The 46,084-nt window shown below is 37.6% G+C and carries 42 protein-coding genes and 1 pseudogene; 12 read left to right on the forward strand and 31 right to left on the reverse strand.

From position 1 onward, the window contains the following. Positions 1-99: 99 nt before the first annotated feature. The 5 genes from GQ598_RS05760 to ilvI all read right to left on the reverse strand — a co-directional run bounded on the left by GQ598_RS05760 (position 100) and on the right by ilvI (position 9,508). A complete protein-coding gene (locus GQ598_RS05760; RefSeq protein ID WP_160402823.1) occupies positions 100-1,857 on the reverse strand; it encodes a hypothetical protein in 1,758 nt (585 codons plus the stop codon). A 472-nt stretch (positions 1,858-2,329) separates the two neighbouring features. Next, positions 2,330-4,888 (reverse strand): IgaA/UmoB family intracellular growth attenuator, encoded by a 2,559-nt coding sequence (locus tag GQ598_RS05765; RefSeq protein WP_160402825.1) that lies wholly within the window; start codon positions 4,886-4,888, stop codon positions 2,330-2,332. Positions 4,889-5,002: 114 nt separating this feature from the next. Continuing rightward, the gene (locus GQ598_RS05770; protein ID WP_160402827.1) at positions 5,003-7,198 is read right to left on the reverse strand and encodes an IgaA/UmoB family intracellular growth attenuator; all 2,196 of its coding nucleotides are present in this window, start codon (positions 7,196-7,198) and stop codon (positions 5,003-5,005) included. Between the two features lie 97 nt (positions 7,199-7,295). Continuing rightward, positions 7,296-7,790 carry an acetolactate synthase small subunit gene (gene ilvN, locus GQ598_RS05775; protein ID WP_065586122.1) on the reverse strand — a complete coding sequence of 165 codons (495 nt, stop codon included), beginning with the start codon at positions 7,788-7,790 and terminating at the stop codon, positions 7,296-7,298. Then, positions 7,790-9,508 carry an acetolactate synthase 3 large subunit gene (ilvI, locus tag GQ598_RS05780; protein WP_160402829.1) on the reverse strand — a complete coding sequence of 573 codons (1,719 nt, stop codon included), beginning with the start codon at positions 9,506-9,508 and terminating at the stop codon, positions 7,790-7,792. Before ilvI ends, ilvN begins: the two co-directional genes overlap by 1 nt. A gap of 283 nt (positions 9,509-9,791) precedes the next feature. Between ilvI and ygfZ the strand changes: the two genes are divergently transcribed. After that, positions 9,792-10,667 carry a tRNA-modifying protein YgfZ gene (gene ygfZ, locus GQ598_RS05785; protein WP_160402831.1) on the forward strand — a complete coding sequence of 292 codons (876 nt, stop codon included), beginning with the start codon at positions 9,792-9,794 and terminating at the stop codon, positions 10,665-10,667. A 69-nt stretch (positions 10,668-10,736) separates the two neighbouring features. On the opposite strand, the gene GQ598_RS05790 is transcribed toward ygfZ, so the two are convergent. From GQ598_RS05790 to ppdD, 5 genes are all read right to left on the reverse strand, one after another. Then, positions 10,737-11,894, reverse strand: a complete 1,158-nt coding sequence (locus tag GQ598_RS05790; RefSeq protein ID WP_160402833.1) for a M20 aminoacylase family protein — start codon at positions 11,892-11,894, stop codon at positions 10,737-10,739. A 202-nt stretch (positions 11,895-12,096) separates the two neighbouring features. Next, positions 12,097-12,840, reverse strand: a complete 744-nt coding sequence (locus tag GQ598_RS05795; protein WP_160402835.1) for an A24 family peptidase — start codon at positions 12,838-12,840, stop codon at positions 12,097-12,099. Then, a complete protein-coding gene (hofC, locus tag GQ598_RS05800) occupies positions 12,840-14,015 on the reverse strand; it encodes a protein transport protein HofC (RefSeq protein WP_160402837.1) in 1,176 nt (391 codons plus the stop codon). The genes GQ598_RS05795 and hofC overlap by 1 nt, the downstream gene beginning before the upstream one ends. Continuing rightward, positions 14,012-15,121: an ATPase, T2SS/T4P/T4SS family gene (locus GQ598_RS05805; RefSeq protein ID WP_160402839.1), complete on the reverse strand. Its 1,110-nt coding sequence runs from the start codon at positions 15,119-15,121 to the stop codon at positions 14,012-14,014. The genes hofC and GQ598_RS05805 overlap by 4 nt, the downstream gene beginning before the upstream one ends. Positions 15,122-15,160: 39 nt before the next feature. Next, positions 15,161-15,592, reverse strand: a complete 432-nt coding sequence (ppdD, locus tag GQ598_RS05810) for a prepilin peptidase-dependent pilin (protein ID WP_160402841.1) — start codon at positions 15,590-15,592, stop codon at positions 15,161-15,163. 201 nt (positions 15,593-15,793) lie between these two features. Between ppdD and ampD the strand changes: the two are divergent. Further along, positions 15,794-16,339 (forward strand): annotated as a pseudogene (gene ampD, locus GQ598_RS11345) (1,6-anhydro-N-acetylmuramyl-L-alanine amidase AmpD); the annotation flags it as partial. Further along, positions 16,322-16,645: a YqcC family protein gene (locus tag GQ598_RS11350; RefSeq protein WP_370516529.1), complete on the forward strand. Its 324-nt coding sequence runs from the start codon at positions 16,322-16,324 to the stop codon at positions 16,643-16,645. The pseudogene ampD and the gene GQ598_RS11350, both read left to right, overlap by 18 nt. 123 nt (positions 16,646-16,768) lie before the next feature. Here GQ598_RS11350 and mltG read toward each other — a convergent pair whose 3' ends face one another. Then, the gene (mltG, locus tag GQ598_RS05820; RefSeq protein WP_160402845.1) at positions 16,769-17,791 is read right to left on the reverse strand and encodes an endolytic transglycosylase MltG; all 1,023 of its coding nucleotides are present in this window, start codon (positions 17,789-17,791) and stop codon (positions 16,769-16,771) included. 7 nt (positions 17,792-17,798) lie between these two features. After that, a complete protein-coding gene (alr, locus tag GQ598_RS05825; RefSeq protein ID WP_160402846.1) occupies positions 17,799-18,884 on the reverse strand; it encodes an alanine racemase in 1,086 nt (361 codons plus the stop codon). Between the two features lie 203 nt (positions 18,885-19,087). Here alr and GQ598_RS05830 point away from each other — a divergent pair, with 203 nt between their 5' ends. Then, positions 19,088-21,232: a TonB-dependent receptor gene (locus GQ598_RS05830; protein WP_160402848.1), complete on the forward strand. Its 2,145-nt coding sequence runs from the start codon at positions 19,088-19,090 to the stop codon at positions 21,230-21,232. A 102-nt stretch (positions 21,233-21,334) separates the two neighbouring features. On the opposite strand, the gene GQ598_RS05835 is transcribed toward GQ598_RS05830, so the two are convergent. Continuing rightward, positions 21,335-21,664: a nitrous oxide-stimulated promoter family protein gene (locus GQ598_RS05835; RefSeq protein WP_160402850.1), complete on the reverse strand. Its 330-nt coding sequence runs from the start codon at positions 21,662-21,664 to the stop codon at positions 21,335-21,337. A 71-nt stretch (positions 21,665-21,735) separates the two neighbouring features. On the opposite strand from GQ598_RS05835, the gene GQ598_RS05840 reads away from it, so the two are divergent. Then, positions 21,736-22,566: a shikimate 5-dehydrogenase gene (locus GQ598_RS05840; protein ID WP_160402852.1), complete on the forward strand. Its 831-nt coding sequence runs from the start codon at positions 21,736-21,738 to the stop codon at positions 22,564-22,566. A 54-nt stretch (positions 22,567-22,620) separates the two neighbouring features. On the opposite strand, the gene ycaO is transcribed toward GQ598_RS05840, so the two are convergent. Then, a complete protein-coding gene (ycaO, locus tag GQ598_RS05845) occupies positions 22,621-24,384 on the reverse strand; it encodes a 30S ribosomal protein S12 methylthiotransferase accessory factor YcaO (protein ID WP_160402854.1) in 1,764 nt (587 codons plus the stop codon). A gap of 126 nt (positions 24,385-24,510) precedes the next feature. Between ycaO and GQ598_RS05850 the strand changes: the two genes are divergently transcribed. Then, positions 24,511-24,867 (forward strand): DUF4282 domain-containing protein, encoded by a 357-nt coding sequence (locus tag GQ598_RS05850; protein WP_202112693.1) that lies wholly within the window; start codon positions 24,511-24,513, stop codon positions 24,865-24,867. A gap of 96 nt (positions 24,868-24,963) precedes the next feature. Here GQ598_RS05850 and tsaD read toward each other — a convergent pair whose 3' ends face one another. The 4 genes from tsaD to coaE are packed head-to-tail and all read right to left on the reverse strand — an operon-like array spanning position 24,964 to position 27,592. Continuing rightward, positions 24,964-25,989 carry a tRNA (adenosine(37)-N6)-threonylcarbamoyltransferase complex transferase subunit TsaD gene (gene tsaD, locus GQ598_RS05855; RefSeq protein ID WP_160402856.1) on the reverse strand — a complete coding sequence of 342 codons (1,026 nt, stop codon included), beginning with the start codon at positions 25,987-25,989 and terminating at the stop codon, positions 24,964-24,966. Beyond that, positions 25,989-26,207: a DNA gyrase inhibitor YacG gene (gene yacG, locus GQ598_RS05860; protein ID WP_160402858.1), complete on the reverse strand. Its 219-nt coding sequence runs from the start codon at positions 26,205-26,207 to the stop codon at positions 25,989-25,991. The genes tsaD and yacG overlap by 1 nt, the downstream gene beginning before the upstream one ends. A 37-nt stretch (positions 26,208-26,244) precedes the next feature. Then, positions 26,245-26,982: a cell division protein ZapD gene (gene zapD / locus GQ598_RS05865; protein WP_202112694.1), complete on the reverse strand. Its 738-nt coding sequence runs from the start codon at positions 26,980-26,982 to the stop codon at positions 26,245-26,247. 4 nt (positions 26,983-26,986) lie between these two features. Further along, positions 26,987-27,592 (reverse strand): dephospho-CoA kinase, encoded by a 606-nt coding sequence (coaE, locus tag GQ598_RS05870; RefSeq protein WP_160402863.1) that lies wholly within the window; start codon positions 27,590-27,592, stop codon positions 26,987-26,989. A gap of 245 nt (positions 27,593-27,837) precedes the next feature. Here coaE and lexA point away from each other — a divergent pair, with 245 nt between their 5' ends. Both lexA and GQ598_RS05880 read left to right on the forward strand, forming a co-directional pair. After that, complete coding sequence (gene lexA, locus GQ598_RS05875) at positions 27,838-28,464, forward strand: transcriptional repressor LexA (RefSeq protein ID WP_160402865.1); 627 nt, start codon at positions 27,838-27,840, stop codon at positions 28,462-28,464. Positions 28,465-28,526: 62 nt separating this feature from the next. After that, positions 28,527-28,916, forward strand: a complete 390-nt coding sequence (locus tag GQ598_RS05880; RefSeq protein WP_160402867.1) for a hypothetical protein — start codon at positions 28,527-28,529, stop codon at positions 28,914-28,916. Between the two features lie 143 nt (positions 28,917-29,059). On the opposite strand, the gene GQ598_RS05885 is transcribed toward GQ598_RS05880, so the two are convergent. From GQ598_RS05885 to GQ598_RS05895, 3 genes are read right to left on the reverse strand one after another with little or no spacing between them, the layout of a single operon-like run. Beyond that, on the reverse strand, positions 29,060-29,770 hold the full coding sequence (locus tag GQ598_RS05885; protein WP_160402869.1) for an ABC transporter permease: 711 nt from the start codon (positions 29,768-29,770) through the stop codon (positions 29,060-29,062). 6 nt (positions 29,771-29,776) lie between these two features. After that, complete coding sequence (locus tag GQ598_RS05890; RefSeq protein ID WP_091350203.1) at positions 29,777-30,460, reverse strand: ABC transporter permease; 684 nt, start codon at positions 30,458-30,460, stop codon at positions 29,777-29,779. 3 nt (positions 30,461-30,463) lie between these two features. Then, entirely contained in the window at positions 30,464-31,252 is a 789-nt protein-coding gene (locus GQ598_RS05895) for a lysine/arginine/ornithine ABC transporter substrate-binding protein (RefSeq protein ID WP_160402871.1), read from the reverse strand. A 388-nt stretch (positions 31,253-31,640) separates the two neighbouring features. On the opposite strand from GQ598_RS05895, the gene GQ598_RS05900 reads away from it, so the two are divergent. From GQ598_RS05900 to GQ598_RS05910, 3 genes are all read left to right on the forward strand, one after another. Next, a complete protein-coding gene (locus tag GQ598_RS05900) occupies positions 31,641-31,997 on the forward strand; it encodes an ArsC family reductase (RefSeq protein WP_160402873.1) in 357 nt (118 codons plus the stop codon). Between the two features lie 13 nt (positions 31,998-32,010). Then, entirely contained in the window at positions 32,011-33,150 is a 1,140-nt protein-coding gene (gene dapE, locus GQ598_RS05905; protein ID WP_160402875.1) for a succinyl-diaminopimelate desuccinylase, read from the forward strand. Between the two features lie 77 nt (positions 33,151-33,227). Further along, positions 33,228-33,419: a YpfN family protein gene (locus GQ598_RS05910; protein ID WP_091350188.1), complete on the forward strand. Its 192-nt coding sequence runs from the start codon at positions 33,228-33,230 to the stop codon at positions 33,417-33,419. Between the two features lie 8 nt (positions 33,420-33,427). On the opposite strand, the gene cysZ is transcribed toward GQ598_RS05910, so the two are convergent. The 7 genes from cysZ to GQ598_RS05945 all read right to left on the reverse strand — a co-directional run bounded on the left by cysZ (position 33,428) and on the right by GQ598_RS05945 (position 40,150). After that, positions 33,428-34,273, reverse strand: a complete 846-nt coding sequence (gene cysZ, locus GQ598_RS05915) for a sulfate transporter CysZ (RefSeq protein WP_237410320.1) — start codon at positions 34,271-34,273, stop codon at positions 33,428-33,430. Positions 34,274-34,360: 87 nt separating this feature from the next. Further along, the gene (locus GQ598_RS05920; RefSeq protein WP_160402877.1) at positions 34,361-36,388 is read right to left on the reverse strand and encodes a tRNA(Met) cytidine acetyltransferase TmcA; all 2,028 of its coding nucleotides are present in this window, start codon (positions 36,386-36,388) and stop codon (positions 34,361-34,363) included. 3 nt (positions 36,389-36,391) lie between these two features. Further along, positions 36,392-36,847 (reverse strand): DUF441 domain-containing protein, encoded by a 456-nt coding sequence (locus tag GQ598_RS05925; RefSeq protein ID WP_160402879.1) that lies wholly within the window; start codon positions 36,845-36,847, stop codon positions 36,392-36,394. After that, the gene (purC, locus tag GQ598_RS05930; protein ID WP_160402881.1) at positions 36,847-37,557 is read right to left on the reverse strand and encodes a phosphoribosylaminoimidazolesuccinocarboxamide synthase; all 711 of its coding nucleotides are present in this window, start codon (positions 37,555-37,557) and stop codon (positions 36,847-36,849) included. Before purC ends, GQ598_RS05925 begins: the two co-directional genes overlap by 1 nt. A gap of 72 nt (positions 37,558-37,629) precedes the next feature. Continuing rightward, entirely contained in the window at positions 37,630-38,379 is a 750-nt protein-coding gene (gene bamC / locus GQ598_RS05935; protein WP_160402883.1) for an outer membrane protein assembly factor BamC, read from the reverse strand. Positions 38,380-38,416: 37 nt separating this feature from the next. Further along, a complete protein-coding gene (gene dapA / locus GQ598_RS05940; protein WP_160402885.1) occupies positions 38,417-39,295 on the reverse strand; it encodes a 4-hydroxy-tetrahydrodipicolinate synthase in 879 nt (292 codons plus the stop codon). A gap of 96 nt (positions 39,296-39,391) precedes the next feature. Beyond that, positions 39,392-40,150, reverse strand: coding sequence for a Nif3-like dinuclear metal center hexameric protein (locus GQ598_RS05945; protein ID WP_160402887.1), 759 nt, complete (start codon positions 40,148-40,150; stop codon positions 39,392-39,394). 202 nt (positions 40,151-40,352) lie between these two features. On the opposite strand from GQ598_RS05945, the gene rnt reads away from it, so the two are divergent. Next, positions 40,353-41,027, forward strand: coding sequence for a ribonuclease T (rnt, locus tag GQ598_RS05950; protein ID WP_370516528.1), 675 nt, complete (start codon positions 40,353-40,355; stop codon positions 41,025-41,027). Positions 41,028-41,132: 105 nt separating this feature from the next. Here the strand turns inward: rnt and GQ598_RS05955 are convergent, their stop codons facing one another. From GQ598_RS05955 to GQ598_RS05965, 3 genes are all read right to left on the reverse strand, one after another. Continuing rightward, positions 41,133-41,459 (reverse strand): Grx4 family monothiol glutaredoxin, encoded by a 327-nt coding sequence (locus GQ598_RS05955; protein ID WP_091350279.1) that lies wholly within the window; start codon positions 41,457-41,459, stop codon positions 41,133-41,135. A 485-nt stretch (positions 41,460-41,944) separates the two neighbouring features. Beyond that, positions 41,945-43,567: a hypothetical protein gene (locus GQ598_RS05960; RefSeq protein WP_160402888.1), complete on the reverse strand. Its 1,623-nt coding sequence runs from the start codon at positions 43,565-43,567 to the stop codon at positions 41,945-41,947. Positions 43,568-44,391: 824 nt separating this feature from the next. After that, positions 44,392-45,765 carry a hypothetical protein gene (locus tag GQ598_RS05965; protein WP_160402890.1) on the reverse strand — a complete coding sequence of 458 codons (1,374 nt, stop codon included), beginning with the start codon at positions 45,763-45,765 and terminating at the stop codon, positions 44,392-44,394. Between the last annotated feature and the right edge of the window lie 319 nt (positions 45,766-46,084).

Genomic DNA, 46,084 nt, shown 5'->3' on the forward strand with positions numbered 1-46,084 from the left:
TGCCCCAACTTACGCGGGGGCGTTATTCTTTGTTAGATTGTCCTCTCAGGCTCCATAACCGCCCCCGCGGCCCAAGGATTAAGGACTAAACGCTAAAAACTAAGGTGCGGTGCAAACAGCATAGTCGCTACTGTAAATGTCGAGGCGGTAAACGTTGCCGTTGAACGAGACGACATAGAAGCCATCGCTACCTGAAGCGTCGCTCGCCCAGTAGTGGCTGTTGACGAAGCCCGCATCAGCGTAGTAGAACATGTAGCCCCACTCCGTGAAAAAACCTGCACCTATGTGACGCTGATACCAATTGCCTGATGAACTAGGTACTGCGCCAGAAATAGGATAATTACCAGTTCTGACTGCATTGGTTAAATCCCTTACCCTAACAAGACGATAACCCAAACCACTACACCAAGATATTTGATTAGACTGGGTAACTTCTTTACCACCCCGATGGACGAACCACTGCCTCAACACAAATCCATAACGAACCTCATTACCACCTCTATCCCTACCGACCAACTCAAATGTCTGTGGCAAAGATAGCGACGGAGTAAGCCGACTAGGACGACTTGAATTTATCTGAGAACTACTTGCCCTAGGACCCCTTAATGTTACCCGTGTTACATAACTGGATTTATCTCTAATCCAGACATCGGCTTGGACAGTACGTCCATCTGGGGCTGTGAATGTACCAGAACGCGGCCTTGTCCAACTCACCGTTGCCCTTAAACGACCACTTGTATTAACTGTCCAACTCAACTGACTTGCATCGATTCCACCAACATCCAAATCAAAATACAATCCATCAGCACCTGTAGTTGGAAAGTTTAACTCGTAAGACGATGGACTTGCTGACTGAACCAAAAAGCCCTTAGTAGGAGACCATATGTTAGATGGGCCTGCGTACTTGGAATCGTCAAGTTCACTACCCCAAAGGGAAGAAACATTATCACCAGTACCACCGAAGTACAAATTCGGCCTGACCGAACAAATAACCGGCTGTGACGACAAAGTGATATAATACTCCGCCGTCCCCCCGTAAAATCGACTACCTCTTGGCACACCATAACGAGTCTCTAAAGTCCCCCCTGTACTACTTAAAGTTACCTTATAAGGCGCTTTACATAGACTTAATGTATCATTACGACTAACGGTAGTGCCATTTTTATCCCTTATTGTTAAATCTATACGCCCTGATGCTGTAACACCATTAGCACCCTGTCCATCTCCATCATCATCTCCCCACTTCCCTTGGCTAACCAAATTATTTATATCTATTGCATACTCACCATTTACTAATGGGACCGATGCGGGAACCACCGTGTGTATATCATTAAATGTATAATTACCACTAGGTAACCTTATCGGATTTGTTGCACTTGATGTGTTAGCTGACTGAGTAATACGTCTTCCATCTGGCAACTCGATTGCCAAAAAAGTATCCGTATTAGTTGCCTTTGTCTGTCCCCCATCAAATGTTAAATATGGTGCACTACCCTCTATTACCCTTGATGTCTGGGCCGTTAATGCCACAGAACCCTGTGTATATGACAATAACAACAATGCCACGAAGAACAATGCCGATTTAGATAACAATGAAGGTTTAAACCATAATGGAGGTTTGGATAGCAATGGCGGCCCTAATAACCACTTGGATATCGATGATAATTTTGCCGAAGAGGTTGTCGAAGTACCCGCCGAAAACATCGCCTGAAAAGACCGCGATGACGGCGTCCATTTCGCTACGCGAAATGACCTCGCTGATGAAAATAAGAACTGTGTCTGTTTTAGACTACGGTGAAATTGAAAAAGATTTTGAGCATAGGTTTGGCAGGCCAGATGCCAGATGCCAGATGCCATAAATGGTAGCGCATTTCGATCATCCTGTCAAGTAATTTTTTGTTTTATTTGAATTTTTTATAATTGACTGCTCAACTAATGAGCACTCCCTTGCTTTGTAAGCGATTAAATTATAACCGCTTGAGCAATAATGCGCTACCTTTTTTGTTAAAAATTTGTAAAGTTTTGTTAAACACCAAGTCAACCTACGTAGGTGTACTACTGGGAACTGGTTTTGGGTGGTGGTTTTTGGTTAAAAACTGCCAAATAAAAACTTCAATAAAATCAATACCTTTTCTGACCGTTTTTTAAATGTAAATTTGTTCCTATAATCCAATTAGTTATGCGCTAAAAACAATAAATAAAATATAAAAACCAAAATTGTTACGGCTTTATCAAATAACATTGCCTAAATCATTCCTATACAAATAGTTTAGTTATCGTTCTTCGATAAAGCCTTCGTTTTTTGCTGTAAATCAGTTATAAATAGTCATTATGTTATTTTATTTTCATATGATTTAATTATTTTATTTTTTCGCTGCCGATTCGCAATTAATTTATAGCAAATGGTTATGCCATGAAGCAACGCTATTAAAGCAGTGATAATAAAAATAGAGATGCCGATAAATATAGGCGAGTTAAATGACAATAACTGTTCTTGATGGAATCTATATAAAAAATCATCATTAATAGTTAGATCTAAAATTGTGTTATCACTTTGATAATTAACCCCCGTCACTAGTCCTGAAACCTTTACTTTTCCGCCCTTTCCTAGTAACGCATTATAGTATGTTTCTGTCAGACTTATATCTTCGTCATCGGGATAGCTGATCTTTATCTCTTGTGTATTTGCTAATGCTAAGCCGACACTTTGTGCTGAGTGTTGATAATCAGTTAGAGCTGTGTTTGCTTTTTCTAGGTAGTAAGATAACACACTTCTTTTTAAGTTATTGATTTGTGGTTCTAGGTGTTCAAGCATGCCGGCAACGATAATCTTTTCGTAGTTTGGGTGCTGTTTGCTATATTCAACAAGTTGAGGCCATTGATCGAGTGTGCTGGCGGTTGGTTTAATGGTTTGGAGTAAAATCTGCTTGGCTCGTCTACATTTGTCCTCATCTAACAATTGGCAGCTTTCGTCAACGGTTAGAATTATGCGATCAATATGTAATAGTTTGGTTAATATTACGCCAAATTGGTAATCCTCGTTGTAGTCTGTGTTTTTTCTGTTGTTTAGCTGTTTTTCAAGCTCTGTTACGTCATTATCTCGTGCTGTTTCAATTAATTTATCGCCAAAAAACGCGTATAACAAATCGTTCTCAAATGAGGCATCTTCGGCATTGTTTGCGGTTTGCTCGTTAATAAACACTTTATCGCAATGTTCTAAATACATGTTGCTTTGCGCATTACATGATGCGCCATTGAGTTTTATATTAACCAAGTCGCCCTTTTTGATTGGGCTGTTTTTTAAAGATTCGGCATCTTTAATGTTCCAAATACTGACATGGTCATTAAAAGGATAACTAGCCAGTGTCAAATTATCGGTGATATTAACTAATTTAAAGATGCTAATAGATAAAATAAGCGCTGTAACAAATAGTATTAGATTGCGCATTATAAATTTTGGCGGTCCAAATTCTTCTATTTCACGACTGATGGATAATGAATTGCCATAACGAAGCAGTTTTTTGCTATTTGCAACGATATCCATGTCGATATTTTCATTCGTTTTATCAGGCAGAAATGGAGCCCAATAAGCGGGGTATTTTAAAGTTAGATCATCACCAACGATCATTTGGTTTTTTATGTCGTTTTTGTGTCGAATTTTCGTTTTTATGTGGTTAACATCTAATGTGTAAGATTCAGCTTTACGAAAGTAAAAGAAAGCAGTAGCAGATAAACTAAGCGCGATAAATACAGGTAAAAAACTATCAAAAGAGTACCAGTACTTAGCAAATAACATCGCTGCTACCACTAAAAAAACGGCGGCAAATATACCATTGTTTTTTTTACTTCGATTCGCCGATTCTAGAGGTGTTTCTTCACGTTGTTCGACTATTTCACAAGTAAACTTGCTTTTTAATTCAGTATCTTTATCAATTTTAATTATGCTGTCATTTGCATCAGTTAGGTTTTGTTCAAATTCGACTTCTGCTTTTTGACTTTCCCAAGGCTTCGCAAAATGTGGTTTTAGGTTTGGTTGCTTTTGATTTTGTTGTGCTGTTTTTAGGTCATATTGATTGAGTTTGACCACTATTGCATAGTGTTCGGTAAATACGACTTGTACGATGTTGATGTCTTCAACGTATTGTTCCATGTCATAAGGAAAAAAGACAACGGTATCACCAATTCGATAAGTATAGATAGGATCATTACGCTTATTAGACTGGTTAATAGCAATACATGAGCCAACGATAACTGAAACAGTTGGACTAACTAATGAAGGCCCATGTTCATAAGGCCCTACCATAGAAGGGTCGTTAAGATAAGGTTCAAGTAGTTGGTATTCTTCTTCTTTTATTGTTCGACTTAAGTTAGAGAAAAATGATAAACCATATTTGTTATTTTCATCATTGGAATTATCACTAAAATCAGCTAACGTGTCTAAACCATAGCCGTTAAAACTAACGGCAATCGCATAGCGTGATGTGAAAACGACTTCCACAACATTATAATCTAAAGCAAATAGTTGTAAATGATAAGGGAATAGGACTTCGATACCATCGATTTTGTAATAAAATTCAGTTTCTTTTGAATCGGTATAAAGACTATGGCGAACGCAGTCTCCCTCAATAATAGATACTTCAGAATTCACTAATGAAGATTGCAATTTATAAGGCTTAACCAATTTTTTATTGGTGAGATAAGGGGTTATCAGCTCAAGTTCTTCTGATGTTAATCTTCTTGTTGTTTGGAGATTATTTATACGCTCTTCTAGGTTTCTTCTGTTTTGTCGACGTTCATATTTAAAATCACTCCACTTCGCAAATCCGATTAAGGCACTAAATAACATGATTAGGAGTAAAATGATTTTTAAAGTAAAAATAGTATCCATTGTTTGGCGTTTTCCTTTTTATTTCAGTGTATTTCTATTTTCTTTATGTTTAACAATGTAGAAAACCAATGCGATTACATTTAATTTTCTATATAACAATATGTTATATAATAATTATATTATTCGATTTTTATATATAGCTAAAATTTTATTCTTACGTCGATGATTAGCCAACAATTTGTAACAAATTACAACGCTATTTAAAATCGAGACTAAAGCCGTAATCATAAAAACAGCAAGACTAACAAAAATTGGGGATACGAATGAAAATAGTTCATCTAAATTCGTACTGTAATGAGAGTTTGCCTTAATCTTCAAACCCGATATTGAATTATCATCTCGATAATAAATATCGCTAACTCGTCCAACAATGTCAATGTTCCCCGCTTTTGCAAATAGCACATCATAATAGTGCTCTACTGTTAATAATGAAACAGGTCCTGATTTGTCATTATTTATATGTTCTAGTTTGCCCATTTCTAAGTAACTATTTTCGGATAAATCAACCCTAAAACTTGATTTATCATGCTGATAATCTGAAACAGTGCTCTTTAATCTTGCGATTACATCTGCCTTCAATCTTGAGATTGAATTATCAAGCTTAGAAACATTTCTGACGGAAACAATCTCATCATGATTTGGATTAATTTCAGATTCATTAACAAATTTTTCCCAATCAGATAAATCATCTGAAAACTGTATATCAAACAAGGCAGTCAACTCTTTCTTGACGCTTAGACAATCGATTTCAGAAACTTTGCATACTTTATCCACAGTAATTACGATTTTTCCAATATCTATTAGTTTTGTAAATGATTCTTTGATATATCGTTGATATTGAGATGTTATCCTATCAAAGGATTTATACAATTCAATCAATCGGTCTTGATATTGCTGCGCTGCAATAACATCTTGATCAACACGAGTATTTATAAAATTATCTTTAAATAAATTTTTTATTGGTTCAGCTATTGATACTATGTAATTAGTTTCGATATCAATAGGTTGATTATTGATGAATAATGTATGACACCTATTTTCATTTTTCTTTTCATTTACATCGCATGATGCACCACTTATTTTTATATTGACTAAATCACCTTTTTGAATTGGACTATTTTTTAAGGTTGATTCATCCTGTAAATTTCTAGCGGTTATATTGTCGTTGAAAAATTGATAAGCTAACATTGCATTATCAACTAAACTTGTTTGAAAATAGACAACAGCAGATAAAATAGTTCCAGTAATTAAGAGTATTAAATTATGCTTAGCAAATTTTGGTGCTCCAAATTGTTCGATCTCTTGGTTAATGGAAAGTGTATTTTCATAACGAATTAGCTTTCTATCACTCACTGATATGTCCATGTTTGCAGGCAAAGACGACTTGTCAGGAAGAAAAGGCAGCCAATGGTGGGGAATGTTTAAAATATAATCTTCACCAATGATAACTTCTTTTTTAGAAACGTTTTTATTTTTAATTAAGCCCTTAATGCAAATTACGTTGTTTAAATCGTATTTAGATCTAGGCTGATACCAATAAAAAATAACGGAAAGTATCGTACTAAAAATAACTAAAATAAGGATGGTAGAATTATTGGAATACCAATAGATAAGGAAAAACACAGTCATCAAAGTTAAAAAAATAGCTGATAATAGACCGTTACCTTTTTTATTTCTATTTCTTAATTCTAATGGAGTTTCTTCACGTTCCAACAATTTTACAAAATCTATTTTTTTGTCAGGGTTCGGTTTTACGCTCACTACAGTATCATTACTTGTTTGTTCATCTTCTGGCATTTTAGAATCAAAAGATTGCTCATACATCCAAGGTTCATCTAATTCTGAGCATATGATTCCGCCTTGAGATTCTGCGGCAGTTTTTAGATCATAATCATTGATTTTAACTACAAATGCATATTTTTCGGTAAAAACGACTTCTGCAACGTTAAAATCTGAAATATGGAGGTACATGTTATAAGGGAAAAAGAGTTCAATCCCATCAATCTCATAATAAAAAGATGTTTCTTCAGTATTCGTATATAAACTATAACGGACACAATTTCCTTCTATCTTTGATACTTCTAAATCAATTAATGATGATTGATATTTATACGGAAACACTAGCCATTTATTATTCAGATAAGGTTCTAAAAGTTCAAATTCGTTTTCTGTTAATTTTCTTATTGATATGCGATCTTTAATGACATCCTTTAAATTTCGATTATTTGTATGTCTTTTTGAGCTATAGTTAATCCAAGAAAATATAGCAAGACCTATTAAAAAAATCTTAATTAACCAATAAAACTCCATTTCACTATTTTCCTTATATTATTTTTTTATTCTAATATTTTTAATAACATTAAGGCGCACAATGCGCCTTAACTAAAGATGCTAACAATGAATATCACTATTTAACTGTTTTTTCACTACGTGATAAACCAATAATCCCAGAGCGTACAGTTTCGACAATATTACAAGTTTCGCGAATTGAAGCTAAGAATGAGTCTAGCTTTTCACTTGTGCCCGATAATTGTACGATGTAATGAGTTGCAGTCACATCGACAATCGATCCTCTAAAAATATCGGCACAACGTTTTACTTCGTCACGCGCATCAGAACCTTTTGCGGCAACTTTGACTAGCATGATCTCACGCTCTACATGTGGTCCTTCGGTTAAATCATGCACGCGATAAACATTAACTAATTTATGCAACTGTTTTTGGATCTGTTCAAGAACATGCTCATCACCCGTTGTTTGAATCGTCATACGATGCATAGTTGGGTCTTCAGTTTGCGCGGTAGTAATTGTTTCAATGTTAAAACCACGTTGTGAAAATAAGCCAATTATTCTTGATAATGCGCCTGGTTCGTTTTCGGTTAAAATTGATAAGATATAACGCATTAGGTTCTCTCCGTTTTACTAAGCCACATTTCGTTCATTGCCCCACCTCGCACTTGCATTGGATACACATGTTCAGTGGCATCGGTCATGACATCAACAAAAACCAACCGGTTTTTAATTGCTAACGCTTGTTTCAGTTTAGGTTCAAGCTCTTCACGTTTGGTTATAACCATTCCAACATGGCCATAGGCTTCTGCAATTTTGGCAAAATCAGGTAAAGATTCCATATAAGAACTGGAATGTCGGCCTGCATAAATCATATCTTGCCACTGCTTAACCATGCCTAAAAAACGGTTATTTAAATTTAAAACCAGCACGGGTAGGCCATACTGTAATGCGGTTGATAGTTCTTGAATATTCATTTGAATACTGCCATCACCAGTTACGCAAACAACGGTTTTTTTAGGGAATGCCAATTTAACCCCTAAAGCTGCTGGCAAGCCAAATCCCATGGTGCCAAGTCCACCCGATGTAATAAAGTGACGCGGTTTGTCAAATGGGTAATAAAGTGCCGCAAACATTTGATGCTGCCCAACATCGGTTGCCACAAAGGCATCACCTTTGGTCAATTTGTATAATACTTCAATGGCTTCCTGCGGTTTGATGCTTTCACCGTCATGACGATAAGCCAAACAGTGACGAGCTCGCCAATGTTCGATTTGCTTCCACCAATCGACTAATGCATCCAAATCACGATCTACATTTACCTCATCGATTTGAGATAACATGGTTTCAACCACCATTTTGGCATCGCCCACAACCGGTATACTTGCCATAATGGTTTTTGATATTGAGGTTGGGTCAATATCAACATGAATAATTTTGGCTTTTGGACAATATTTTTCAACATTATTTGTTGTTCTGTCATCAAACCGTGCACCTATAGCCAAAATGACATCGGCATTATGCATAGCCATATTGGCTTCATAAACACCGTGCATACCAATCATGCCAAGGTTATGTTTGTCAGTACCAGGAAAGGCGCTAATACCCATTAATGTTGAAGCAACCGGTAAATTTAGTTTTTTAGCAAACGTTTTGATCGCATCACTCGCATTGGCGGCAATCACACCACCACCAATAAATAAAACGGGTTTTTTAGCTGCAAGCAAAGTCGTTAACGCTTTTTTAATTTGCCCTTTGTGACCTTGTATCGTTGGGTTGTAAGAGCGCATGGTGACAGATTTTGGATAATGATAGTTATACTTATTGGCAGGATTAACCATATCTTTTGGCAAATCAATCACTACTGGCCCCGGCCTACCTGTCGAGGCAATATAAAATGCTTTTTTGATCGTTTCGGGGATGTCTTTACTATCTTTAATTAAAAAACTGTGTTTCACAATGGGGCGTGAAATTCCAACCATGTCACACTCTTGGAATGCATCGTTACCAATTAAATTACTCGCAACCTGCCCGGATAATATTACTAGTGGTACAGAGTCCATGTATGCCGTTGCAATGCCAGTAATGGTATTTGTAGCTCCAGGACCCGATGTAACTAAGACGACACCAACATCACCCGTTGCTCTAGCATAACCATCAGCCATATGTACCGCAGCTTGTTCATGACGAACTAAAATATGTTCAATGCCACCTAATGTGTGAATGGCATCATATATATCAAGAACACTACCACCGGGATAACCAAATATCTGTTTTACTCCTTGGTCAATCAAAGATTGAATAACCATCTCTGCGCCTGACAGTTTTGCCATGGTTGTTGCCTCCAATGTAACTGATTTATCATTTTTAGAATCATTTTGCATCAACTTGTAAGTAAAATCAATAAAGTCAATTAGCTAAGTTTATTACAAATAAAATTGAGCACTCACAATATTAATTTTTAAAATATTGTGAATAATATCCATAATCTATCAATTTTATTTAAATATTGCTGATTGATTTTATTGTTATTTTATTGTTTTTTATATACACTCAGAATCTAAGTATTTCTAGTCATAGCAGTACTAGAATTCTTCATTACTCAAAGGTATAAATATGAGCAATATTTCATCTAAACCAACCTCACTTGCTGACTGGCAATTGGTTAAAGTTACTGGCGACGATAGCCGTGTTTTTCTGCAAGGACAAATAACCAACGACATTAACCGACTTTCGGAACAATCAACGCTCTATGCCGCTCATTGCGACAATAAAGGCAGAATGTGGAGTACGTTATTGTTATTTCAACGCGGTAACGATATTTACTATATTGAGCGTAAAAGCGTTGTTAAAAAGCAAATTGCTGAACTGGCAAAATACGCTGTTTTTTCTAAAGTGACTATTGAACCAGTCCAAGATTTAAATATGATCGGTTTGGTCGGTGATGCGATTCCCACAGCAGTCGCTACAAAATTAAGTGATATAAGCTGTTTAACCGAAAATAATATCACCTATATCAAAGTACCTTTACCGGAAATGCGCGTTATTATGGTCACGCCAGAACCAATTCCGGATGATTTAAATCCATGCAGTGACTGGTTAAAACTTGATTTGCAAGCGGGTTATCCTATTATTGATGATAGTAATATGGCAATTTTATTACCGCAAGCCTGTAACTTACAATCTTATGATGCTATTAGCTTTGAAAAAGGCTGCTACTGTGGTCAAGAAATGGTCGCTAGAGCGCAGTTTCGTGGTGCTAACACTCGTGGAATGTATGTAATAAAAGGCACCAGTGATGTTCTTCCTAAAATTGGAAATACGCTCGAATATAAACTTGCTGGTGGTTGGCGAGAAGGTGGACTGGTATTAGCCGTAGCCAAACTTGATGACAAAGACGGCATTTGTGTCCAAGTCGTACTGAATAATGGTATTGATTTAAATACACCATTTAGAGTTTTTGGAAACGATAACAGTCGAATGACGTTTTAATTGTTTTTGATCAACAAGCTGGAATAACAACACGTTTATTCCAGCTGTCGTTGTGCCTATCGTTTTAACTTAGTTCGCAAGTTCTTGGTTAACAATCTCAATAAAATAGCTTACGCCAGTTGTTAACACTTCATCATTGAAGTTAAAAGCTGGATTATGTAAGTTAGCACCTTTACCTGCACCTAACCAAACGTATGCACCCGGTATTTTTTGCAGCATAAACGCAAAATCTTCTGATCCCATTGAAGGAAGAGGATCAATAATTACGTTATCTTTCCCAACGATTTTTTTAGCCGCAGTGATAGCAATATCGGCTTGTTTGGCGTAATTAATCGTCGCTGGGTAACGACGTTGATAATCTACTTCAGCCTTAGCTTCAAATGTTGTGGCAATACCTGTTGCTATTTGCTTAATTCGACTTTCAGCCATATCCTGCACTTGGGCACTAAATGTCCTAACCGTGCCTCGAATCACCGCTTCTTGCGGTAACACGTTCCAAGTATCACCGCTATGGATTTGCGTCACACTCACTACCAACGAACTTAAAGGATCAGCATTACGACTCACAATACTTTGTAAACCATTGACGATTTGTGTAGCCGTTACGATGGTATCTTTACCAAGATGAGGAGCAGCAGCATGCGCACCCACACCTGTTATTTTGATTTCAAATACATCATACGATGCCATCATTGGACCATGATTAATATAGAAGTGATTTAACTCCATATTAGGTTGATTGTGAATGCCATACACCGCTTCAATCGGGAATTGTTCAAATAAACCGTTTTCAACCATAACCCGTGCTCCGCCTTCATTTTCTTCGGCGGGTTGAAAAATAACTACAACGGTACCAGCAAAATCACGGTGTTCGCTAAGATATTTGGCGGTGCCTAGCAACATAGCTGTGTGCCCATCATGTCCACATGCATGCATTTTGCCATGCTTGGTTGAGCAATAATCGATATTATTTTCTTCAACAATATCTAATGCATCAATATCAGCCCGAAGCGCAATCCACCGTCCTTCTTGATTACCTTTAATAATACCAACAACCCCCGTTGGGGCAAAATCAGTATATAGCTCGGTAATGCCAAATGATTGCAGTTTTTCGATGATAAATTTGGTGGTGTTGACTTCTTCGAAAGCAGTTTCAGGATGAGCATGAATATGATGGCGCCATGCGATCATTTCGCTTTTTAGTTCATTTATACTATTTGATATCATGAATGATTCCTTAATTAGTGACTAACTTACAGCATAACACGTCGATTTAGCTAGCACTATAACGCGATTTTCACTTTTATAAAAATAACTATTTTTACTATGGATAGCAATTTTGGTTATATATTGTATATATTGAACAAGACGATTGATTTATACACTTTTAACACATTATTGATTAAAATTTAAGGTGTCCTGAAAGTTTTTAATAATAGAGTACATAATCAGAAATTAATAAAAAAGGACCGAATGCAATACCTTTTAAGGTATGTTTATTAAGGATATAGCGCAAAAAAAGATAATACACTATCCCCAGTAATGAAGAAAAAAACAATAACATTGGCAGCCTAGTATAAGGTATCCAACAGCCTAATGCCGCCAGTAATTTAATGTCTCCCCCACCTAAGCCCTGTTTTTTAGACATTAAATAAAAGAAAGTAGCTGGCACCTTTAATAATAGATAGCCAAAAAAAATACCTAATAACGCATCGGCTAAGGTGATGTTAGCCATGTTAAAATAAGCAAGTATTAAACCAAACCACATCAACGGTTGCGTAAACAGATCAGGTAATAAATAGTATTTAAAATCAATGAACGCCAACAGCAAAAAATAGCAACCAAGAAGCATTAAAATACAACTTTGAAAATTAATACCTTTATCAAAATAGATAATCGCAAATAATGCTGCGACAAATAATTCAACAATAAGATAACGACATGAAATCTTGGCTTTGCAATAATGACAGCGCCCTTTTAGTATTAGCCAAGCAACAACTGGCACCAATTGCCAAGCATTGAGTCGATGATGACAATGTGGGCAAGCAGATCGGTACACACTAATGTGGTATAAATATTGGCAAGGCGTCAGTGTTGGCAAATAGCGACAATAGGCGACATGCACAAAGCTACCCATGCAAAGCCCCAAACAGATGATAATAAACATTAGCATTAGTGAATCACCTCGCCCATTTGAAAAATAGGTAAATACATCGCCACAATTAAACTACCAATAATCAAGGCTAATACAAGCATTAATAATGGCTCAAACGCTTGTGATAGATTATCAGTTAAAGTCTGATTTTGTTCTTGATAATAGAACGCTAGCTTATCAAGCATTAAATCTAACGTACCTGACTCTTCTCCCACAAAAATGAGTTGAGCGCATAAGTGGGGGAAGTGTATTTGCCGATGCAATACATGGCTAAATGAATACCCTTGTTCAATGCCTGTAATGATTTGAGAAAGACTATCACGATAAAGACCATAATAACTGGTATTAGCCGCTGCAGCTAAACCGGCTAATAATGGTATGCCTGCTTTTTGGGTGATAGCAATGGTTTGAAAAATTTGGGCTAAGCAACTGGTTTTAATCACCTGACCGATAAAGGGAAATTTAATTACCATCGTCTCTATTTTATGGCGATAACGCACTTTTAAATAGCGTTGATAACATAAATAACTGATGAAAAAGACTACGCACCAAATTAACCAACTTTGTTGTAAATAGTTGGAAAAATCGATAATCGCTTGTGTAAAAGCTGGCAACTCGGCATCGAAATCTTGATAAATATCCGAAAATTTTGGTAAAACAAATAACAACATCACTAAACTTACAATTACCGCAACTAATAATAAAAATAGTGGATAACGCATTGCCTTTTTTAGTTTTTTTTGCAATTTTATTGATTTTTCAAGTAATAATGCTAACTGCTCAAAGCTTTCGTCAAGCTGCCCTGTGAGCTCACCGGTTGCAATAATTTCGCAATACAGTGCAGAAAACACCGCGTGATGTTGCTGTAATACTTGCGATAAAAATTCGCCTTTGGCTACTTGTTGCTGAATATCAAGGAGCAGATATTGCCAGTGTGGCTTGGTTTGTTCTTGGGCGAGCAACTGTAATGTATCAATGATGGATAATCCCGCCTTTAACATGGTCGCTAATTGTTTAGTAATGATCAGCAGGTCAGCACGATTAAAACTACGTGCGGTAATAATATTACCTGCTTTGATCTTAATGGCGATTTTACCTTGTAACAATAACTGACGTTTAACGGCTTCTTGTGATTTAGCGATGATTTTGTGTTGATTAAAATCTATATCATACCAATAATAGAGCCGTTTCATACCATATCACCCAATACGCGATTTAATTCAGCTAGTGTTGTAATGCCCTGTTTAACTAATGTTTGCCCAGCCATTTTTAGCGAAGTCATATTTGAAGGAAAAATAGTTTGATTCGCTAATATTTGCTGTTGAATATTGGGGGTGATGACTAAAAATTCGTATAGTCCAATTCGTCCTTTATAACCACCAATACAATTAGGACAACCTGTGGCCAAATAATGTGGCTCGAGTTCATTTCCCAACCTAACCAAATCACTTGCCACCACTTTGCAATGTGGACACAGTTTCCTTACTAGCCGTTGGGCAACAACTAATTGTAGACTTGATGCCAGCAAATAATTTTCAATGCCCATCTGTTTTAAGCGGGTTATTGCCTCGACACTTGAATTAGTATGCAAGGTTGAGAGAACTAAATGCCCTGTTTGCGCAGCTTGAATAGCAATTTCGGCAGTTTCACGATCGCGAATTTCACCAATCATCATTACATCAGGATCTTGCCGTAGTAAGGCACGTAAGACCATAGCAAAGGTTAACCCAGCTTTAAGATTAATAGCAGTTTGGTTAATGCCCTCAAGAGGAATTTCAATAGGGTCTTCAACACTGCAAATATTACGTTCGGTTTTATTTAACCATTTTAATCCACTATATAATGTGACTGTTTTACCACTACCAGTTGGTCCAGTAACTAAAATCAATCCTTGGGGATAATCTAGAATTTGTTTGAACGTTAATAGATCAGTATCAGTTAACCCCAAGTCATTGATTGTTAATTCAGATTCATGATTATCCATTACTCTTAAGACAATCTTTTCACCATGCATAACCGGTAAAGAGGCTATACGCATTGTGTAACGGTCAATCACAAGTTGACCATCTTGGGGCAATCGATGCTCAGCGATATTTAACTTAGACATGATTTTTAGCCTTGCCGTTATCTGTTTAGCCAACGCAAGCTGTGGTGATAACATATCATGTAAAACCCCATCAATGCGCATGCGAATACGATAGCTATGTTGGTAAGGTTCAAAATGAATATCCGAAGCGCGCTTTTCTAATGCTTCAAGCAACAATTTGTCGATACTTTCAATTAGCTGTTCTTCTTGCATAAAGGCACTTCCTTATTTATTAATCGTCAAATACGAACATTAAAATTTAAAGATATCTTCACAAGCGCTGGTTAAACTTGCATCGACTGGCGATGTGGTGCAAACGCGATTCCAATCTAAATTACCGTGAGTGGCATTGATTGTTGGTGTCAGTGTGGTAGTTAACCCCGCTAAGGCACTAGTTCCAACCAAGGTAATAACGCCATTATTGACCGTGATTGAAGTTACATAGTTAGACGTTCGGCTTGCTGGTACGCCATTATTACCATTACTACAATTGGTTAAACTGCCTTGCTCTACAGCACAAATTTCGACAGCCGTTTTATAAGATGTCATGGTTTGCAGCATATCAGTCAACGCCGCTTTTTTTACATATCCTTGATATGCAGGCACACCAATAGCCGTTAAGATGGCAATGACAATAATGGCTATCATAAGTTCAAACAACGTAAATCCCGATTGATTAGACATAAATACCTCGATTTTTCAGTCAATGATTTAATAGAAGAGCCTTTATAGCAAAACAAAAAAATGGAATAATAGCGAAGTAGTAAGTTTGGAAAGAAAAGTCCATTACGCAATTCTTTATTACGTTGTATGCTCAATTTTCGCGAAGCAGATCGCAAAACAAACAAATCCATACATCGGTTTATTAGATAAGTTGGAGTCAATATGTCCCTAAAAATTGTTAACGGTTGGTTACAAGGTATAAAACACGTCGTTTCACCTTTTTATAATGAACGACCAGCCAATAAACCGATATCATTACTTGTTATCCATAATATCAGCCTACCGCCCAATCAATATGGGGGGCCTTATGTTGAACAATTATTTACAAGTCAGCTCGATCCTAACAAGCATCCCTACTTTGCATCAATTTATCAACTTGAAGTCTCAAGCCATCTATTTATTAGGCGAGATGGCGAAATCATTCAATTTGTGCCATTTGATAAACGCGCTTGGCATGCAGGGAAATCCGTATTTGCAGGACAAGAGAATTGTAACGATTTTTCAATTGGTATTGAAATGGAAGGATGCGATAACGACAGTTTTACCGAACAACAATATCAACAATTGGCGAACGTGACGCTATTATTACAACAAACTTATGGGATCGAAAACATAGCTGGCCACAGCGATATAGCCCCAGATCGTAAAACAGATCCTGGCCCCTGTTTTGATTGGCACTACTATCGAAGTTTGTTAGCGCAAAAATCACAAGAACAAAAGCTACTCAATCAAATCGAGCAAATTATTGCAGAGTTACAAAAAATCGATTTATGGCAAATCACACCACCAAAACCTGATGCATTTTTAAGCCAAGAGCCCTTTGCGCTTGACACCATGCAAGCACACGAATGGTTACAATGGATTTTTATTCCACGAATACAAGCCATGATTGACTCTAAAGTAAACTTGCCAAAATTCGCTTTGCACCCATATTTTGAAGAAGCGTTAAAAGAGCAAGAACAAGATGTTAATCGCCTGCTCAATCTTATAAAACAGCTTGATGAATTATCATAAATTAACAAGATAAAATGTACCGCATTAATATACGGTACATTAGTGTGTAATAATGGTTAAAATCCAAAAAATCGAATAAAAATCGGTCAGAAAAGATATTGATTTTATTTAAGTTTTTTAAATCTAATTTCCACTATTCGATAACTGTCGATATACATTCACCGCTTGCTGATGGTTGCTATAAGTGGTTGAAAAGGTATGCCCACCTGTTCCATTCGCAACAAAAAACAGATAATTGGTTTTAGCTGGGTGCGCGGCTGCTTCTAATGAAGCAAGGCTTGGCATTGCAATGGGTGTTGGCGGTAGCCCCTCAATGACATAGGTATTATAAGGATTTTGGGTATCGGTTAAATCAACCCGCCTAATGGTACCTCTATAGTTATCACCTAAGCCATAAATAATGGTTGGGTCAGTTTGTAACTTCATTTTACTTTTTAGGCGATTAACAAATACCGAAGCCACATTTGCCCGTTCAGAACTGATACCGGTTTCTTTTTCAATGATCGATGCAATAATAAGTAGCTCATAAGGCGATTGGTAAGGAAGATTGCTATCGCGGTTATCCCAGATTTTTTGCAAGTTACTTTTCATGGTCATATGCGCACGTTTTAAGATATTAATATCTAAAGTGTCTGCAGTATAAAGGTAAGTGTCCGGTGATAACCAGCCTTCAATCGATCCTTCAATGCCTAATAATTTAGCAATTTCGTCCTCTGTTTTGCCAGCTAAGGTTTGTTGAATATACGGGGTAGTCTGAATAACATTTAACCAATCTTTAGCGCGTTTACCTTCCACAAATTGGATCGAAAAATTGCTCTCTTTGCCTGATACCAACAATTGCAAAAATTCTTCAACTGTCATATGTGGATGCAATTGATAAGTTCCAGCTTTAATGGAGCTTAACGATGGGTTTAGTTTGCACAGGTAAGGTAACAAATATGCGCTTTCGAGTAATTTGCTTTCTTTAACTTGCTCAACTAACTGATGCATAGATGTGCCTTTTTTCAAAACAAACATTTGATTTTCGGCAGTGACTTGCATTTGCTTTGTAGAAAACTGCTGTAAAAAATAATAACCAATGCTAATTGAACCACCCACAATTAAGATCAGGGTGAATAGAGTGTATAAAAATATCTTTTTAATCATAATTTATTTATCTAATATAATGAATTTTTGCGCGTGAAGTTAAGCGCGTTATTAATTCGTAAGCACTAATACCAGTGTGCTTAGCGATTTCTTCAACGGGGAGATCTGGTCCCCAAAATATGACTTCATCACCGGGTTTTTCAAGGCTATCGATGCCCAAATCAACCACAATCATATCCATTGAAACTCGACCAACGATGGGCACTTTACGACCATTAATCAAAACAGGGGTATTTTGTGGAATACTACGTGGGTAGCCATCACCATAGCCCATCGCAACTACGCCGAGTTGAGTATCTTGTTCACAACACCAAGTCTGACCATAGCCAACCGATTCGCCTTGTTTGTGCTTTCGTACTGCGATTAATTCTGATTTAAATGTCATAGCCGGTTTTAAATCGGCAATTGGTGCATCAAAAGGCGAAACACCATACAAAGCAATGCCTGGACGCACCACATCACGCTGAGCCACTGGCCAAGCCAAAGTGCCACCCGATGCAGCAATTGAACATTTACCTATTAGTGATTTATCGTCAATTGAAGCAATAAACTGATCAAAGCATTCAATTTGCTTTAATGTTTGCTTTGAAGTGAGATCGTCAGCCGAACTAAAATGACTCATAATATTAATCGGTTTACAAACGACAGAACAGTTAGCTAAACGATAAAACTCTTCTTTAGCTTCATCAAGACAAAAACCTAACCTATGCATACCAGTATCGATTTTAAACCATGTAATAATTTGCTTTTCAAGCGGTGATGATTGCAACACATCGATTTGCCATTTGCTATGAATAGCTGGTTGAACATTAAAATTAATCAAATCCCACATATCATCATGCGGAAAGAATCCTTCCAAAGCCACAATAGGCGTATTAATACCTGTGTTTCGCAATTGTATTGCCTCGGCAAGCCGCGAAACGCCAAAATAATCTACCTTATCGGCTAATAGCTGCGCAATTTCCTCAATACCATGGGAATAAGCATTAGCTTTAATAACCGCAACTAGCTGACTATTGGGCGCTGTTTTTTTTAGATATTCAACATTATGAATAACGGATTGACGACTGACTTCAATAACGGCGATAGACATCTTATTACCTAGATTTTGATTAAGTGATTATTTTAAATTTTGTTTCTAATAATAACAAATTTTTATTTTTATATATATCTATTAGTGACTTAACATGATTTGCAAATGGGGTAGCTTTTTATTTACATTGTTAATGATAATGATTATCATTTGCATTATAACTAAAAATATCAAATTTTTACTGATATAGGAAATGATAAACAATGAAATTAAACATAATCAAGCTTTATAAACCGATATCATATATTGCAATGTTAACCCTTTGTTTTAGTACTGATACTTTTGCCGAAGAAAACCGAACAACTTCTCATGACACCATTATCGTGACAGCTGATCGTAATGAAAAAAGCATATGGGACAGCGCAGTATCGGTTAACGCGATTAATCGTGATGATATTGAAAAGCAAAGTGGTGATTCTGTTGCCGAGGCATTACGCGATATCCCCGGCGTTGAAATTACCGACAATTCGCTAGCGGGTCGTAAGCAAATTATGATTCGTGGCGAAGCACCATCGCGCATTTTAATGTTAATTGATGGGCAAGAGGTGACCTATCACCGCTCAGGACATGGTTCTGGAGCAGGTGTATTAATTGATATGGAATCAGTTGAGCGGATAGAAGTCATTAAAGGTCCTCATTCTGTCCTTTATGGTTCACAAGCCATCGGTGGTGTGGTTAATTTTATTACCCGAAAAGGTAGCAAAAACGGAGCCCTCCTTAATGGCGATGTTAAAGTTGTTTATAACCAATCAACTAATGGCTTTACCGAAATGGGCACGGTTAACGGCACAATGGATCAGATTTTTGATTATCGAATCAGTGGCACTCATGCCCAAAATAACGATCGTAAAGCTTATCAAGGCAAACTTCACAATACTGATTTTGGTAACGATAGTTTAAGTTCATGGTTTGGAATTAATTTAGATAATCATAAATTTGGACTTGCACTTGATCGTTATAGACTTGATACTAAAACTTATTTTGATAAGGATAATAACGCTCCTTCAATTAAAGAATTTTGGGTCAAATTACCCAAATTGCAACGTGAAAAAATTGGTCTATTTTATGACTATAATATTGATAGTAATATCCTTAAAAAGCTACATTATGATGCCTATGCACAAAAAATGAATCGTGAATTTAGAAATCATGTTGTTGTGTCACCAAGACCTATGATCAAGGTTAACACCAATACAGCCACAAACGATGAACAAAAAACTTATGGCATGACATTTCAATCCGATTTTATACCACATAAAAACATGCAACTAATTACCGGAGCACAATATCAACAAGATAATGTTGATCAAAATTCACATAACTCGTTGGTATCCAAAATGCCATCACCAAGAGCAAGCTATACTCAGCATAAATATTTAGCTAATAAATGGCAACAAACTAGTATTTCTTTATTTGGACAGAATGATTGGGCAATAACTGATGATATATCTTGGAACATAGGCGCTCGTCAATATTGGGTCGAATCAAAACTCAAAGATGGATCAACGTCCCTAAATAAAATACCAGTTATAGGTCGCCCATCTGTAACTTATACTATTGATGGAAAAAAGAAAGATCGCGATAACAATTTTGTTGTGTCGTCTGGATTAACCTATTCTGGCATTGAAAATACACAATTAAGAGCCTCGTTTGCACAGGGCTATGTTTACCCAACACTTTCACATCTTTATGCAGTTACCTCGGCATCAACCCAAACACTTTATGGTAATTCAAATTTAAAACCTGAAAAATCAAACAACTATGAAATAGGCTTGCGCTACAATAACAATACTTGGTTAGTTGATAGCGCCATTTATTATTCTGCCGCTAAAAATTATATTACTGAAATGAGTTGTAATGGTTCGGCTATTTGTGATGGTGCATCAGGGGCTAATTTTAATTATTATAATAATGCCAACAAAGCCAACACTCATGGCTTAGAATTTAGCATAGAATATCTTGATTTAGCTTTTATCCCTTATGTTAAAGGCAATTATTTGCGACGTCAGATAAAAACTGAACGGTACACCACTTATGATTCTGGCAATCCGCGTTTTATGGGGAATGCAGGTATCAAACATACAGCTTATTTAGATTGGTTTGATATTGATTCTGATCTATTTATGCGATTTTCAACAAAAGCAACTCGCCGCAGTGATTCATCGGTTTACCATTATAGTGGTTGGTCAACCCTAAATTTATCAACCACCACTTCATTTGGCGCCAATCGCCAATACCGAATTGGTTTAGATATAAATAATATATTAAATAAAAACTATACAACCGCTTACGAAACCATACCTGCAGCAAAATTCCATGCACTACTTAGCGCAAGTATGAAATTTTAACACCTCAAAGATATAATTTAAGATAACAATTAAATCTATATCATCAATTACCCGTTACTTTTTTGTAGTTAACGGGTAGTATCGCCGAAAATCAGTAGCTTACTATTTACTCAACAAATTTTTATATAGATGCCTAAAAGCCATTACTGGGTGATAGATGATCATCCTTGGACCGGCATAGCGCATAACTTGTTTTATTTTTTGTTTATAATCCTTACGATAACAATGTTTTGGACAACGCTCACACGTTGTTTTGGCTTCACCAAAACGACACATTGTTAAACGTTGCATAGCATATTGCAATAGATCATTGCATTCATTACATAACTGGTGGCGTGAGGTGTGATGATTTTGGTTGCAGTATAAATAGATCATTGCACTCACTGTTGCTTTTTCTTGCTGTATTTTAGGACCAGTATTGTTTGCAACCATAATCACATACAAGTTAATAAAGAAAGTGGTAAAATAAAATATATTCTACTATACCACAAGGATTTGTTGTTATGACAAGAATTATCAATAAAGACACGACTGTTTGCATGTCCCTTTCAGCCAGACCAAGCAATTTCGGTACTCGCTTTCATAATTATTTGTATGAAAAACTCGATCTTAATTACTTATATAAAGCCTTTACCACCAATAATCTAAAAGATGCAATTTATGGCATTAAAGCCTTAACAATTCGAGGTTGCGCCATTTCAATGCCTTATAAAGAAGCTTGCATAGAATTTATTGATGAATTAGATGACTCGGTAAAATCTATTCAATCGGTCAATACGATTGTTAACACAAATCATCATTTAAAAGCTTATAACACCGATTATATTGCAGTTGCCAAGCTCATTACCGAAAATAAAATCGATAATACTACACCATTTGTGTTAAAAGGCAGCGGCGGTATGGCTAATGCGGTGATTGGTGCTTTTTATGATGCAGGATTTAAAAATGGCATTATTGCAGCGCGTAACCAAGCAAAAGGCGAAGCGTTAGCCAAACGCTACGGCTATAAATGGGTCAAAAATGAACAAGACATATTGCCAAAACAAGCCAAACTGATTATTAATGTGACCCCAATTGGTATGCTTGGAGGTGTTGAATCTGAAGAGCTCGCATTCCCCTCTGTCATGATAGAAAATGCCGATATTGTGTTTGATGTGGTTGCATTACCCATTGAAACACCGATGATAAAATATGCCCAAAAGCTAAACAAAACCATTATTTCAGGTGCCGATGTCGCGGTGATTCAAGCTCTTGAACAATTTGTGTTATATACGGGCGTAACACCCAGCGAAGAGTTGGTGAAACAAGCAGGTGAGTTTGCAAGGCAAGGCTAAATAGTGTTATTCATTCCACCAAGTATATCGGTGGAATGAATAACAAATAGGTTATCACATCACCTGATGTAATTTGTTATATACAGCTAATAATTTTTGATGCATAGCAAATTGCGCTAAATTATCATTATTCGCTTTATCGGCTGTAGTAGGATCAGCCAAGCCAAAAAATGTTTTTTCGCCATTAGCGTATTGCCACATATCGTCAACACAAGCTTTGCCATACATTTTATTAAATGCAGTTTGATAGTTGTTAAACTGTTTTTTGTCACGTTGCAAAATAAAGTTAACCAGCGTTTGCAAGCAACGATAAGCATGATTGCGCTCTGGAGTAAATATAGACTCATTCATTTCAACTGTCCAATCAATCCATTGTTGTGCTTGCACTAGGTCTTTACCTGCCAATGCCAACATTGCTTTTAACTCACCAACGCGCAGTGTAAACCAAGCATTATCGTTACCGCTTGCAATGCCAAGTAGTTCGCGAACACGTGCATAATCATCAAGACCTTCGTCATCAAGCTGTTCAATAATGGCTAGGTACTGTTTGGCAGTGCGTTTTTGATAAGGTAACGATAAAATAAGCTCACGCAGACCAATTGCCATATTGCTATTAGCAATTAAAAGATCTTCAGGGGGATAGATTTCCGACATACCAACGGCTAAAATTCGACAAGCATAAACGCCAAGATGCTCATAGTCCATAATTAACACTTCGGTGTTATGACGGGTAAAAATAGCCATTAAATTAGCAAATTCTTGCTCGGTCGTGCCTGAAAAGTCCCAATCGACAAATTCATAATCAGCTTGCTCATTGAATAGATCCCATGAAATCAAACCGCTTGAATCAATAAAATGCGTTTCTAAATTGCTAAGATCAGCAATATCATCATTATCAAAACTTGGTGGTGAAAATACATCAAGATCTTTTAAACTACGCCCTTGTAATAGTTCAGTCACAGTGCGTTCAAGTGCAACGCCAAAATTTGGATGTGCACCAAACGATGCATAACATGTTCCATTTTGCGGATTAAATAACACCACACAAATAACCGGAAACTCACCGCCTAATGAAGCATCAAAACAATAAAGTGGAAATCCCTCGCTTTCAAGCGCCTCAATGGCAGCTAAAACAGCGGGATAGCGATTAATAACTTCGGTTGGAATAATCGGTAAGCTAATGGCCTCGGCAATAATTTTGTTTTTCGTATAACGTTCAAAAATTTCCGATAACCCTTGCACTCGCGCTTCATTACGAGTATTTCCTGCTGACATACCATTAGATGCATATAAATTAGCAATTAAATTAACGGGCACATAGACCGTTTGCTTATCAGACTGCTGCTCAAATGGTAATGCGCAAATACCTCGCTCGCCATTACTTGATTGTAAATCAATTAAATCAGTTGCACTTAACTCATGATCGGGATCATAAAATTTAAGTAGTTTTTGAGATAATAACCCTTTAGGGAGGGAATTATCTTCAGGAATAGAGAACCATTTTTCGGTCGGATAATGCACAAAATCAGCATTTGCAGCTTTTTTGCCTAAATAAAAATCGGAAAAAAAGTAATTGGTTGATAATCGTTCAAAATACTCTCCTAATGCTGATGCCAACGCCGCTTTTTTGCTTGCACCTTTACCATTAGCAAAACACAGTGGGCACTTTGTATTTTGAATATGCACTGACCACACATTAGGTACAGGGTTAAGCCAAGAAGCCTCTTTTACTTCTAAATCATATTTTGTTAATTGTTGCTGAAAATAGTTAATGGAATCTTCAAGGGCAGCATCTTTGCCTGGAATATAAGTTTTCATAGTTAATCTCAAAATAATTTTATGTTATAATTTTCAATTCTTATCGCTTTTAAGAATTTATCACTTTATACGCAAATATAAAAAAATAGAAGTAATAAAATTAACCTACCTAAATAAGGAAATAAAATGAACAAAAAATTTGATTTTAAAGATCTTACCATTAAAGATTTTTTCTTCTTTAATAAAATGTTAACACCTTCATTTATTACTATCGTATATTGGATCACATTAGTTCTTATTGGCTTTAGTGCATTGACTATGATACTAGGTAGTTTTGCTTTATTTGCTTATAGTTTTACTGCAGGTTTATTTACCTTTTTTAGTGGTATTATTACCTTTGTTGTAGGATTTGTTTCAACTCGTATTGGTTTTGAATTGATTTGTGTGCTATTTAATATTAATCACAATATTCAAAAATTAGCTAACGAAAAAACAGATTCAGAAAAAACGGAAGAATTGTCTAACACCGATACTATTAATTAATAGTATTGATTCAACTATATAGTCAAAAAAGCGGGAACTAATTCCCGCATTTTTTTGCTTTTGTTGTAATCTATATTTTTAAATCAAAATAATCGGTTAACTAGCATTAAGCTCGCTAAGAGGCCATCTTGGTCTAACATTGATTGCTAAATCTGAATACTGCCTTGCTTGTAAATGAATCATCCCCGCGTAAGCAATCATGGCACCATTATCGGTACAAAATTCGAGTCGTGGATAATAAACCTGTCCTTTACGTTGATGCATCAACTCAGTTAACCTATTACGCAGTGTTTGATTAGCGCTTACTCCGCCGGCTATCACTAAATTTTTAAATCCAGTTTGATCAAGTGCTCGCCGCGATTTAATTACTAATGTATCAACCAAGGCATCTTCAAAGGCTCTAGCAATATCAGCTTTAGTTTGCGCATCAATAATATGATTATCACTATGTTGATGAATGATATTGGCAGCGGCTGTTTTAAGACCTGAAAAACTAAAATCCAGCCCAGGACGATCGGTCATCGGTCGAGGAAAATGGAATCGAGCTCCATTGCCCTGCTCAGCTAATTTGGACAATTTTGCCCCGCCGGGATAATCTAAACCAAGTAATTTAGCAGTTTTGTCAAAAGCTTCACCTGCTGCATCATCGATGGATTCGCCAATAAGTTCATATTGACCAATACCTGTTACGCTAATAAGCTGTGTATGTCCCCCCGAAACTAATAATGCAACAAAAGGAAATTCAGGTGGATTAGATTCTAACATTGGCGCCAATAAGTGCCCTTCCATATGATGCACGGCAATAGCAGGTACATTCCACGCATAAGCCAGCGAACGACCAATTGATGCTCCAACCATCAAAGCACCAATTAAGCCTGGACCTGCAGTATAAGCCACACCATCAATATCTGCTGGCACCACATTTGCTTCTTTTAATGCTGCTTGAATTAAGGGTACGGTTTTACGAATATGATCGCGCGATGCTAATTCAGGCACCACACCACCATAATCAGCATGCAATTTAATTTGCGAATAAAGTTGATTGGCAAGCAAACCATTGGCATCATCATAAATAGCAATACCTGTTTCGTCGCACGAAGTTTCAATACCTAAAATCTTCATTAATGTTTACCTGCAAAATCGGTCAGATCTTCTTCGCTCCAAAGATCTTGTTCGGTGATGTCTTTATCGGGAATGCGATGTTCCTCAGTTGCCCAATCACCTAAATCGATAAGCTGGCAACGCTTGCTACAAAATGGACGGTACGGGCTATCTTTACTCCATACAACTTGTTTTTGGCAAGTTGGGCAATTGACATATGTAGTGTTATCTTTATTCATTGTGACTCTTTTTTTAAATAATTAGTATTTAACAGTACTAACAACAAGCTAATTCAAATTCAATACTATCGCTATTCACGTTATCACAAGTATCAAGCGGTAAAAACCGAATGCTATAGCGAGACATATGACCAGACACTTGAGGATAGACATTTTTATCTAACGAAACCCGAATACGAATTAAATTAACATCACCATTGGTTTCTTGAAAAAAATTATTAGAACAAATAAATGGCTTAAATTCACCCATTTGTCTAATTAACTGCATATAGCATGTTAGAGATTTATCTAGAATTGACAAGTGTTGTAACCAATTTTCAACTTGAATATTACGCCTTTCTTGTGGAATTTTCAGCCATAAATGGAACGAAGGCAAATCAAAACTACAACAGCCTCCAGGGATCGTTAAACGTTGGCGAATCGCAGTAATAAAACGGTCGTCTTTTAATGGTTGCCCCAGGCGGGTTATCAGATTAAATTGAGCTAAAAAACAATCAAATTGGTGGATCAAGTCGTTAAGTAAATCATAGTCAACACCATCAAAAGTTAGCCACAAGATTAACTTTTGTTTTTGTGATTCAAGTTCTTTAATCAAATCACCTTTTACATCGTTACGTTCAATAATTTCTAATAACTCAGACAGCGCGTGAAAAAAAATCAACGCATTATTTTGATCAAACTGGCAATGCCTATTTAGTTGATTTAACAAAAATTCAACACGAAGCCAAGTACGCATTTTTTCATTTAATGGATGTTCAAAAATAATGTTATTCATCAATCTAAATCTTACAATTAAAGTTATCTAAATATTGTTGATGCAATAAATTAACTTGTGCAGTTAGCCTAGCTAAATTATCATCATTTACAATAATATCATCAGCATAAGATAAGCGCTTTTTTAAAGACACTTGCGACAATATCATCTTTTTTGCTAATGACTCACTAATATTATCTCTTTTTACTAATCGCGCCAATTGTAACGACTCCGGAACATCTATGATTAGCACACGATCAGCCAGCGTATGCAAATTGTTTTCAATCAATAACGGCACAACCCAAATTACATAGATTGTATTTTGCATAGCAATTTGTTTTTGAGTTTCTTGTTGAATAATAGGATGCAACAAATGATTAAGCCAAAGTCGTTCGTGGTCATTATTAAATATAATTTCACGTAGCTGGCTGCGATCAAGTTCGCCATTAGCAAGCAAAATTTCTTGGCTAAAGTGCTTAACTATTTGGTTAAACGCATCACTACCGACTTGCACAACTTGCCTTGCAATAATGTCTGCATCAATAATAGGTACGCCCAATTTGGCAAACAAATTGGCGATAGTACTTTTACCACTGGCAATACCGCCACTTAGTGCAACAACATAAGGCATAAGGCAAATTCCAATTCAACAAAAACAGGGCATTATTATAACATATAAGTAGGTTGATCATATAACGCAAAATACAGCCAAAAACTTAATAATTAATGGGATATTTATCGATAGTAAATTCGCAAACTTATTCACGTCAACGGAAAATTTATCGCCTACTGTCAAATAAATAGAATAAAACAGTTGTTTTATATCATTAGCTGTATATAATCACATGTATATGTATATAAAAACAGGACAACGTAATGAAACCGTTAACAGAACGTCAACAGCAGATTTATGACTTAATTAAAGACAATATACAAACCACTGGCATGCCACCGACACGAGCTGAAATTGCCCAAAAGTTAGGATTTCGATCTGCCAATGCGGCTGAAGAGCACCTTAAAGCGCTTGCCAAAAAAGGCGCGATCGAAATGATCGCCGGCTCATCTCGCGGGATTCGTCTTTTACTTGAAAGCCAAGCGGAGCAAAATGAACTTGAAGGTTTACCACTAATTGGACAAGTAGCTGCTGGATCGCCAATCTTAGCGCAAGAACACATCGAAAGTCATTACCAAGTTGATCCGTCACTATTCAAACCCCATGCTGATTTTTTACTAAGAGTACATGGTATGTCAATGAAAGACATCGGTATCTTAGACGGCGATCTATTAGCCGTACATAAAACTCAAGATGTTAAAAATGGTCAAGTTGTTGTTGCCCGTATTGACGACGAAGTTACCGTTAAACGTTTATCGCGCAAAGGCAAATATATTCATCTACTTGCAGAAAACAGCGAGTTTTCTCCCATTGAAGTCGACTTAGAACAACAAAACTTTGCTATTGAAGGGCTTGCTGTTGGCATTATTCGTAATGGCTCTTGGATGTAATAATGTAGATGTATAAACAAAGATGGTATAGAATAGTAAACAATAAAAAGTAGGAGATTACTATGTGGCTATTTTGGTTATACGAAGGTTTAGCATTTGTTGCAATCATATTGCTTATTTTTGGATATTGCCGTTTTAGAGGAGTTGGTTTTTGGTCCCTCATTTGGAAATATTTAAAATGGTTCTCTTTAGCTGTACTTATTGTTTGGTTAGCCATCGCAATTCTTTGTCGAGTTGACTTATATAACGCTGCTCACTGCTATTTTAGAGGCGAAAGCATGCATGCAAACACCAAATATTCTATCTTTTTAGGTGAGTGCCAAGTTGAAACGCCTAGTGGCAGTTATGTTCCTATTGAACGAGCTAGAGCATTACCGGGTTCAAGTAACCATGATCACGATGATGGTAACAGCGACTCCGGCTCTACAAGTGAATTCTATCCTGTAAATTAAAATACTGAAAATAAATAAAACAACCAAAATCCGGCAAATGTTATTACAATTGTCGGATTTTTGTTTAAGTGATAAATTAAAATCTAAATGATGAATTGAGAGTGGATAAACCAGCACATAACCCAATAAACTTATTCATTACTTTACTCATTAACTTTCTGAAAAGCCAAGCAACGTTGTTCTAACTTTTTAAAACCAAAAATTAACGTAAAGCTAACACAAAGATAAATCACCGCCGCAATACCAAAGGCATGAAAAGGTTGATAGGTTTCGGCATAAATATCACGTGCAATTTTCATTACATCTGGCACTGTGACTGTAAAGGCAAGCGCTGTTGAATGCAGCATAAAAATCACCTCGTTACTATAAGCTGGCAAGGTAATACGAAACGCTCTTGGCAAGATAATATAACGGTATAACTGAAAACGGCTAAACCCAAGTGCAGTTGCAGCTTGCATTTCGCCATTAGGTACATTGCGCATGGCACCAGCAAAAACTTCAGTGGTGTAAGCGCAGGTATTTAAAGTAAAGGCTAACACAGTGCAATTTAAACCACTTTGAAAAAAGTCACTCAGCCAAGCATGATTTTTAACCACACTCAATGTATAAATACCAGTATAAATAATCAGCAACTGTACATATAAAGGTGTGCCACGAAAAATATAAGTAAACAGCCAAATGGGTAATTTAATCAGCTTCTTTTGCGAATTTCTCCCTACTGCTAACCCTAGCGACAAAATACCACCTATTAAAACAGATAAAATCAAAATCCAAAGCGTCATCGCCAGACCAGTGATGTTATAACCATCGGTCCATAATAGTGCTTGCCAATATTGTTGAATAATTTCTAGCATGAGTTTTTATAACTTAGTTTTGATTGTGCCAATGGAATAACGCCGTTCCAGCCACCATAACACAATATTCGATATTGACGTAAAAAACAGATAAAATGCCCCTGCGATTAAGGCAAACAATAAAGGTTGGTACAAAGCTTCGCCTGCATTTTTCGTGGCTTTAACTAAATCCGATAACCCCAGTAACGACACCAATGCCGTGGCCTTTAACACCACTAACCAATTATTTGCAATGCCCGGCAAGGCAAACCGCATCATTAAAGGAAACATCACATAACGAAACACTTGGACTTTACTAAGCCCAAGTGCCGTTGCCGCCGCTAACGTATTTTTAGATACAGCAAGATAAGCCCCTCGAAAGGTCTCGGTAAAATAGGCACCGTAAATAAAACCTAATGTAAAAATACCCGCCATTAACGGATTCACTTCAATAAAAGAGGCATTAAAATAATCGGTAATATTATTAACCAAAAACTGCAAACCAAAAAATATTAGCATCATTAGCACTAAATCAGGTACGCCTCGAATTAACGACGTATAAGCCTGACAAAGCACATTACACACTTTAGAATCGGCCAACTTGCCCAGTGCACAAACAATGCCAAGTAGCATAGCTAACAGTAGCGATGCTAGTGCTAAAATAATGGTTAGCCATGCCCCTTGGCAAATTAACGAAATATAACCTTGCATGGTTTATTTTTTATTACCATACACATTAAAATCGAAGTACTTATTATTGATTTTTTGGTAAGTTCCATCAGCTAGAATCGCTTTTAACGCTTGATTAAAGGCTTCGCGTAATTCATTATCATTTTTACGAAAGCCAAGCCCCACCCCCACATCAAAATAGTTAACATCTTTCAATTCATCGCCAGCAAAAACAAAACCTTTACCTTGTGGCTGTTTTAAAAAGGCATAACTACCAGTAACTTCGTCTTGCAATGCCGCATCTAAACGACCTGCCACTAAATCCGAAAACACTTGCAACTGATTTTGGTAAGGGACAATCACCACGCCATGAGGACGCCACATCTCGTTGGCAAAATGTTCTTGTGAGGTACCTTGCTCAACCCCAACGCGCTTACCTTTTAACGATTCAGCATTAGGCATTAAATTAGTACCTTCTTTAACAATCAAACGCGAGTAAGTCATAAAAATTTCGTCAGAAAATGCAATCTGCTTTTTACGCTTTTCGGTCATCATCAGCGAAGAGGAAATCATATCAATCTTTCTTGATAATAACGAAGGGATCAATGCATCAAAGTCGGTCGATTGGAAAGTGCATTTAATATTAGCCTTTTCACATAAAGCTTTAGTAATTTCAATGTTAAATCCTGTAATATTACCGTTAGCATCAATAAAATCAAAAGGCGCATAAGATGTATCAGACCCAACTTTAATCGATTCAGGCAACGTGGCATAACTTGTTATAGGTAAGCTTAAGCACCCTAAAATGGCTAATACTTTTAATAAATTCTTCATAATTTATCTCCCTTCGTTTTTAGCTAAAGGTATAATATAGCGCGTTATGCTGTATTTTTATAATAAAAAAAAGTTATTATTGTTGTCTGAAAAATTAAAATTACTTAACTGTAAGCACAAAAATAAAATTTCATTTGTAAATTAAAATGCCACTTTTTAACCTAAAAAAACATCAATAAAATCAATACCTTTTCTGACCGATTTTTGTGCTATTTCTATCCTTGTAAAACATAGCTGAAAACGTTATCAATGCGGTCATTTTTGCGACTTTGCATATCCTCAATAATTCAACCACATAAAAAATCTAAATTAAAACACGCCTTTCGATTTGCTGCCCCCAGCTTATAGCTGTTATAATTTTCTCATCTTTCAAATTAGGATCACCTTTATGTACACCATTTATGGCATTAAAAACTGCAATACAATGAAAAAGGCCTTTACTTGGCTTGATGAGCATCACATCAATTATCAATTTCATAATTATAAAACTGATGGGCTGTCAGAAGAACTTTTAGATAGTTTTTTGCAATTGGTAGACTGGCAAAGTTTACTTAATACTCGCGGTACAACTTGGCGCAAGCTAGATGAGTCTGTCCGTGCACAAATAGATAACGAACAAGCCGCTAAAAAGATCATGCTAGCCAACCCATCGATTTTAAAACGTCCCTTACTGATTGATGAAAAGCGAGCTTTATTAGGATTTTCAGATCAACATTATTCACAATTTACATCGCAATCTAAATAAAATCGAGACCATTATGACTGAACCCGTTATTGCACTCACTAAAGCACTCATTGCTGAAAAATCAATAAGCCCTGACGACAAAAACTGCCAAAAACTCATTATTGAACGATTAAAACCACTCGGTTTTATTATTGAAGAAGTCAATATTGGACAAACCAAAAACTTATGGGCCTATCATGGCGATGCTACTGACAAAACGTTGATGTTTGCTGGCCACACTGATGTCGTGCCAGCTGGTGATGAAAGTAAATGGCTCTATCCGCCATTTTCACCAACGATTGATGAAAATGGTGTACTTTATGGTCGTGGTGCATCGGATATGAAAAGTGGCGTTGCTGCCATGGTTTGTGCAGCAGAAGATTTTGTTAAACAATATCCTAATCACACTGGGCGCATCGCCTTTTTAATCACTTCAGACGAAGAAGCTGATGCAAGTGATGGTACAGTTAAAGTGGTCGATCTACTGATGAAACGCCAAGAACGCATTGATTATTGTATTGTCGGCGAACCGTCGAGCGATACAGTGCTAGGTGATCAGATCAAAAATGGCCGCCGCGGTTCACTGACAGCCAATTTAATTGTGCATGGTATTCAAGGTCATGTGGCTTACCCTCATCTTGCTGATAACCCTGTGCATCGTTTTGCTCCTGCACTAAATGAACTGGTTAATACTGTTTGGGATGAAGGCAATCAATACTTTCCACAAACGACAATGCAAATAGCCAATATTAATGGTGGCACAGGAGCTGAAAACGTCGTGCCGGGTGAGCTTCGTGTACAATTTAATTTCCGTTATAGTAGCGAATTAACCGACGCAGACATTAAAACACGCGTTGAACAGATTTTACAAAAACATAATGTAAACTACACCTTAACTTGGCGGTTATCAGGCCACCCATTTTTAACACCACAAGGTGATTTAACCAACGCGGCTGCTAGTGCTATTAAGGAATTCACCAACATTGATACCACACTATCCACCAGTGGCGGAACATCTGACGGACGCTTTATTGCCAAAATGGGATGCCAAGTAATTGAGCTTGGGGTACTTAACAAAACCATTCATAAAGTGAACGAAAATGCCAATTGCCAAGATATTATTACCTTAACCGCAATTTATCGCCGCATTTTAGAAAAATTGCTGTTAGTATAGTATTGCTAGCATCGTGTTATTGGCATGTATGATTGCTATAGTTGGATGATTTCGATTTTAACTTAAAGGAGAACACGATGGAGTGGCTCAAAGATTATTGGTGGATAATTGTCGTTATTTTAATTGGGATTTTTATTAATACCATTAAAGCACTAAACCGATTGAGTTATAAAGCGTATCTTGAAAAAAAGAAAGGGATAAAACCTATCCCTTATCAAGATGACGACGATGATGATTGGCCGTCAACAAATTCAACGAAAAAAAAATAATACTCCGCTTAACGAAAATCTTGTCTACCGCTGTCAAATAGTGCTTGATGACGGTAGCGATCAACCCACATTGCCGTTGCGCCACAAACCGCAATAGGCATAATAATTAAATTAAGCACCGGTACCATGGTAAAAAAGCTGACTAACATGCCAAAGGTTAAATTATCGACCCGATCTTGTTTAAGTAACTCACGCATACGTTGAAAAGTGATTTTGTGGTTATCAAAAGCATAATCGGCATATTGGATATTAATTTGCCAAGCAGTAAATAAAAACCAAATCACCGGCGTTACTGATTGCCCAATAACAGGAATAAAATAGGTCAACAGTATCGGAATGGCCCATAATAAATAATTAATCAATTTTTGAAATTCGCGACCAAAAACCCGCGGAAGATCTTTAATAATGCTCATCCACGATGTATCAACTGCTGGCATCCCTGTTAACTGAGCTTCGACTTGTTCTGCCAATAAACCATTAAAAGGTGCGGCAATGATATTTGTCACCGTACTAAAAAAATAACAAAACAAAATCACCAGCATTAAAATCACAATAAAAACTATAATATAGCCCAACCAATGTAACCAACCCGGCACATACGATAACCCCCAATCCACCATGCCAGTAATGGCAGTAAAAAACCAATAAAATAGTGCCGACATAACCACAATATTGGCAATTAACGGTAAAAACACAAATCGCTTAATCCCCGGACTAAACGCCAACGACCAACCTTTAAAAAAGTATTCAATTCCTGTTGTGGGTTGATTTTTTGGATTGTGGCTACTTGACTGGTTGTATGTTTGATTTTGTGAATAGCGATGTTGCATCTGATTTTCTAATTTATTGTGCATCACATTCAGTTCCTTTTAAATTAAAACGAATTGAGTTAAAACATGATGACTATTGTAAACATACCACTTAATAACCTGCAATGGTGATCAGTTATCTTTACTGACTATTTCAGAAAATATTGCATTGCAAGCCTGTTTTGCTAACCATGTTTTAACTTCATGTTTAATGGTTTGCATTAATGCCTGTTTACCTGCAAGTTGGCATGAATTAATAACCAAAGCTTGATTATTTTTACTTTTTAACAGTGCTGATAACACAGGAAAAGAGGATGCTTGAGATGATTGTTGATGTATTTGTATATACTGATTTAATCGACATAGTGAGGCATAACTGGCTTCGAATGGTCGATGGAAGTAAGCAAATCCAGAAAGTTCATCTAAATCATTTACGTCTAAATCTGATGATAATAGCCAACTACCATCGCTGATAATCATATCGTTAAACGGTAAATCAATGATATCCTTCAGCCAATAGGCATTACGCTGTAGTTTTTGTTTTAATTTATAGGTTAACAGTTCTCCAGATCGGGTGATTGGTTTAAGCGCCATAACCGAATAACTGCCACTACTTGCCTGTTTATGGCTGCTTACATGAACCAAGACAAAACCACAAGCGGTCCAAAATTGATAATTAGACGAGCTATAAGCAAAACTGACCGACACAAAATCTTTATTTTGCACTTTGGCATGTTCACAAATCGTCTGCACCAGTTGTTTTGCGATATGTTGCCGTCGATAAGCCTCCATAACCGCAATGCGATTAATGCGAACTGAATGCAACTTAGCCGCTAACCGTTCGCCCGCATGAGCAACAAGCGACTGCGCCACTAAATTGCCTTTAGGGCGACGTATTCCTTGCCATACTTGGGTTATTAGGTCATCAGGCAAGTTCCCCTCGGTGAGGGTAAGCGCCGCGGCAATTTGTTTATTGTCTATTGTAGCCTGCCAAACCGACAAGTTTTGCGCATCAAACAAACGCCTTAAATCGATTAATGTGGTTTGATAGTGGGCCATTTTTAATAGATAAAAGATCGACCTTAAGGAATCAACATCATTGCGTTCAACCGTTGAATATTGGGTTGATGATAGGCCTGTAACAGGGTTATCATCCTGCGTTAATAAACCATTAAGTAATAGCTTATCGCTAAATTGCTCTAGCATATCACCTGCCCGCCAACGAATGGGCGTGTGTAGATGAAAATATTGGCATGCTTTACCTGATAGCAATTTCAACAAAAAGCCCTGTCCAGTACCTTCATATCCATCAACGGTGGTGGTTAACAATATCCGACAATTATTGGTAATGGCCAGTTGTAGCAGTTTTTCGAGCATAGGCAACGGAATCATGGCTGCTTCGTCGATAATGAGATAATCAGCAAAATCAATCTTTAACTGCACAATTAATTCGTCAGGTGCAAAAAATGGCGTATCGGGCTTAGCAAAAGCAAAAAAGGTCGTCAATGCTGATTTATTGGGCGCGGTCACAATACAACGTTGATAATGGCTAAACCGCCCAGCTAGTGCCGATTTACCCCGTCCGCGTTTAGCAACTAATACATTTATGGGCTTATTGCTATTTAATAACTGTTTTAATGTGGCTTGCTGTTCGGCTAAGTCTCGAGTGTCATCGGTCATCATTAGCAAAGAGGGGGGGATGGATAAAGCGTTCTTTGACAAAAATGTTGAATTGATTGACACACCAAATTCTTCCAAAGTTTGTATTAAATGTGCAACAAAATTAGGCACAGTAATCGGATTTTGGCTTTCGTTCCAGCGCAAGCTATCTTGATCATACCAAGTGGACAGCTCCTTAGGTAATAAAAAAACCAACACACTACCTTTGACCAGCGTGCCAACCAACATGGCAAAAGCATCAAGATTAAATCCTGCCGTTGCATCAAAAATAGCATGTCGATACTGCTGGCCTAATAATTGTTTGGTTTGATGGGGCTTGAGTGCGTTGGCAATTAACAAGCTAGGCAAATAATCGGGCTGATAGGTAACAGTTACCCAATCACCAACGTTCTGCTCAAGGATGGAGCTCAATTGTTCAAATAATTGTGCGCTCTCACCTTGTAACACCCATAGCATTCGGGTGCTGTTGGGATTGTGCATAAACTAACTTTTTCCAATTAATAGCGATAATATACCTGCCGCAATCAGTGGACCAACTGGAATGCCTTTGAAAAATGCAACACCAATTAGCGTGCCAATAATTAAGCCATTGATAATGGTAGGATGTGCACCAATGAGCGATATACCACGCGTACCAAGCCACGAGACTAAAATACCCACCAAAATAGCCAATATAGATTGCCAAGTAGTAAATGATTTAGCAATATCACCAATTTTTAACGATCCATCGGCCAGTGGCACCATCATCGCGGCAGTTAAAATAACAATACCGATAGTTAAGCCATATTTATTTAAAAACGGGAAATAAGTGTCAAGCGGCGTTAATTTAAACAGTAGCAATAACAGTACAGCAAATGTCACTGTGTTATTATGAGTTAAATAACACAGTGCCGCTAAACCCAAAAGAAGAAAAAAAGAGATATCAAACTGCGCAAACATTACAAAGGCACACCAATACGTTTTGCCACTTCTTCATAAGCTTCAATCACTCCACCCAACCCTTGACGGAAGCGGTCTTTGTCCATTTTTTTAAGAGTGGACTTTTCCCACAGGCGACAACCATCAGGTGAAAACTCATCACCTAAAGTAATTTCGCCTTTAAATAAACCAAATTCAAGTTTGTAATCAACCAATATCAGCCCTGCTTTATCAAACAAATCAGTCAAAATGGCATTAATTTTAAAGCTAAGTTCTTTCATTTTGGCTAATTGCTCATCGCTAGCCCAACCAAAGGCTTTACAGTGCGATTCGTTGACCATGGGATCATGTAATGCATCATTTTTTAGAAACAATTCAAACGTAGGAGGATTTAAAACCTGACCTTCTTCAATCCCTAAACGTTTAACTAAAGATCCCGCTGCGCGATTACGCACTACACACTCAACTGGCACCATTTGCAATTTTTTAACTAACACTTCATTGTCAGATAATAAGGATTCAACTTGAGTTGGAATGCCTGCTTGGCGCAATTGCGTCATAATAAAATAGTTAAATTTATTATTCACCATGCCTTTACGATCTAACTGCTCAATGCGTAAACCATCAAATGCTGATGTATCGTTGCGAAACTCAAGGATTAATAGATCAGGATTTTCGGTGGTATATACCGTTTTTGCTTTACCACGATAAAGCTCAGCCAACTTTTTCATGTTTATAACCTTATATCAAATTGCTTATAAATAATTAAGGAGCTATACGCTCCTTAAATTCCAAACTTATTCTTAATTTGCACTGCTCACGGCTGTTGCTGGTTTTTTACTTTCGGCCTTATTTTTTTCAGCTTCTTTATCTTGTGCTTTTGGCGGCGCTACACGCATTGAATCTGGTGCAACATCATCCATAATGTCATTAAACAAACCGACAACATAGCGTTGAACTTCAATTGGTTGTGAAGTTAAATCGTCAGTGCCACGAGTTAACGACGTGATCAAAATAGTAATTGTTTCGGTATCACCTAACAATTGACGTTTAATTGAATAAGAAGCCTCAACCGCTTGCTCTTCATCCGCACGGATTATAAAAGCTTTATTGGTTTGAATAGCGCTGCTATCTTGGCTTGCAATTGAAATATTTCTTTTAGTTAAGCTATTAGGAATGCGTTCCCACACTTGATTACTTAATGGTGCATTAAAGGTAACTGAACCACTATTATAAACCGCAAAAGCATCTGGCACTGTTGGGATTGGTAAACTTGGTGGTCTAATATCCAATTGTTTGCCTAAATTGCCTTTAATCTCGGTTTTATCAACATAAAAGTCACTTGTTTCAGTTGGTACTGAAACGCCTTCGGGAATTATTAACGATTTTAAAGAGGGAGATTGAAGATAATCTTCATTACCTTCGACTTCGCGTTTAAAGTTCTGATCACTACCACAACCAGCAAGGAACAAAGAAGCCACAACGGACAAAATCGCCGTTTTTTTAAGGACATTGCTTTTAAATAAGGTTCTGTTCAATGTATTATTTAACATAGATATCTGCTTTTTAATTAAAGGTTATACAAAACTATTAAAGTAAATTAGCCTCTTTTAACGCTTGCTCAACCGCTGGAATTGACGAAGTGCTTAGCGATACCATCGGCAACCGAATTGTTGCGCTTTGCATTAAACCTAATCTTGCGCAAGCCCATTTAGCTGGCGTTGGGTTGGGTTCAATAAATAAATTATGATGTAAAGCCATCAAAGTATCATTTAAACTGCGTGCTTCTTGAATTTGGTTATTAACCACAAGCTGACAAACAGTTGCAACGGCTTTAGCAGCTACGTTGGCAGTGACCGAAATCACCCCATCGCCACCTAAAATCATAAAGTCTAAAAAGGTTGAATCATCGCCACTTAATAATTTAAAATCAGGGCCGACCAATTTGCGCGTTGGATAAACTCTTGAAAGATCGCCCGTTGCATCTTTTAACGCAACAATATTTTTGATCTTCGCTAAACGCCCAACGGTTTCGGGTTTAATATCACTACTAGTGCGACCCGGTACGTTATATAAAATCTGTGGCAGTGCAGTGCTTTCGGCAATAGCTTTAAAGTGTTGATACATGCCTTCTTGTGTTGGCTTATTATAATAAGGCGCAACAGTTAAGCAACCGACAACACCGATATTTTCAACCCGACTGGTTAATTCAATAGCTTCCTTCGTTGCGTTTGCACCAGTACCAGCAATAATAGCAATACGCCCATCGGCATAATCAATTGTTCGTTTTATAACATCGATATGTTCATGGTGATCAAGCGTAGCCGATTCGCCCGTAGTACCAACCGAAACAATACCCGATGTCCCATTAGCAATATGGTATTCAACCAATTTTTTTAAGCTTACGTGGTCAACGTTTCCTTTCGTATCCATGGGAGTAACAAGTGCAACCAGACTTCCTGTAAACATAAAATGACCTCTCACATAATCGGTTTATAACATAGGGTAAAGAATAAAAAATCTGCGAATAAGTATGCGATATTTCTAAGGTAAATTCAACTTTTGTTATGCAGGATTATCGATATCAACAAAAATAACCTCAACACCATAACAACTTGCTAACCATTTCCCTAGTTTTTCAATACCATAACGCTCGGTGGCATGGTGCCCTGCTGCATAAAAGTTAATACCATATTCGCGCGCAATATGAATGGTGCGTTCTGACACTTCGCCAGTAAAAAAAGCATCCACCCCCATTTGCGCTGCTTGTTCAATATAATCTTGCCCACCACCACTGCACCACGCAATGCGCTTAATCACTTGTGGCGCGTTATCACCACAAAATAGCACTTGTCGTTTATTATTATGTAACAGTTGCTCAAGCTGGTGTTTAAATTGTAAAGCTGTGAGTGGAGTATTTAGTGTGCCAGTAAAAAGTAAGTCGGTGATATCATTACGCTTATCTACCGAAATACCCAATAAATTAGCCAGCTCGATATTATTACCAAAAACGGGGTGACCATCTAACGGCAAGTGGTAACCATATAGATTAATATCGTTAGTTAATAATGTTTTTATTCGTTGATATTTAATGCCAGTAATGGTTTGTACTTCATTCTTCCAAAAATAGCCATGATGTACTAGCACGGCATCGGCTTGCAGTTCAACTGCTTTATCTAACAATAACTGGCAAGCGGTAACGCCTGTCACAATCTTATTGACTTGCATGCGCCCCTGCACTTGCAGTCCATTTGGTGCATAGTCCCGATAACGAGCAATTTGCAACTCGTTATTAATAATCTGCTCTAGTTCTAAGTGATGCATAATCTGCTCGGTTTTAAAGTCATCAAAACATAGGGGATAATTATAATCGCTTTAGCTAATAAGCGCATCTACTCCTTTATCTTAATGTGATTTGCATAAAACTTAGCGAAAATAAATTAACAACAAACGCTTAAAGCCAATACTAGGCGAACCACTTAAAAACTGGCATAATAGCTTCTTTTGACAAATAAGATAAATTGTTGTGCCAAACGCCAAATTATGTGAACGCTTTCGTGGATTTTATCCCGTTGTCATTGACATTGAAACCTCAGGATTCGATTCAAAACTCAACGCCATTTTAGAAATCGCCGCCATCACCTTAAAAATGACACCCGATGGCTGGTTAGAGCCAGATCAAACCTTGCAATTTAATGTCACCCCATTTAACGGAGCCATTTTAGAGCCTGCTGCGCTCGCCTTCAACGGAATCGACCCTGACAATCCACTGCGCGCTGCCGTGGACGAAAGGCAAGCCTTAGACGAGATATTCAAAATGGTCAGAACAGGCATAAAAGACAGCAACTGCACGCGTGCGGTAATGGTTGCACATAATGCGCACTTTGATCACAGCTTTTTAATGGCAGCGGCTGAGCGCTCAGGCATCAAGCGTAACCCTTTCCATCCATTTGCCACCTTTGACACAGCATCGCTCAGTGGTCTGGTTTTTGGGCAAACGGTGCTAGCCAAAGCTTGCCAAGTGGCACAAATCACCTTCGATCACAAACAAGCCCACAGCGCACTATATGATACGCAAAAAACCGCCATACTTTTTTGTAAAATTGTTAATCGACTTAAATCGCTTGGGGGATGGCCTTTAGCGGCTATAGATAGTGAAATAGAGACACAACAAGAACAAAATGATAACAGTGCGCAATAAATTAAAAACGAATAAACAGATAAAAACAATCGAAGATTAATTTGCTCGTAGTATAAACTCACACAAAAAAGCGCGCTCAAGTTGCGCGCTTAATTCTTCGTTTAATTAAGACTTATGCTTTTCAGCAGTTTGCTTAATAAGCGTTTGCAATTCACCAGCTTGAAACATTTCTAACATAATATCACAGCCACCGACTAATTCGCCTTCCACCCATAATTGTGGAAACGTTGGCCAATTAGCAAATTTAGGCAATTCGGCACGAATATCAGGGTTTTGTAAAATATCAACATAAGCAAATGGCTCGCCACATTGCGATAAAACCTGCACCGCTTGAGCCGAAAAGCCACAACTTGGCAATCTTGGCGATCCTTTCATATATAGAATAATCGGGTTTTCAGCAATTTGTTTTTTGATTTTATCGAGTGTTGTCATTTCGGTTGTCATGCGATTTCCTTGGTAATTTATTGTAATAATATAAGCTATTTTAACGCACAATTGGGCTTGTTCCTACTGCTATCTTATAACTGAATTGCTTAATGGGGGTTTTTAGAGCAATTTATGGAGACGTTGTTTTTTTGAAAAAACACCCTAAAAAACCCCAATAAAATCAATAGCTTTTCTGACCGATTTTTGGGCAAAAAATCAGACCTTTTTTGTTTTGGTACATAGGATGGATTGAGTGCGGTGGTTTCAGACGTTTTGACCTTGGATGAATAAAATAGCTACAGCGTCATCCACTAGGATTGCCAACCACGCTTTCACCGTCGGCGGCGGGGGAGGAGCGATTGTGGCTTCGCCCCAACGGCGCAACCCTAAGGGAATGCCCCAAATTACCCGGGGCTTTATTCTTTGATAAATTATCCTCTATCTGCACCATCCCCCCCCGCGGCCTAAGGATTAAGAACTAAAAATAAAAGCTAAGGTGTGACACAAAGACCAAAAATGCCTATGGTTTTAGACTTTTCCCAGATCCCGCCATCAAACGGGTAGACGGCCCTGACATCGGTATTTGTAACATCGTCAGTCCAACTCATGTAGAGGGAAAAGTTCACATTTTGGTAGTTGCTCATGAGACCCCACTCAGAGTAAAGTCCTGCACCAATGGAACGGTAGTAATTATTATTACCTCCAGGACTAGCAATAGCATTAGTCAAATTTCTAATCCTCGGCATTCGATAACCCAAACTACTACACCAAGATAATTGGTTAGAAAAATTAATCCTATGACCACCTCGACCAACGAACCACTGCCTCAAAACAAATCCATATCTAACCTCATTACCACTATCCCTACCCACTAACTCAAATGTCTGCGGCAAAGATGGTACACTTAAAGGAGTAGGGTTATCTGACTGTATTTGACCAGAATCCGCCCAAGGACCATTTAACGTTACCCGTGTTACATAACTGGATTTATCTCTAATCCATTCATCCGCATTCACTTGATTCCCATTTGGATCTCTGAATGTACTAGAACGAGGCCTTGTCCAACTCACCGTTGCGTTTATACTACCATTCGTGACAACAGACCACGTCAACTGACTTCCATCAACCCCAATAGGCAATTCTAAATCAAAATACAATCCATCTGCTCCTGTTGTCGGAAAATTAAGACCATAAGATGATGGACTTGTTGACTGAGTCAAAAAACCTTTTCTAGAACTCCATATATTGGATGGACCAGCATACTTGGAGTAGTCATAGTTTCCACGAATAGTAGCACCAGTACCACCAAAGTACAAATTCGGCCTTGCTGATTGCACAAAGTAACAAACACGAGAACCATCATACGGATTGATATAATATGTCACCACCTGACCACTAAAATAACTTGTATTAGGTAACCCATACTGTGTTTTTAGACTTCCTCCTGTACTTCTTAATACCACTTTATAAGGTGCCTTACAGACATCTAATGCAGCACTACGACTTACCGTATAACCATCTTTGTCTAAAAAAGAAGCCGATAAAATCCCTGTCGCAGTTATACCATTTGTACCCTGACCATCTCCATCATCATCACCCCAATTACCTTGAGTAATTAAGTCATTGAAACTAACCGAATTTACTCCCGACGGTACCAACACCTCTATATGGGCTAAAGTACTACCCACATAAGGCAACCTTATCGGATTTGTCGCACTTGATGTATTTGTCGATGGCGTAATAACTCGACCATCCTGCAACTTAATAGACAATAAACCGTCAGTATTTGTTGCCTTTGTTCGACCTCCATCAAACGTTAAATACGGCGGAGTACCTTCAATTGTTCTTGATGTATACGCTGTTAATGCCACAGAATCCTGTGTATATGACAACAAGAGCAATGTCATGAAAAACAACGCGGATTTTGATAATAACGAGAATTTAGATAACAATTTAAAAATCGGCGGTAGCCTTGCCGATAACGTCGCTGATTTCGCTACGCGAAATGACCTCGGTGATGAAAATAAGAACTGTGTCTGATTTAAAATACAGTGAAACTGAAAAAGATTTAAGGCGTAGGTTTGGCAGGCCAGATGCCAGATGCCAGATGCCAATTATGATAGCGCATTTTGATTATCCTGTCAAGTAATTTATTGTTTTATTTATATTTTTATAACTGACTGCTCAATTAGCGAGCATTTCCTTGCTTTGAAAGCGCTTAAATTATAACCGCTTGATTAATAATGCGCTACTTTTTTTGTTAAAAATTTGTAAAGTTTTGTTAATTTTTTAAGGATAAGCTTTTGGTGGCGTGTTTGGGTGATTTGTTTGAATAACAAACACCAAACAAAAACCTCAATAAAATCAACACCTTTTCTGACCACTTTTTGTGGAGAATTTTTAGCTTTGAGTGGTTTTGAGGGCCAAGTCAGTTGGTGTTTTTTGATATAACTAAAATCAAAACCCTTTCGCACTCCAGTTGGGAAGTTGCAACCTAAGATGCGTATATCGCTGATTTAACAATATCCCCTTACTTTCGTCCTTTTTATCAGCAAGCTTGCGTGACAATTTTAGGTTGAAAGTCTTGGGTGATGAATAAGTGCTGTGTTAGTAGTGCTCATTTTACTGTTAGGTATACTATGCTAGCATTTAATAGATGCCATCAGTTGAATTAACACCACTATTTTAAAGTACGCAACAAACACTTATCTTTACCACCAACTGCTTGGTTATTCTTATTTATTTTACCCCTGAGCCACTGCTAGCCACGCTTTTAGCGTTGGCGCGGGGGTGGCGCGATTGTAGCTTCACCGCAACAACGCACCCCTAAGGGAAAATGCTCCCAACTTACACGGGGGCTTTATTCTTTGTTAGATTATCCTCTATTTGCACCATAACCGCCCCCGCGGCCCAAGGATTAAGGACTAAGATATAAAAGCTAAGGTGTGGTACAAAGGCCATAAAGGCTGTAGCCGGCACTGAAGCTGTTAATGTCGCCGAGGTTCCAAGCAACAGTGAAGCTATTGCCACCTGAAACGTCGCTCGTCCAGTAGATGTTGTCACCAAAGCCCGCATCAGCGTAGTTGTAAAGGATGCCCCACTCCGTGAAAAACCCAGCACCTATGTAACGCTTGTAATGATTATTACTAGACGACGGCGTGGTACCTACTGCACCTCGACACCAAAATCCTGAATGCCAACCAGAACAAACCGCATTAGTTAAATCCTTAACCTGTGGCGCACGATATCCCAAACGACTGCACCAAGATATTTGGTCAGACTGACTAGCGTCTTTATTACCCCGATGGACAAACCACTGCTTTAACACAAATCCATATTTAACCACCACATTATCCCTACTATCCCTACCCACCAACTCAAATGTCTGTGGCAAAGATGGCAATGGAGTAAGCGGACTAGGATTATCTGACCCTATCTGAGTACTATCAGCCCTAGGACCGCTTAACGTTACCCTTGCGACAACTTTTCCTTTATCAACACCAGGAATCCAACTATCATTAGCTGCTACACTTGTCACCGTAGCCGTTATTCCACCACGCGTGACCGGAGACCATGTCAACTGACTTCCATCCACCCCACCTATGAGCAAATCAAAATACAATCCATCAGCACCTGTAGTTGGAAAGTTTTGGTCGTAAGATAATGAATCATTTGATTGACTTAAAAAACCCTTTGTAAGAGACCATATGTTAGATGGGCCGGTGAAATCGTCTGTGCCATAACTAAGATTTGGCCTTGTGTGACAAACAACAGGACCACCATACGGATTGATATAATATGTCACCATCTGACCACTAAAACTAGTCCTATTAGGAACTCCGTACTGTGTTTGTAAATATCCCCCTGAACTACTTAAAGTTACCCTATAAGGAGCATTACAAATACTTAATGCATCGTTACGATTAACTGTATTGCCATCCTTATCCGTAAACGATACCGATATATTCCCCGATGCGGTAACTCCATTAGCACCCTGACCATCCCCATCATCATCTCCCCAATTACCCTGAACAACCAAATCATTTATACTAATTGAACTCTGTGATGACGGAACAACCATTGCTATATGACCTAAGTTACTCCCCACATACGGCAAAATTATCGGATTAGTCACACTTGATGGATTAGTAGATGGCGTGATAACTCGATCATCCTGCAACTTAATAGACAATAAACTGTCTGTATCTGTTACCTTTGTCCAACCACCGTCGAATGTTAAATACGGCGCACTACCTTCAATTACTCTTGATGTATGCGCCGTTAAGGCCACAGAACTCTGTGTATATGACAACAAGAACAGCACAAACAACAATAATTTAGGCAATCTAAATAATCTAAGTAAGCGGGATAAGTTTGATAATTTAAATAGAAAAGGTAAACGCCTCGACCTTGACAATAACCCTGCTGGTAAAGTCGCCGATTTCGCTACGCGAAATGACCTCGGTGATGAAAATAAGAGCTGTGTCTGATTTAAACTACGATGAAATTGAAAAAGATTTAGAGCGTAGGTTTGGCAGGCCAGGTGCCAGGTGCCAGGTGCCAGGTGCCAGGTGCCAGGTGCCAGGTGCCAGGTGCCAGGTGCCAGGTGCCAGGTGCCAGGTGCCAGGTGA

This window comes from Gilliamella sp. Pas-s95, from assembly GCF_009795795.1.
Classification (GTDB): Bacteria; Pseudomonadota; Gammaproteobacteria; order Enterobacterales; family Orbaceae; genus Gilliamella; species Gilliamella bombicola.

Bases quoted from the DNA above. Each gene is read 5' to 3' on its own strand.
- GQ598_RS05760 (WP_160402823.1), bottom strand. From the start codon at position 1,857: ATGGCATCTGGCATCTGGCATCTGGCCTGCCAAACCTATGCTCAAAAT.
- GQ598_RS05765 (WP_160402825.1), bottom strand. From the start codon at position 4,888: ATGGATACTATTTTTACTTTAAAAATCATTTTACTCCTAATCATGTTA.
- GQ598_RS05770 (WP_160402827.1), bottom strand. From the start codon at position 7,198: ATGGAGTTTTATTGGTTAATTAAGATTTTTTTAATAGGTCTTGCTATA.
- ilvN (WP_065586122.1), bottom strand. From the start codon at position 7,790: ATGCGTTATATCTTATCAATTTTAACCGAAAACGAACCAGGCGCATTA.
- ilvI (WP_160402829.1), bottom strand. From the start codon at position 9,508: ATGGCAAAACTGTCAGGCGCAGAGATGGTTATTCAATCTTTGATTGAC.
- ygfZ (WP_160402831.1), top strand. From the start codon at position 9,792: ATGAGCAATATTTCATCTAAACCAACCTCACTTGCTGACTGGCAATTG.
- GQ598_RS05790 (WP_160402833.1), bottom strand. From the start codon at position 11,894: ATGATATCAAATAGTATAAATGAACTAAAAAGCGAAATGATCGCATGG.
- GQ598_RS05795 (WP_160402835.1), bottom strand. From the start codon at position 12,840: ATGCTAATGTTTATTATCATCTGTTTGGGGCTTTGCATGGGTAGCTTT.
- hofC (WP_160402837.1), bottom strand. From the start codon at position 14,015: ATGAAACGGCTCTATTATTGGTATGATATAGATTTTAATCAACACAAA.
- GQ598_RS05805 (WP_160402839.1), bottom strand. From the start codon at position 15,121: ATGCAAGAAGAACAGCTAATTGAAAGTATCGACAAATTGTTGCTTGAA.
- ppdD (WP_160402841.1), bottom strand. From the start codon at position 15,592: ATGTCTAATCAATCGGGATTTACGTTGTTTGAACTTATGATAGCCATT.
- mltG (WP_160402845.1), bottom strand. From the start codon at position 17,791: ATGATTAAAAAGATATTTTTATACACTCTATTCACCCTGATCTTAATT.
- alr (WP_160402846.1), bottom strand. From the start codon at position 18,884: ATGTCTATCGCCGTTATTGAAGTCAGTCGTCAATCCGTTATTCATAAT.
- GQ598_RS05830 (WP_160402848.1), top strand. From the start codon at position 19,088: ATGAAATTAAACATAATCAAGCTTTATAAACCGATATCATATATTGCA.
- GQ598_RS05835 (WP_160402850.1), bottom strand. From the start codon at position 21,664: ATGGTTGCAAACAATACTGGTCCTAAAATACAGCAAGAAAAAGCAACA.
- GQ598_RS05840 (WP_160402852.1), top strand. From the start codon at position 21,736: ATGACAAGAATTATCAATAAAGACACGACTGTTTGCATGTCCCTTTCA.
- ycaO (WP_160402854.1), bottom strand. From the start codon at position 24,384: ATGAAAACTTATATTCCAGGCAAAGATGCTGCCCTTGAAGATTCCATT.
- GQ598_RS05850 (WP_202112693.1), top strand. From the start codon at position 24,511: ATGAACAAAAAATTTGATTTTAAAGATCTTACCATTAAAGATTTTTTC.
- tsaD (WP_160402856.1), bottom strand. From the start codon at position 25,989: ATGAAGATTTTAGGTATTGAAACTTCGTGCGACGAAACAGGTATTGCT.
- yacG (WP_160402858.1), bottom strand. From the start codon at position 26,207: ATGAATAAAGATAACACTACATATGTCAATTGCCCAACTTGCCAAAAA.
- zapD (WP_202112694.1), bottom strand. From the start codon at position 26,982: ATGAATAACATTATTTTTGAACATCCATTAAATGAAAAAATGCGTACT.
- coaE (WP_160402863.1), bottom strand. From the start codon at position 27,592: ATGCCTTATGTTGTTGCACTAAGTGGCGGTATTGCCAGTGGTAAAAGT.
- lexA (WP_160402865.1), top strand. From the start codon at position 27,838: ATGAAACCGTTAACAGAACGTCAACAGCAGATTTATGACTTAATTAAA.
- GQ598_RS05880 (WP_160402867.1), top strand. From the start codon at position 28,527: ATGTGGCTATTTTGGTTATACGAAGGTTTAGCATTTGTTGCAATCATA.
- GQ598_RS05885 (WP_160402869.1), bottom strand. From the start codon at position 29,770: ATGCTAGAAATTATTCAACAATATTGGCAAGCACTATTATGGACCGAT.
- GQ598_RS05890 (WP_091350203.1), bottom strand. From the start codon at position 30,460: ATGCAAGGTTATATTTCGTTAATTTGCCAAGGGGCATGGCTAACCATT.
- GQ598_RS05895 (WP_160402871.1), bottom strand. From the start codon at position 31,252: ATGAAGAATTTATTAAAAGTATTAGCCATTTTAGGGTGCTTAAGCTTA.
- GQ598_RS05900 (WP_160402873.1), top strand. From the start codon at position 31,641: ATGTACACCATTTATGGCATTAAAAACTGCAATACAATGAAAAAGGCC.
- dapE (WP_160402875.1), top strand. From the start codon at position 32,011: ATGACTGAACCCGTTATTGCACTCACTAAAGCACTCATTGCTGAAAAA.
- GQ598_RS05910 (WP_091350188.1), top strand. From the start codon at position 33,228: ATGGAGTGGCTCAAAGATTATTGGTGGATAATTGTCGTTATTTTAATT.
- cysZ (WP_237410320.1), bottom strand. From the start codon at position 34,273: ATGCACAATAAATTAGAAAATCAGATGCAACATCGCTATTCACAAAAT.
- GQ598_RS05920 (WP_160402877.1), bottom strand. From the start codon at position 36,388: ATGCACAATCCCAACAGCACCCGAATGCTATGGGTGTTACAAGGTGAG.
- GQ598_RS05925 (WP_160402879.1), bottom strand. From the start codon at position 36,847: ATGTTTGCGCAGTTTGATATCTCTTTTTTTCTTCTTTTGGGTTTAGCG.
- purC (WP_160402881.1), bottom strand. From the start codon at position 37,557: ATGAAAAAGTTGGCTGAGCTTTATCGTGGTAAAGCAAAAACGGTATAT.
- bamC (WP_160402883.1), bottom strand. From the start codon at position 38,379: ATGTTAAATAATACATTGAACAGAACCTTATTTAAAAGCAATGTCCTT.
- dapA (WP_160402885.1), bottom strand. From the start codon at position 39,295: ATGTTTACAGGAAGTCTGGTTGCACTTGTTACTCCCATGGATACGAAA.
- GQ598_RS05945 (WP_160402887.1), bottom strand. From the start codon at position 40,150: ATGCATCACTTAGAACTAGAGCAGATTATTAATAACGAGTTGCAAATT.
- GQ598_RS05955 (WP_091350279.1), bottom strand. From the start codon at position 41,459: ATGACAACACTCGATAAAATCAAAAAACAAATTGCTGAAAACCCGATT.